The organism is Methylosinus sp. R-45379, assembly GCF_001644125.1.
Lineage (GTDB): Bacteria > Pseudomonadota > Alphaproteobacteria > Rhizobiales > Beijerinckiaceae > Methylosinus.
Genome location: NZ_LUUM01000068.1, coordinates 1 through 48755 on the forward strand (window position 1 = coordinate 1; position 48755 = coordinate 48755).

Below are 48755 nucleotides of genomic sequence, written 5' to 3' on the forward strand. Positions count from 1 at the left end.
AGAAGTGAGTCAGAGCCAAACTTGCACGCTGAATAACAGACGCCGCAGTAACGTAAAGCGCGTCGTCCTCAAGACGAGAGTTCCGATAGCGGAACTGTTCGAGCCGAGAATCAGATCGTCCTCTCAATGAACTGACGCGGTTGTGTCTTCAGCCTCGGCCGGACGGTTGCTGGTCGTGATCTCGGGAGAAACGAAAGATTGGTTTTGACCACGCGCGCGCATGGTGTGCGCGACGCTCTCGCCGTTCTGAGGCGCGCGGTCAATTCACGTCGGAGTCCTCCCGCGTCCCTGAACGAACTGGGTTTGAGAGACCGCTTCGTGACCGATCTGCATTTCCTCGTGCTAGCCAGCTTCTTAAAATATAATTTAATAAACATTCCAACTTAACATGCCGCTACGAGGCTAAATTCGTGTAAGCTGCGTTTGCTAGCATCACAAACGGTTCACAAATGCAAGCATTGCAACTATGCTTGCATAACAAGCCGATATTACGAGCGCATGTTGTGTATATAAATCACACTATATATGGTTATGCAGATATCATGCCATTATATTGTATTTGCGCGGACAAAACACCATAGGATGGCGACGTCATGGTAAACATCATCCTCGCGCTTGCAATCGCTTTTTCGACGACGGGCGGACAATATGCTCGGGCCGCTTGCCATCCACATCAGCGCTCTCGGCATCAGAAATGGATCCGGTTGCTCCGTGACGACGAACGCTCCGCTCATGCCGCCCAGCCCTCCGAGGTCGTAAACGAGCATATCCCTGGCGCTGGCGAGATCTTGGACAATGGCGGGGGCCGCTCAGAAGGCCAAGGACTGTCTATTCCTTGAGGCTCGCCTTACTTTTCGGAACAGATTTGCGCCGACGGGTCCGCAATTTTTCGGTCGCGAAAAGAACGCGAGCCATTCTCCCGTTTCACCCGAAACGGGAGAATGCCGCGACGCGACGTCAGAGGTGATAATTCAGCCCGGCCCGAAGAACGTTCCCATTGATAGGAGCCTTCCAGGCGACGCTCGAGAGCCCCGCTTTATCGGCATAATACAGAGGGCCGATATTGGCGGTGTTCGCCGTTCCGAGATCGTAACGCAGATATTCCGTCTTGACGCTCCAAGAGGGGCTGAGCATCCATTCCAATCCGGCGCCGGCCGTCCATCCCAAACGCATGTCGACATAACCGACCAAGCCGTTGTTGCCGACGCCGAAGTTGAGAACCGGCGAACGAAGGGAACTAAAATAGCTCGGGTTGAGAACGGCTTCGCCGAACGCGAGGCCGCCCGTGCCATAGGCCAGAATGGTGGGCGTGACGAGATAGCCGAATCGGGCTCGGATCGTTCCGAGGTCATGCTGATTGCGTTGCGCCTGAAGGAAAGTCGCGTCGGCGCCCGATCCGCGCAACGAGTTGACGGTGCTGTTGCCGACCGTCAAGCCTTGCAGATCCACCTCGAACCCGACAAGCGTTTTGTCGCCCGGCTCGAGGTTATAACCGATCTGAACGCCGCCGATGAAGCCGTGACTGTCGAGATGGACATTGGGCGCCAGCGCGCCGGCCGCCGCCAGTGCGGCGAATCCGCCGGCGCCTCCATAAGTGAAGCTCGTCTCGGTGTCGCCGGCCCATGTGTAGCCGCCGTTCACACCGAGATAGAAGCCGCGCCAATCGGCGACAGGCGTGGCAGCGGCGGCGAGAGGACGCTTCAGCGCGCCGACCGGGGCGGCGGCGACAGTGGGTCCATGTTCACCGAGTTTCCAACGCATCGCCAGTGCGGCCTGCCAGGCGCGCGCCAGCTGAGGACCATTGAGATTCTGATAGATCGGGAGGCCGCCTTCGAGGCCGACGGAATAGCCCGGCGCCCCAAACAGCTTTCCATCGATATCGACCCCGCCGTAAATCTCGATCCTTTTGCCACCGTAATAATTCGGATTGGCGCTTTGGAGCTTTCCGCTCATCCAATAGTCTTTGCCGTCGATCGGGCTCTGAATGTTGAAATTCGCGCGCACGGTCGTCGTCAGGCCGGGGAGCCAGCTGTAGCCTCCCCAAATGTTCGCTTCCTGATAATGGCCCCACATATAGCCTTCATTATTGACCGCGAGGGGAAGGCGCGCGCGATATGAAGCGCCCCATGACCAGGGAGCGATCGCGCCGGCGTAGAGAACGCCCGGCAGAACATCGAATGTGCCGGTCCCCGATTGCATCCCATAGAACGCCCGACCGATGTTGTAGGTGCCGTCGGTCCTCGACACGACGCCGCCTTGGTTATAGGTGCTCGCGGTCGGGAACGACATTCCGAGATTGAGCTTGATCCGGTTGATCGGATCTTGATAGGCCCGCCAGACGACCGATGCGGTCATATCCTCGAGGCTATCCGTGCCGGGAAAGCTCATGCTGCGTGGCGTGACGCCGGACGCCCCGTCGAATGTCATCAGATGCGAGTGCTTCTCGACCATGCCGGCGGACAGCACGATCGAAAAATTCTTGGCGAAGCCATAGGCCAGGGTCACCGTCTGCGATTCGATGAACTGATATTGCGGGACGATGCGCAAGGTCGCGGCGAATGGATTCCAATACCAAGGAATCGTACCCGCGATATATTGCGAGGACACGCGTTTCGTGCCGATGAGCGAATTGGCGTTGGTGACGAACTTCGGAATGATCGAAAGCGTCACTCGACCGGGCTCCGGCAAATTGTCACCGAACACCCCGAGAGGCACAGGCGCCGAAGGCGCGTTTTCCGGTTCGGGCGCAGATCGAATTGCGGACTCTTGCCCGGCGTCGGCCGGTGTGGCTTGCGCGACCAACGCGCTCGCCGCGAGCGTGAGCAGCAGGGCGCTTTCATTTACGAGGTGGGAGCGGAATCTCGATCCATTTTTCATTTTCTCATCTCCGATCTAGCGGCGATGCGCCGATCGTTTGCCCGGCGATCCTCTGGGAGATTCCGACGAGCCTGCACGGCGCCATGCCGTAATATATTTCGTCACCATATCGACGAGAAGCCCGTTCTGCCGTTGAGAGCGCGACATCTGCGGATTTGTGACATGCAGTTGCAAATGTACAACAGGTATATATATTTCATCATTGCGCTTTTATTTTAGCCAATACGATATCTATATAAGCATTAATACGAACATTAGTGCGCACATACGCCATATCCCCAAATAGATACTATATATCTATTTGGGGATATGGCGTATGTGCGCGGTGGAAGCAACCGACCTACAGAGATTTGAACGTCATCCTACCTGCAGTCGCGTCTGCGATAACGATCCCTCGAAGATCGCTCGCTCGACGCTGACAATCGGGAAGCTACGTGTATCGCGGTCGACCTCTGCGCGAGCGCACCCACGATTTTCTAGCATAACCATGTATTGTAGCCTTGTGTCTAGTTATAACTGCGACAATTAGAGCGCAGCGTTACAGCATATAGCCCACGATTCCAGCCACAATAGATTCACAAGGCCATGAGCCGGCGCCACATTAAGTAGTGCATTACACAACGCGCTTCGCAAGCGTTATTAAAAAATAATTTAATATTTCTTCATTGGAGCGTCATTCGCTTGCCGTTAGTCCGGCGCCGGTTAAGTCGGGAGGTGCTCGGATGAAAAAAGTGATCAACACGGCAATGACAGTCGAATACTCGAGAAGCAGCAATGCTCGCCAGCGCCTCGCAAGAGATCCTCGCTCCGTCCTGCTGGCGGTATTGTTCACCTCGTGGAACTCTGTGGCTTCCGCCTCCGACACCGAAATGAGAGCGGAGATGGAAGCCTTGAAGGCGCAAGTCCGACGCCTTGAGCATCGCCTCGAATCGCAAACGAAAGATCGAAAAGGGACGAACCGCGAGGTGGAGCGCGTCACAAAGAGCGACGCGAGTTCTGCGAAATCGGATGCCTTATGGCCCGACGTGTTCCATTACAAGAATGTCACTCTCAAGCCCGGAGGCTTTTTCGAATTCGGCGCGGTGCATCGCGATCGATTTATGGGCGCAGACCTCGCGACGCCTTTCGGCAACATCCCTTACGCGAATAATCCGACCTCCCATGACGGCGAAACCAGATTCACGGCGCGCCGCAGCCGCTTCACTTTGCAAACCGACGCCAATCTCGACGACGAAACGCACGCGAGACTGTATTTCGCGGCCGACTTCCTCTCGGCGGCGCAAACTGCGAATCTCACGCAGAGCGACTCGTTCAATTTGCGCTTCCGTGAGCTCTACACGAGCCTGGACCGTTCCGATTACGGCCTCCACGTCTCCGCCGGTCAGATGTATTCTCTCGCATCGCTGAACTCCCGCGGCACAACTCCCGACGCATTTCTGGTTCCGCCGGTGATCGACGATCAGTATTTGCCCGGCTATACATGGTCCCGCCAGCCCGGCGTGCGCATCAGCAAAGATCTCCCATATGATCTGCAAATCGCCGTGGGCGCCGAGGCGGCTTACACGAACTTCGCGGCGCCGGGCATGAACTTTACCGGCACGGTGGCGCCCATTCCCGCAAATGGCGTGTCGCAAACGCTCCCGGGAACATATTATCCCGGCGCCTATTCCCAAAACCCGATCGGGGGGTCGCTCTATAACAGCCTCAATGCGGTCACCTTCAACCATGTTCCGGATCTGATGACGAAAGCGTCATGGGATCCGACGCTATTCGATCGTAAGATACACATCGAAGGCGGAGGCATGTTGCGAAACCTCAATGATCGCACCTTCGGCGGCAACCACGATGTTTGGGCGGGCAGCGGCTTCATCGGCGTGACGGTTCCGGTGATTCCGAAATTGGTCGATTTCCAATTGTCCGGCATCACGGGACGCGCCAACGGGCGTTACGGCTCGGCCTCGATCGCGGACGCCACTTTCGACTGGACGGGCGCGCCGCAACCCATTCACGAGCGTCAGCTGCTCGTCGGCGTGACGGTCCATCCGACTCCGAAAACAGATGTCTACGCCTTTGCGGGCGGTGAATTCGCCGGCGCCCAATATTCGACCGTCAGCCTGCCGAAAACGGCGTATCTCGCGGGCGGAGTCTATTCGTTCGGCTACGGAAATCCCGGCTTTGTGAACAGCGGCTGTAGCGTCGAGGGCTCTTACACCGGTGGTCCCTACGGGCTCATCGGCTCCTGCGTCGGACAGACCAAATCGCTACGCCAGCTGACAGGCGGCGTTTGGCATAATTTCTATGACGGCCCGGGCGGAAAAGTTCGCGTCGGCGCCCAATATTCCTACACGATCAAGGACTCGTTCATCGGCGTCGGAGGCGCGCCCAAGGCGACTGAGAATATGATCTTCCTGAGCCTCCGCTACATGCCGTTCAACTGAGAGCCCGCGTCCTCGCTCGCCCAGAGCCCCTGCCTCTCATGCAAAGCAATAAAAACGTCACGTTCACACATAGGCAAAGGGGCCTCGGTTTGAGCACGCGGCGCGATCGACGAACCAACGCCGCCCGGTCACGACCGGGCGGCTGAAACTCTCCTCCGCTTTCCCAAACGCTGATTGAAAGCCTGTTCCTCGCCGCCAGTCTTATCCGCGGCCATTTCATCGCCGGCACGCGCTGCTCAACGCCTAATTGGCGACCGCGCTGTCAATCGGGCGTCAAAATTCTTATGACCGTTTCAAGCGCTATCTGCGATCCACCCCGTCTCCTATGAGGCGAGGGCGAACATGTTCGGCGAGGCAGACACGTTACGCCCGCGTGATTTCGACGGTCCAACCGTTTCTCATTGGCAGGTTGGACGCCGCATTTACGGAAGCCTTCGTCGTAGGGGAGCCTCGGTCTGACACGCGGAGTTCGGTCGCGCCGCTCATAATTTCGGCGGAGGATTCCTTGAACGGCGCCGAAGCCCTGGCCGCTGCCTCGATGTCGTTGTGTGCGCGTTACGCGTCACTGGTCTTCGGTTCGACTTGTTGCGTGGATCGCCCATAATGAAAGCCGACGAGCTCGCGCGCGATGGCGGTGATCGCCTTCTTGCCGCACGCCAGCAGCATTCGGCGATATTGTGGGCACAAGCGGACCTGCGCTTTCCATGCGATTTCATGGATCGACATGAAAAGAAATGACGTCCGGCGTCATTGAAGCATGGGTGAGCTACATCGTCGTTCGTCTGCTCGACGATCCGAGCTTCAATGACCTTCTTGACCCGAATATTCTTCTTGATCCGCGCTCTTATTAAGCCTTTTCAAATTTCGTGGCATCCGCTTGCGGGTCGATTGCTCGACCTCCAGAACCCTTTCGAGCACGCTGATTGCTTGCTCGAACCAAAGCTGCGCTTCCGCAAGATGGCCTGTCGCGCAGAGCAGATCGCCGATATTGCTCAAGCACGTCGCCGTGTCCGGATGCGCGGACCCCATCGTCTTTTCGCAGGTCGCATAGACGCGCTCCAATATCAGCATAGCGTCCGTGTAAGCTCCCTTTTCGAACAGCGCCAATCCGAGCTTGTTCAAGGTCATCAACGTATGCAGATGCTCGGGACCGAGCAATGTCTCACGGATCGACAGCGCCTTTCGCAAAAACGGTTCGACCTCGCCGCCGCCACCATGCGTATGGAAGAGATCCGTGAACTGATCGAGGAACGCCGCTATGTCCTTTCGCGTCACATTTACAGCCTGCTCGCGGTATGCCAATGCGCGCTCGAGCAGCTTCGCCGCTTCTTTATGGTTCCCACATAAAACGTGAATAATGACACACCCGTCGAGGCAGGCGAGAACCTCGGGGTGCTGTTCGTCCAGCAGCTCGTTGAAAATCGCCAATGCGCGTTTGCTATAGATCTTCGCATCGACGCGCTCATTCAATGAGTGCAACACGATGGCCGCTTCAGCAAAGCGCTCGGCCACTTCGACTTTGTCCGTCCCTGCGTTCTCCTCGAAGACTACGAGCGCGCGTCGGAGGCTTTCTCTGCTTTCGTCCAAATCTCCTTGCTTGCCTTCGGTCAACGCCAGACGGAGCAGAATATCTACTTTATCGCGATGACCAGATTGCTTCGACGCCTCGCAGTCGCCGAGAGCGTCGAGGAGCAACACTTTCGAGCGCGCGTAGTCTTGCCGCTCGAAAGCGCGCGCCGCCTGATCCATGAGCTTCTTGGCGCCGATAAAAAGCCGTTCGACGCTGTTCGGATTTGGCGCGCTCATCGGCCCTTCCGCATCTATCTTCGAATGATCCGGCGTATAGGCGAATTTCGAGCGAATATCGGAACTCATGATGACCCCATCAGGCATTGTGAGCGTAGATCGTCCCTGACGGCAGAGGCCGCATCGCGCATTGGCGAGGGAAATAGCGATCTACCGCTATGCTCCGTCACCCGTTTCGACGGACCTAGACCTTCTGAGCCGGCCGACGTTTCCTTCCGAAAGCCGACGCCTACAAGAGGGGTCGCGTCGGACACGCTGTTCAGCACAAGCCGCAGCTCGACTGCTCGCGCACTCTGGCGTCACTCGCTCCCCCGACGCGCGCCGCCGCCAAAACAGGTCGTATTCGGCTCTGTCTAGGCATATGCTTTCCTAGCAAACCCCCTCGCTGCGGGTTATTAAAAAAAAATTTAGTCGGGCCGCTCTGCCGATCGCTCTCAATTCTCTGATCTCTAATTTCTTTTTTATATTTGATTGCTTGCAGCCTGGCTGCTTTGGGCCGACATTCACCCACGGGAAAAGAGCGCTTTTCCTTTTGCTGTCGGGTCTCGAACTGGCGTTGCGAATGAACCGCAAATCCTCACAGAGGCCTCACCTCAACGGGCCGTGTGGCTCCGCCATCATTACGATCCATCATCGGAGTTCCGCCCGGTATGCAAGCTGCTATGCTCGGTATCGTTCGCGTCGCCCTACAACGTCCATACACATTCGTCGTCGCCGCTCTTCTCATATTGATCTTCGGCGTGAAGGCATGGAGGTCCACGCCGACCGACATCTTTCCGAACATCGGCATTCCCGTGATCAGCGTGGTGTGGACCTATAATGGCCTGCCGCCTGAAGACATGTCCGGTCGTATCATATATTTCTACGAGCGCGCGCTGAGCGCTCAGGTCAACGACATTCAGCATATCGAGTCGCAGTCTCTAGCGGGATACGGCATCGTCAAAGTCTACTTCCAGCCCACCGCGAGAATCGACACGGCTCTGTCGCAGGTGACGGCGGCGTCGCAGACTGTCCTGAAGTTTCTTCCGGCCGGAATTACGCCCCCCTACGTGCTGACGTTCAACGCTTCTAGCGTTCCGGTCATCCAGCTCGCGCTATCGAGTCGAACTTTGTCCGAGACACAATTGTTCGATTATGCGCAAAACTTCATTCGGCCGCAGCTCGCGACCGTGGCCGGAGCCGCCGTTCCCTCTCCCTATGGCGGAAAGGTTCGCCAAGTTCTGGCGGATATCGATCCACGTAAGCTGCAATCCTACGGGCTGTCGGCGCAGGACGTCGTCGACGCGATAGCGCGCCAGAATCTGATATTGCCCGTCGGCACCCAAAAAATCGGAGTCTATGAATATGTCGTGTCGTTGAACGACGCTCCTCGGCAGATCGAGGAGCTCAACGATCTCCCTATCAAGGCGGCCGATGGCGCAATTGTCTTCGTAAGAGATGTCGCGTTTGTCCACGACGGAAGCCCTCCGCAGACGAACGTCGTTCGCGTCGATGGCGGAGCGGCGGTCCTCTTGGCCATCCAAAAGTCCGGCTCGGCTTCGACATTGGACGTCATCAATGGCGTGAATTCCTTGCTGCCGAAGATTCGCGAAGGGTTGCCGTCAGAAATCCAGCTCGTCGCCGTCGGCGACCAGTCTACATTCGTCAACTCCGCTGTCTCGAGCGTCATTACCGAAGGTCTGATGGCGGCCACGCTGACGGGGCTTATGATCTTGCTGTTTCTGGGTAGCTGGCGTTCGACCATCATCATCATCACTTCGATTCCGCTGGCGATCCTGTCCTCCATTGTCGCGCTTTCGCTCGTCGGCGAAACGATCAATGTCATGACGCTCGGTGGATTGGCGCTGGCGGTCGGAATTCTCGTCGATGATGCGACTGTCACCATCGAAAACATCAATGCGCATCTCGAGCAAGGCAAAGCGATCGAGGATGCGATCATGGACGGAGCTCGCCAGATCATTATCCCGGCGACCGTCTCTCTGCTATGCATCTGCATTGTGTTTCTTCCTATGTTCGGCCTCGGCGGCGTCGCCGGCTACCTCTTCAGGCCGATGGCGGAAGCGGTCCTCTTTGCGCTGCTCGCTTCTTACGTCCTTTCGCGGACGCTCGTCTCGACTCTCGCGCACTACCTGCTCTCAACCCCGGTCAACCATCACGAACGAGCCTCGCGATCGGCCAATCCGCTCGCGCGTGTCCAGCAAGCTTTCGAGCGCCGCTTCGAAGCGGTTCGGGCGCAATACAAGCGATTTCTCGATTCAGCTCTGTTGCGGCCACGCGCCTTCGTCACCGCCTTCATGGCGGTGGTCCTTTCCTCTTTCGTTCTGACGCCAGTCCTCGGACGTAATTTTTTTCCCACCGTTCAGGCCGGGCAGCTGAAGCTGCATCTTCGGGCGCCGACCGGCGCTCGGATAGAAGAGACGACGAAAATCTGCGACCGAGTCGAGGGGGCGATCCGCCAATTCATTCCACCTTCCGCGCTCGAGTCGATTGTCGACAACGTCGGACTGCCGATCAGCGGCATCAATCTCGCGTACGGCAACTCCGGAACGATCGGCGCTGCAGACACGGACGTCATGATCACGCTCCGCGAGGGCCAAGAGCAGGAAACAGAACATTACGCCGAGCTCCTCCGAGAACGGCTTCCGAGACTTTTCCCGGGGGTTTCTTTCGCTTTTCTCCCGGCAGACATCGTGACGCAGATTCTCAACTTCGGATTGCCGGCGCCCATCGATGTGCAGATCAGCGGGACCAATGTCGACGCCAACCGCGCCTACGCCGAACAGCTGTTTCGCAGGATCGCCAAAATTCCTGGCATCGCGGACGCGCGCATTCAGCAAGCCTTCAACACGCCCACTCTCAACGTCGATGTCGACCGGCCAGCCGCCTTCGACGTCGGACTGACGGAACGTGATATCGCGGTGACTCTGCAGGTGAACTTGGCGGGAAGCGTGCAAACGGCGCCGACGTTTTGGCTCAATCCGAAGAATGGCGTTTCTTATCCTATCGTCGCGCAGACGCCACAGATGTGGCTGAATAGCATGGATGCGCTGCGGACGACGCCGATGTCGTCCTCCAAAGGCCCGCAAATCTTGCAAGGCGTGGCCGACATCTCCCGCGGGCAGAGCGCGGCGGTCGTCTCGCACTATAATGTTCAGCAAGCGATCGACATCTACGCTAGTGTTCACCGACGCGATTTGGGAGCGGTCGCGGACGACGTCCAGAAAATTCTCGACGAGATGGCGGCGCAACGTCCCGCGGGCTCGACTGTCGCGTTGCGCGGACAGGTCTCGACCATGACGGCGACCTATGCGCAGCTCTATAGCGGGCTCGCTCTCGCTATCGTGCTCATCTACCTTCTGATCGTCGTAAATTTTCAGTCTTGGCTCGACGCCTTCGTCATAGTGTGCGCACTTCCCACAGCATTGGCGGGGATCGTCTGGGTCCTGTTCCTGAGCTTTACGACGTTGTCTGTTCCGGCCTTGACCGGGGCGATCATGTGCATGGGCGTCGCCACGGCGAACAGCATTCTGGTGGTGAGCTTCGCCCGCGGCCGCTTGGCGGAAGGGGCCGAAGCGTTGACGGCAGCGGTGGACGCCGGATTTTCCCGCTTCAGACCGGTCTTGATGACGTCGCTCGCGATGATGATTGGCATGGCGCCCATGGCGCTCAGCGCCGAGCAAAATGCGCCTCTCGGACGCGCGGTGATCGGAGGACTCATGTGGTCGACGGTCGCGACGCTTGTCCTCGTTCCTGTCGTTTTTTCGCTTATCCACTCTGAAACACGCGGCTCGAGGACATCGGATGAGTAATGAACCCATATGGATATCGGATCGGCCTACACATGTCTCGGCAACCGCGCCGATGACCATGGGACGACGCATGCTGTGGCCGATCCTCGGCGCGCTGATGGCGGTGGCGTTGGGCGCATGCGGCATAGCTCTGCGCTGGCGCGAAGAAGCGCGACTGGCGGATTGGACGCAGAGGCAGGCTGCGCCTTCGGTGCAACTGGCTACGATCAAGGCGGCGAGTGGCGGGCAAGCGTTGATCCTGCCCGGAGAAGTCAAGGCGTTCAACGAGGCGCAAATTCGCGCGCGGGTGAGCGGCTATTTGAAAAGCTGGAACTACGACATCGGCGCTCGCGTGAAGGCGGACGCGGTCCTCGCGACGATCGACGCTCCGGAGCTGGATCAGCAATATGAGCAGGCGAAAAGCGAGTTGGAAAAGACGGAGGCGCAAGCGCGGCTTGCCAAATTGACATCGAAGCGATGGGCCGCGCTACGCGCTTCCGCCGCGGTGTCGCAACAGAGCGTTGACGAAAAGGGAGGGGAAGTCGACACGAGATTGGCCGATGTCGCTTCCGCTCGCGCGAATATGGATCGGCTGAAGGCGCTGAAAGGCTTCACCTCGATCACAGCCCCATTCTCCGGCATTGTGACGGCGCGAAAAATCGACGTGGGCGTATTGGTCGGCCCGGGAAACCCGATCGAGCTCTTCGACATCGCCGACATTCATCAGATGCGCGTCTATGTGCGCGTTCCGCAATCTTTCGCGAACCGTATCAAGCAAGGGATGACGGCGACCTTGACGCTTTCACAATATCCCGACCGGAAGTTCGACGCTTCCGTGGTCGCCACCTCCGACGCAATCGCCGGAAGCTCGCGGACGCTGCTCGTTCAGCTGCTCGTGGACAATAGCAATGGCGCGCTATTGCCCGGCTCGTTTACCGAGGTTCATTTTCAGATTCCTGAAGACCCCAACGTCATCCGAATTCCCGCGACCGCTCTGCTGTTCCGGCGCAACGAGCTGCGGGTAGCCACGATCGGGACGGGCAACAAAGTTTCGTTCAAGAAACTTTTTGTGGATCGAGATCTGGGGACCGAGGTTCTGGTGACGTCCGGCGTCAAGGCGACGGATAAGATCATCGACTATCCGTCCGAATTGCTGAGAGACGGCGATGTCGTCGAGATTTCGCAGCCGACGGTCGACGGCCAGGAAGCGTCGTCTGTCCGCGGAGAGCGGAGAAAATGAATGTTCGTTCTGGGCTGCTGCCGATGCTGTCCTTTCTGACCGTTGCCCTTTCTGGCTGCAGCTTCGCACCGGACTATTCCCCTCCTGACGTGGAAACGCCGGCAAAATTCAAGGAGAACAAATCGTGGGCCGAAGCACGCCCGCGCGACGACCAGTCGAGAGGACCCTGGTGGCGCGTCCTGAACGACAGAACGCTGAACGAGATCGAAGCGCAAATCGACACCGGCAGTCAGAGCTTGGCGGCGTCTGTCGCCTTACTGGATCAGTCACGCGCCTTTGCGGCAAAAGCCGAAGCCGGGCTTATGCCGACGATCGATTTCAGCAACAGCTATTCGTCGAACAAGCAATCTGCGCATCGACCGCTTCGAAACTCCAATCGCGTGGCGTCGCCGCAAGGACTCGAGCAGGCGCTGATCGATGGCCGGCCATTCGATCAGCCATCCCATTACGGAAACAATTTGCTGAGCCTGCAATCGAGCTACGAGGTCGACCTTTGGGGAAGGGTCAGAAATTCGATCGCATCGCGAGAAGCGCAAGTGCAAGCGAGCGCGGCCGATCTCGAAACGATCCGTCTCAGCCTTCAGGCGGAAGTAGCGCGCGACTACGTGGCGCTGCGAACCGTCGACAGCGAGATCGCCCTATATGATCACGTCGTCGCAAGCTATGCGTTGGCGCTCGATCTCACGAAGACGCTTGTAAAAGGCAATGTCGGCGCCCCTTCCGATGAGCCACGGGCGATGGCGCAGCTCGAGGTCGCGCGCGCTCGTCGAGCCGAGCTCGAAGCGAAGCGGGCAATGTATGAACACGCGATTGCGACACTCGTCGGCAGAGCCGCATCTTCGTTCTCGATTCGACCTTCGTCTCGATCCAATGCTCAGCCGACGATTCCCTCGGCCGTTCCGCTCACCTTGCTCGAGCGCAGGCCCGACGTCGCCGCCGCCGAACGACGAGTGGCGGCGGCGAATGCGACGATCGGTGTGGCGAGGGCCGCGTTTTTCCCGCGGCTGACGATCAATCTTTCGGGCGGAACGCAGGACACCGGCCTCAGTCTGCTCAATTTCAAAAACAGCGTTTGGTCGGTTGGCCCGGCGATCACCCTGCCGATTTTCGACGGCGACGCACGCGTCGCCGAGTTGGACGCTTCGAAGGCCAGTCATGCTCACGCCGTCGCCGAGTACCGGGAGACCGTGCTGCGAGCCTTCCAAGAGGTCGAGGACAGTCTCTCGAATTTGCGCTGGCTCGCCAAGCAAGAGAAAAGCATCGGCGCGGCCGTGGCGTCGACGCAAAAAGTTCTCGACATCTCGCTCGTCCTCTATCGAGACGGCGCCACCAATTATCTCGATGTGATCACAGCGCAGACAGCGGCACTGGATGCGCGAGAGGCTTTGCTGAGCCTCAAAGGGAAGAGGCTCCAGGCGGCGATTGCGCTGATGCTCTCGCTCGGTGGCGGCTGGTCGTCCGCCGACCTTCGGCATTTCGACAATCCGCTGACTGCCGCTCTGTCCAGCAATGGGAAAACGGGAGGCGAGCCATGACGGCTCGGTTACGCTCGCAGCCGCGCTGCGACAGCTGCGCTTTTTGGAGGCGTATGGAGAGAGACGGTGGCAGCTGCCACCGACGCGCTCCGAGCACGAGCAGTAGCTGCGACGAAGTCGCGCATTGGCCGCGCACCCACGCAGACGATGCATGTGGCGAATGGAGCCCAGATCGTCCAATCGCGACCTTATCCTGTGGAGATTGTGTCCACTGGCGACATCCGAAGCAAGGAATAAACCCACTCGATCGCAAAGATCAGCTGCAGGACTGGTGGGCGCACGCCGGGCACTGCATTCGCACTGCGCCGTCGCCGGACGCCCAGCCGGGCAACAGGGCCTTCTGGCGCGCAACTCATGAAAGTGACGGCTGCTACGACGGCGAGGCCCGCTGATCTGCGGGTTCGGCGCAATTTGGCGTGCGCTAGATATTCGGCATTCATATGTAAACGCAACACAGGCCTACGTATGAAAACGCATAGAGTTACATATGACATGCCATGGAGCGCCAGAATGACGCGATACGATCATCTATGTAAATATTGGTTACGGCCATGTCTAAGCAATATCCTGGCTTTGACCATGCCATTCGCCGCGCAATGCGCGGCGACGGGGCGCACATGTGATTAGATATTTTGTTTGTGTAGCGGTATGTCGCATGTTACGTAGCTTATTCTTTGGCATCGAAAGAGCGATGTCGCCAGTGCAATGCCGAGCCGTCTTCCCCCGACAGCGTCCGGGACAGCGCCAATGCGACGTCTGGGAAGCGGCTCCGCGAGCGCCAGTGATCGTGGAAGGGGACGAAAAGCGTTGAGCGTCGATAAAGCTTCGCAGCCAGGCTTCTCGCCGCGCGCCAAAGTGCTGCTCGTCGAAGACGACGAGGAGCTCGCGGGCGCTATTATCGACGCGCTGGCAAAGCGACAATATGAGGTCCTGCATATCTGCAACGGAAGCGAAGGCCTCTCCAAGGTCGGCGAGGGAGGCTTCGACATCCTCGTCATCGATCGCATCTTGCCCGAAGTCTATGGAATCAACATCGTTCAGGAGCTACGCCGACAAAATTTCAACGTTCCGGTTCTCATTATCAGCGCGCTAGACGCCGTCGACGAGCGAGTTCTCGGTCTCGAGGCTGGCGCAGACGACTATTTGATCAAGCCATTCAGTCTCGAGGAGCTGGGAGCGAGGGTCGATGCGCTGCTGCGAAGACCGTTGCAGAGCAGCGCCACCAAGCTTCAAGTCGGCCCGCTGACGCTCGATTTGCTGCGACGCACGGCGTTTCGCGGCGACGAAAAGATAGAGCTGTCGGCACGCGAGTTCCAACTGCTCGAATATTTCATGTCGAACGCCGGCCGGCTGGTGACGCGGCAAATGCTGCTCAAGGATGTATGGAAATTCCACTTTGTGCCGCAAACCAACGTCGTCGACCAGCATATCAGCAAGCTGAGGCACAAAATCGAAGGGGGAAGCACCAGCCGATTTTTCCTCAATGTCAGAGGTCAGGGACATATATTTGACCACCACGGCTAAAATATCCTGGCCATCGTTCCGCCGAGCGATCATGGCCGTGATCGCTTACGTCATGGGTACATTCGTGCTATTTGGCTTTCTGTATTGGAACTTATCGACCTGGGAAGTTGGACGATTTCGCTCCCTTTTGGAGCTTCAGGCATTGGGAATTTCCGCGTATCTCGAAGGACAGAAGAACCTGAGCCTAGAGGACAAGGCCTATAATCAGGCCTATCGATTGTCTGTATCTGGCCTGTTCGAACGCGATGGGTCTTACGCGCAAGGGAATCTGCACGAGATTCCATCGAGCCTGCTTTTAGATGGCAAGGCGCATCTCATACTCGACCCGAATGTGCGCTCTAAACGCGGTTTTGCGACACAGACCCTCTTCGTTGGAACGCGGCTTCCCGATCAGCGGATTCTCGTGATCGGCCGAGAAACGCCCGAGGTCGCCGTTCTCGAAGAGGCCGTGAAGCGCGTCTTTATGGAGGGCGTTTTTCCGTTCTCGCTCGTCGCTTTGATGATCGGCGCCTTCAGCAGCCGTAAGATGAGTGGGCGGCTCAGAGCAGCCCAGCAGCAATTGGACGAGATCAAAAGAGGCGCCTTGCACGAGCGCTTGACGATCAGCAATTCGAACGACGAATTGGACAGCTTGGCGCGTTCTGTGAACGAGATGCTCGCTCAGCTCGAGGCGGCGATGCACGAGCTGGAACACGTCGGCAATAATATCGCCCATGACTTGAGAACACCGCTTGGCCGCGTACGAGCCCACCTCGAGCAAGTGCAGTCCGATTTTGTCTTGCCTCTCGAAGCGCAAGGCCGGATCGAGCAAGCGCTGAACAACCTGGATCAGAGCTTGAATGCGACTACGGCGTTGCTTCGTGTGGCTCATTTCGAAGCTGGATCGACCGATACGCACTTCAGCGAATTCGACGTTTCCGAAATGTTGCAAGAGCTGGTCGAGCTCTACCAGCCTGCGGCCGAATGCAAGGCGATAGAGCTCGTCGTTCGGAATGAGACGGAAGAATTTGCTCGCGGCGATCGGGACTTGTTGCTGGAGGCGTTCGCGAATTTGATCGACAATGCCGTCAAATTCACTCCAGAGCGAGGGATGGTCGAAATCCGCGTGATGAGCACGTTACAGGGGCCGATCGTCGAAATTCATGACTCCGGCCCCGGTATACCGGCCAATCAACGAAACCAAGTCTTCAAGAGATTTTACAGATCTCGGGAGACGAGACACGCCGCAGGCAGCGGACTCGGCTTGACTCTGGTTGCCGCAATTATTCGGCTCCATGGGTTCGAGGTCGAAATCAAAGACGCCGACCGGGGCTGCGCTTTCCTGGTCCAACTGTTCCGAAGAACACGATAGCGCAACGATCAGCGCGACAGAGTAGGTCTCGTCGACACGCGACGATCCTCCGCTTGGCGCGCGACGCAGTTCCATCGCTTTTCGCACTCGGGAACATAGCGTCGGACTCGGCGCATGACGGCCGCAAAGACTCGGCCATGTCCCGATGCGCGGACATGCGACATTCACGATTGCCGGCACGGCTTCGCGACAGCCGGTCGATGAGCATCGATTTGTTCGGCTTCTCATGGCTGCGTTGGGCTTCGAGCCTCGTCGCCTGAGCCCACAGCCGACTTTTCCAGAGGCAGCGTGAAGCTGAAGATCGCTCCACCTTCCGGATTGGCTTCGGCCCAAATCTTTCCGTAATGCGCTTCGACGATGTTGCGTGAAATCGACAATCCCACGCCTATCCCGCGCGCCTTCGTCGTGACGAAAGGTTCGAACAGCTTCGCCTTGATCTCGTCCGGCACGCCGGGACCGGTGTCGGCGACATCGATGCGGATCATTTCTCCCGCGACCGAGGACGTCGAAATCGTCAACTCGCGCTTATCCGACGCGCTCATCGCATCGATCGCGTTCCGCATCAGATTGATCAGGACCTGCTTGATCTGCACCTTGTCCACGAGCGCGCGATCGTCCTTCGCATTCAAACGAATTGTTCCACGGACTCCGGACTGTTTCGCAGTCGGGAGGGTGAGCTCATAGGCCTCCTCGATCAGCTTATGCACGCTCGAGAAGGTTTTCTTCGGCTCGTCGCGGGAGACGAATTCTCGCAAGTGATCGACCACCTGCGCGGCCCACATCACCTGCTCGACAGCGCTTCCCAAAATGCTTTCGATGCTCGCCGGGCGCCGCTCCGACGGTATTTTCAACGAGCGCTGCGCCGCATGGAGATAGGTCGCGGCCGCCGAGAGCGGCTGATTGATCTCATGGGCGAGGCCCGTGCCCATTTCCTTCATGGAGATCAATCGGTCTGCTTGCAGTTTTTGCACCTTCTCTTCGGAGCGCGTCGTGGTGGTCACATCGATGAAGGTCGCCACGACTCCGTCGATTTGTTGAGAGCCTCCACGATAAGTGGTGAGGCGGGCGAGATAATAGGGCGCATCGACGTCGTTCTTGTGCACGCGCCGCTCGATCGAGGTCCCGCTTTCCAGCACCTCGAGAAGGTCGGCGGTCAATTCGGGGTAGTCGAGCTTCGCCGCGAGGTCGGTGAGCGGTCGCCCGGCGTCCGAAGGGATGATGTTGAAGATTTGAGACGCCGCAGGCGTGAAGGTCCGGATGACGAGATTACGATCCATGAAGATCGTCGCGATGCGAGTGCTCGCGAACACGTTCCTCAGATCGCTGTTGGCTCGGTCCAGATCGTCGATCTTGCTTTCCAGCTCATGGTTGACGGTCCTCATCTCCTCGTTGAGCGATTGCAGCTCTTCCTTCGAGGATTCGAGCTCCTCATTGGTAGACTGCGTCTCCTCATTCATCGAGATCAGCTCTTCATTCGCTGATTTCAATTCCTCGAGAGCCGTCTCATATTCCTCGATCGTCGCCTGAAGTCGTTCGCGGGTCTCGAACAGCTCGCCTTCGAGCCGCATCGCGTCGCCTGCCGGCTCGATCGGAGAGGTCGACATCATGTCCGCTGTCGATGGTTCTCTCGCTTGGAACAAAATCAAGAAAAGCGCCTTGCCGCCCTCCCGGTCCAGCAGGGGCTCGGCAGTCAGCGAGACGAGTTCCGTGTGGTCGTTATCGGCTTCTACTTTTACGTTTTGACGCGTCGCTGTCCGGCGTGTCTCGATCGCCTCGCGCAGCACGCTGCGCAAATCGAGGCGCAGACCTTTGCGCGCCATCGCGAAGATCTGACGATCGGGCGCTCCGGGCGCCGCTTCGAGATATTTGCCCGTTCGGGCGGAAAAATGAACGATGTCGCCGTCCTCGGTCACGACGACATGCGGAGGCGCGAATCCTTCGGCGACGCGCGCCTCCACGCTGCGCCGCAATTGTGATGCGGATCCGGCGCTGGTCTTGCCGGACGCAGGAGCCGGGTAGGAGATAGCGCGCAAGCCAGCCGTGAAATGCGGCATGCGCACGCGCCGGCCGGGATCGCGCGCCTCGAACAGGCAATGTTTCTTGTCGATCGGTGCAAAGAGGTCGGAGAATTGGCCGACGCTCTCGGACATACCGAGAAAAAGAATCCCGCTGGCTCGGAGGGAATAGTGAAAGATGGGAATCACTTCCCTCTGCACATCCGCGCCGAGATAGATGAGCAGATTGCGACAGGACACCAAGTCCATGTGCGAGAAAGGCGGATCGCGCAGAATGCTGTGCGGAGAGAAAACGCAGAGGTCGCGAACCGCCTTGACGACGACATAGCTGCCGGACTCGGCGGTAAAAAAGCGTTTGCGTCTCTGGTCCGAGACCCCGTCCATCAGCGCAAGGGGATAGCGGGCGGCGCGCGCGATCGTCAGAGCCGCGTCATCGATATCGGTCGCGAAAATGGTCACGCGCGGGGCGACTCTCAATCCGTCCATATGCTCGCGAAGAGTGATCGCGATCGAATAGACTTCTTCGCCGGTGGAACAACCCGGAACCCAGACCCGCACCGTGTCGGCCGCTCCTTTTCCCTCGAACAGCCGCGGAACGGCGCTTTCTCGGAGCGCGTCGAATGCGTCCGAATCGCGAAAAAAGCTCGTGACGTTGATCAGGAGGTCGCGAAAGAGCGCCGTCGCCTCTTCGGGAGCCTCGCGCAGGCGCTCCACATAGTCGGCGATCTGTTCGCATTGCTGGATATGCATGCGGCGACGGACCCGGCGCATGAATGTCTTGGTCTTGTAGCCGCTGAAGTCGTGCCCCGCAGAATCACGCAGGATCGAATAGATGGCTTGGCGCGCCTCGAGAACGACGCCGCTGTCGTCGTTCATTCGCCGATCCGAGGCGAGATCGTCCGGCTCCTCGAGATCGCGTATGATCTCGACGAGCTTTTCCGCCATCGCATCGACCGGAATCGCAAAATCGACCAGTCCGCTGGCGATGGCGCTGCCTGGCATTCCAGCAAATCCCGGACCCGACCCATCGCTCGCCTGCGCCATGGTGACGCCGCCGTGCTCCTTGATCGCCTTGATACCGAGAACGCCGTCGCTGCCGCTCCCCGACAGGACGACCCCGATGGCGGTTTCGCCGCGGTCGCGAGCGAGCGCGCTGAAGAATACGTCGATAGGCGATCGCTCGTGATGGGCTGGGTCGGTCGCTATCAGCCGAAGCCGCCCGGAGGCGATCGTCAGGACCGTCGCCGGCGGAATAACATATATCTTATCCTTCTCGAGGCGCTGACCGTCGCGAGCGACCTCGACGCTCATTTTGGCATGGTGCCCCAAAATATCCGTGAGCAGGCTCTTCCGATCCGGAGCCAAATGCATGATGACGACGAAGCTCATGCCTGGATTGGCGGGCATGGCGCGGAACAGACTCTCCAGCGCTTGGATGCCGCCCGCGGAAGCGCCGACGCCTACGACTGGAAACGATATGTCCGGGTTCATCGGCAGCGCCTTTCGCCTCGGCTCTATATGCGCTTCGAGGCGTTCGATGTCACGCTGATCAGTGACGTAGCAATGCCGAGCAGCCTATTTCCCGGGCGAATATATCATATTTCACGAGGAGGAGCGGCTGACGGCGTTCCTTCGTCAGCGGCAGCGGCGGCATGAGACGCGCCCGCAGGGTAAACAAGAACGCCGCCGACCTCAGCCGCTCCGCTCGAGCGAAGCCCTCGATGAATATCGTCGACGGCGTCGAAAGAACCAAGAAACGTCACCGCTCACGTTGACCGGATGACGCCGATCCAGTCTCACCGCCCTACGTACTGCAGGCGGGTCTTGCCGGCAGGCTGTCGAAAAGGTCCATCGGAAATACGATCGAGCTTTAGCGATAGCGAGATGAAATATACGCGTCGTCGATGCAATCATGCGGAGAGAGATTGGACCGCGAAGCGGTTATGAGGGAGATGATATGGGCGAGTTCAAGATCAAGGTAGCGCGCATCGAGGCGGCGGCGCCGAATGAGAAAGGAGACCGTGTTCAGATAACATTCGAGGTCGAGCGCGAGCCTTTGGTTTTCCAAATCCCGATTCTTCTCGAGATGAAAGAATTTGACGATACTGAAATGGTTCAGGTCGCGAAGAATGAGCTACATCGAACATTCGACGAATTGACCAATCAGACCGAGAAGTGGACACTGAGTGTGGAGGACGTGCAGCAGCTTTCTAATATCAGCTTGCGTCCAAAGACATGATGCCTTGGTGGGACACACGAGCGCCTAGCGTGGGCTCCGATCGAGGCGGATCAAATTCGTAAGCGGCGAAAGAGTTTGCGCATTATGAAGGTTTGAAGATGTCGGCGCAGGTTTCGAGGGCCGCATCAGAACGGCGACGGTTCGCTCGGCGCTCTTGCGCCAATACGCCTTCAGCTTGGAAAGCCTGCGATTACGGGTTCTTCACGCGAGTCGACGCCTCCAGCGTGAACTCGGGACAAGCGTCGGTGGGGTCCGCCGACGCACGCGGCGCGCCATCGAGAAGGCGCGCCGCGCGCAGGCGCTCATTCCGGCAGGGCGAACACTGTGAGCACGCCGCCGAGCGCCGTATAGTTCGACAGGCTACGATAATTGCCCACGGCGCCGAGACCGTCGCTGCTCTTCGTCAATCCCGCCGCGAGACCGATTCCCGCCCAGCCGCCGACGCCCGAAAGCACAGCGACATATTGCTTTCCGCCGACCTCATAGGTGATCACATTGCCGATGATGCCGGAAGGCGTCTTGCGCCGGAACAGCTCCTTGCCGGTCTTTGTGTCGACGGCCTTCAGATAGCCCTCGAGCGTGCCGTAGAAGGTCACGCCGCCATCCGTCGTGACCGCGCCCGACCAGACGGAGAATTGCTCCTTGTTCGCCCACACGATCTTGCCGGTCTTGGCGTCCCAGGCGATGAAATTGCCCGTATGCGTCTCACCCTTGTCGCGATCGGCGGGGAACATCTCGACGGTGGCGCCGACATAGGGCTGTCCGGCCGAATAGCTGACCCGGAACGGTTCGAAATCCATGCAGACGTGATTGGTCGGCACGAGGAAGAGGCCCGTATTCGGGTCGTAGCTCGCTGGCTGCTCGTCCTTGGAGCCGAGCGTCGTCGGACAGGCGCCGCGCGTCGTCTCGTCCTCGCCATGCGCCTCGGTCGAGAAGCGCTCGTCGAGGATCGGACGGCCATAGGTCTTCGACGTTTTGTCGAGATCGATCTTCGTGGCCCAATTGACGGCGGGATCGAATTTCGCGGCGACGAGCAATTCGCCACTGACGCGATCGAGCGTGTAGCCGAAGCCGTTGCGGTCGAAATGAACGGCCGTCTTGCGCTTTTTTCCGTCGATCTCTTGATCGACGAGCAGCAGCTCGTTGACCGCGTCATAATCCCATTGGTCGTGCGGCGTCGTCTGATAGACCCATCTTGCCTTGCCCGTGTCGAGATCACGCGCCCACAAAGTCATGGACCAGCGATTGTCGCCAGGGCGCTGAAGGGGATTCCATGTCGAGGGATTGCCGGAGCCGTAATAGACGAGATTGAGCTCTGGGTCGTAGCTGTACCAGCCCCATGTCGTGCCGCCGCCGAGCTTCCACTGATCGCCTTGCCAAGTGTTGATCCCGGAGTCCTTGCCCACCGGCTTGCCGAGATGCGTTGTCTTCTCGGGGTCGATCAACGTGTCGTCGTCCGGCCCGGTCGAATAGCCGCGCCACAATAGCGCGCCGGTCTTCACATCATAGGCGGAGATATGGCCGCGCACGCCATATTCGCCGCCGGCGTTGCCGACGAGCACCTTGTTCTTGAACACATGCGGCGCGGCCGTGGAGGTCTCGCCCTTCGACGGATCGCCGAATTTGACGGACCAGATCGGCTTGTCCTTGCCCTCGCCGGAAGACGCGCCCGTCGCTGCGTCGAGCGCGACGAGAGTCGTGTCGGCTTGGGCGAGGAAGATCTTGCCGTCGCCATAGGCGAGTCCACGATTGACCGTGTCGCAGCACATCACAGGAACGACGGAAGCATCCTGCTGTGGCGCGTATTTCCAGAGCACCTTGTGCTCTGGATCTCTCAAATCGAGCGCATAGACATTGTTGGGAAACGGCGTGTGCAGATACATCACGTCGGTGACATAGGCTGCTTTCGTCGTCTTGCCGTCTTTCTCGATGACGGCGGGAATCGTCACATCGTGAATGACCAGCGGAGCGCCCTCGTGTCCGCGCAAGACGCCGGTCGAGAATTGCCAGTCGACTGCGAGCTTATGCACATTCGCCGTGGTGATCTGCTTCAACGCCGAATGCCGAAGATTGGCGTAATCGCCTGTCGGCGACACCCATTGGCGCGCGTCCTTCTGCAGGTCGAGCAGCGTGTCCGCAAAGGCGCCGCTCGCCGCGAGCGCAAGCGCGCCGATCGAAATCGACAGTCGAAGTTTCCTCATCTGCATTTCATTTCCTCCGCAGCCGGCTATTTTCTCGTTTGCCCTTCATGCGCGGCGGACGGCGCCGAGCCCGGGAAGCCGTGCGCCATCCGCCGCGCGCTCATGCAGCGGTCGCATGCAACGCCGCTCGAAGATCGATATTCATCGAATGGGCGTGGCGCGCCAGATCACGAACAAGGGACGCGCTTCCGATTGTCGCAAATTTGCGACAGCTGCGGCTGTCGTCCGTCATCGAGCGGCGCTCGGCGCCCTATGCTCGGCGTGAAACGATTCCAAAATGACGAGAGTGGGCAAAAGTCGGGCGCTCGATGCAAATCCGCCGACGCCAGCGGAGCTGGCTTCACGCGTCGAACACGAGATCGAGATGCGCTTCGAACAAATCGCCGATGTCCAGAGGGTGGGCGCGATCGAGCAGACCATTGTGAATGATCGCGAACCAGATCGGCGCGATGAGCAGATGAGGATAGTCTTCGAGCTCGGGACGGCGCAGCTCTCCTCTGGCTCGCGCGGTCGCGGCCAAATCGCGGATCTGCTTCAAGAGCGGCTCGAACATCGCGCGGCGGTAGATCTCCGTCATCTCCGGAAAGCGCGCGCCTTCGACGAGCACGAGTCGCGCGATGGCGGCGCGACCATTGCGCTCGATCTCGCGTATCGACACGAGCATGGTGCGCCGTATGAATGTCGACACCGGCTCGTCGGGGCGGCGATTGGCGGGGTCGGCGTCGATCAACGCTCCTGCGATCTTCTCCCGCACCACCGCTTCGAACAGCGCCTCTTTGGCCGGAAAGTATCGATAGGACGTACCCTTGGCGACGCCCGCGCGTCTTGCGACGCCGTCCATCGTCGTGTCGGCGTAGCCATTCTCGAGAAACTCCCCGAGCGCGGCGTCGATGATGACGCGGCGCGTCTGCGCGGTCTTCTCCGGGCTCGGCCCTCTACCGGCCCGCCGCGGCTCCACGCTCTTCGTGGGCTTTGTCGGTCGCTTCGCCATTCTTCTCGTGTCTTTCCGCCGGATCATGGCTTGACATAAAATGACCAAGTGGTCATTTTTATCGAAACCCCGGCCAGACGCAAGCGCTTCGCTGCGGTCGCCGACGCTTCCGGAACCCCTTGATGACTTTTTTCGGCTCGAGCCATTGGCTGTTCTCGGTCAAGACATTCGTCGCCGCGATGTTGGCCCTCGCCGTCAGCTTCTGGCTCGATCTGCCGCGGCCCTATTGGGCGTTGGCGTCGGTCTATATCGCCTCGCAGCCGCTCGCCGGCGCGACGATGTCGAAGGCCGTCTATCGGGCCGCTGGCACATTGATCGGCGCGGCGGGCGCGGTTCTGATGGTTCCCAATCTGGTCGACGCCCCGCTCGTGCTGGCGCTCGCCATGTCGATCTGGTCGGGATTTTGCCTCTATCTCGCGCTGCTCGACCGCACGCCGCGCGGCTATGTTTTCATGCTCGCCGGCTATACAGCGGCGATCGTCGGATTTCCGGCCGTCGACGCGCCGTCGACGGTCTTCGATCTCGCTCTGTCGCGAACCGAAGAAATCCTCGTCGGCATCGCTTGCGCTTCGCTCGTGTCGAGCCTCGTCTTCCCGCGCTCCGTCGGCGCCGTCGTCGCCGAAAGGCTCGATATCTCGCTGCGGCATGGACGCGACGCCGCCAGCGACGCGCTCGATCCGCAAACGAGCGCGCCGAACGACGCGCATTGGTTACGCCTCGTGACCGATGTGGCGGAGATCGAGACGCTCGCCGCCCATCTCTCCTTCGATCCTGCGGTCGAACGCCGATCGCTCGACCGCATCCGTCGCATCACGCCACGCATGCTCATGCTGTTTCCCGTTCTGTCGGCGATCTCCGATCGCCTCGCCGCGCTCGCCGACCTCGGCGGCGCCTCGGAACGCGTTGGCGCGCTCGTCGAGCGCGCGCGCGCCGTGGTCGTCGGGGCCGAAGATTCGGAGAAGACGACTGCCGAGCTTCGGCGCGACCTCGAGTCGGCTGCCGCCGCGAGCGCGGACGCCGACTGGCGCGCGCTCATCGAGGCGAGCCTCTGCCAGCGTATCGGCGAGCTGCTCGATATTTTGTTCGACTGCGGCGAGCTGACGAAAGCCCTCGCCGACGGGTCGGTTCAGCCAGCGCCCTTGCGCCTCACGGTCGAATCGCGCGTGGCGCGCGTCCGCCATCTCGACCATGGCGCCGCCCTGCACGCGGCCTTCGCGCTCGGCTGCGCGATTTTCGCCTGCTGCCTATTCTGGATCGCCACGGCGTGGCCGGAGGGCTCGGTCGCAGCCATGATGGGAGCGATCGTCGGAAGCCTCTACGCATCTCAGGACGATCCCACTCCGTCGATCGCCGGCTTCGCCAAATGGACCATCGTCGCCACGACGATCGCCGGCGTCTACCTTTTTGTCATATTGCCGCGCATTCACAATTTCGAGACGCTGGCGCTGGCGCTCGCTCCCGTCTACCTCGCCTTCGGCTTGCTCATCGCCTCGCCGCAGACCTTTCGCATCGGCTTGCCGCTGGCCATCGTCACACCGACGGCCATGGCCGTGCAGGAGCTCTATTCCGCGGACGCCGAGAATTTCGTGAATACGAGTCTCGCAATGTCCGCCGGCATGGCGCTGACGGCGGTCACGACGGCCTTGATCCGCCGCGCCGGCGCGCAATGGCGTGCGCGCCGCTATGCGCGCGCCAACCGGGACGCGCTCGTTCAGGCGGCCGATCCGCGCGCGGGAAACGACGTGCGCCTCATGGGCTTGATGCTCGATCGTCTGTTTCTGCTCGCGCCCATCGCCCATGCGGTCGAAGGCAAACTGCCGGACGCGCTGCGCGATTTGAGAACCGGGCTGAATATTCTCGATGCGCGCCGATCGCGAAACACGCTGGTCGGCTCTCGCCGAAGACGGATCGACGCGTTGTTGAAGCATCTCACCCGCTCTTTCCAGATCGGTGCGCCGGCGCCGTCTCGGGCCGCTCTGCATGCGATCGACCGCGCGATGGCGACGGCGCGAAACGCCGGCGACGCGCGCCTGCTGCTCGCTCTCGTCGGCCTGCGGCGCTGTCTCTTCGCCGCAGAGCCCCCGCCCGACCAGTCCTTGTTGGAGGCGAAAGTCGCATGAATGCGGAAATCAGCATCTTCGGCGTGTTCGTATCGTCGCTGCTCGCCTTTGCGCTCGTCGCTTTCGTTCTGGAGGTCGCGATCGAGCGAGCGCTCGAAACCATCGGCTTCTACCGCTTCGTCTGGCACCCGGCATTGTTCAATTTCGCCATGTTCGTCTGTCTGCTCGGCGCTTGCGTTCTTCTCTTATCCCCGGAACGTCTGTGAAAACGAAGCTGCTCACCTTCCTTCGCATCGCGACGACATTAGCGCTCGCCCTGGCGGCGGCCTTCGTCGTCTGGCGCCTTTGGGAATATTACGAGGCGGAGCCCTGGACCAGGGACGGGCGCGTGCGCGCCGATGTCGTCGCCGTCGCCGCCGATGTGTCGGGGCTCGTCAGCGAGGTGCTCGTTCACGACGATCAATTCGTACGCAAGGGCGAGGCGCTGTTCCGCATCGATCGGGAGCGCTTCGTTCTCGCGCTGCGACAGGCCGAGGCGATTCTCGAGGGACGCGCCGCCGCGCTCGACGTCGCGACGAAGGATCTGGCGCGTTATCGCGCTCTCGAGGCGACGAAGACGATCGCGGTCTCCAAGCAGCAGCTCGACGCGGCGATATCCGCGCAGGCGCAGGCCCAAGCGGCGTTGCGGCAGGCGGCGGCCGACCGCGATGTCGCCAGATTGAACCTCGATCGATCGGAGGTGCGCGCTTCCGTCAGCGGGCCTTTGACGAATTTCGACCTGAGGCCCGGCGTCTATGTGACGGCGGGCAAGGGCGTCGCGGCGCTGATCGACGCGGAGAGCCTGTATGTCGACGGCTATTTCGAGGAGACGAAGCTGCCGATGATTCACGTCGGCGACCGCGCCGAGATTCATTTGATGGGCGAGACGAAGACGATCTTCGGACGCGTCGAAGGAATAGCGGGCGGCATAGAGGATCGCGAGCGCAGCGCCGGAACGACGATGCTGCCCAACGTCAATCCGACATTCAGCTGGGTGCGGCTCGCGCAGCGCATACCTGTCCGCATCGCGCTCGATCCGACGGCCGACGACGTGGCCATGATCGCCGGCCGCACGGCGACTGTCGTTATCGGCGCGAAGAAGCCATGACGCCGCCGCTCGACGACGACCACCCGTTGCGTTGAGCGGAACGCGCGCTCAGCGACTCGCGGAGGAAGCGTAGCCTCGCTCGACGGCCTTCAACGCCGCCTCGAATCTGTCGAGAATCGCGCCGATGTCGCTGTCGCTCACGATGAGTGGCGGCAGGAGGCGCACAACCGATGCGAAGCGGCCGCCGAGCTCGAGAATGAGGCCGCGACGCAGGCACTCGTGTTGGATTTTTCGCGCCGTCTCCGGAGCCGCCGGCCGCATCGCTCCATCCGGCGCGCGGTCGTCGACGATCTCCACGCCGACCATGAGGCCGCGTCCGCGAATGTCGGCGATGCAGGATGCGTCTTCGGCGATCGACGCCAGTCCGCGCCGAAGACGCGCGCCCATCGTCTCCGCATTGAGATCGAGCCTTTCGCGCATGATATGGCGGATCGTCGCGGCGCCCGATGCGAAGGCGAGCTGATTGCCGCGAAACGTCCCGGCATGCGCGCCGGCCTTCCATATATCCAGATCGCGATGATAGACGACGACCGATAGCGGAAGCCCGCCGCCGATCGCTTTCGACAGCACGAGCACATCCGGCGTCACGCCGGCATGCTCGCATGCATACATGCGCCCGGTGCGTCCGAGACCTGTTTGCACCTCGTCGAGAATGAGAGGAATGCCGCGGCGCTTGGTGATGTCGCGAATCTTGCGCAGCCAGTCGTCCGGCGCCGGATTTACGCCGCCCTCTCCTTGAACGACCTCGAGTATCATGCCGGCGGGCGGCAGCACGCCGCTGTTCGGATCCTCGAGGAGATTCTCGATATAGCGCGCGCCAATGTCCGAGCCGGCCTCCCCGCCGAGTCCGAAGGGACAGCGATAATCGGAAGGGTAGGGAAGAAATTGCACCTCGCCGCCGAGACCGCCGACGGCCCTTCGCGGAGTCGGCTCGCCGGTGACGCCGAGGGTCGCATGCGTCATTCCATGATAGGCGCCCTGGAACGATGCGACGCCGCGCCGCCCGGTCGCGGTCTTGACGAGCTTGAGAGCCGCCTCGACCGCATCCGCGCCGGAGGGGCCGCAAAATTGTATTTTGAAGTCTTCTGCGAATGTCGGCGGAAGACTGTCGAACAGCTCGCGGATGAACCGGTCCTTCAGCGGCGTCGGCAGATCGAGCGTCTGGAACGGCGCCTGCTCCGCCAAGGTCGCGCGGATGGATTCGACGACAACCGGATGATTGTGGCCCAGAGCCAAGGCGCCCGCTCCCGCGAGACAGTCGATGTATTCACGTCCTTCCGTGTCCTCCACGATGACGCCGCGCCCTGCTCTGAGGGCGATCGGCAGGCTTCGCGGATAGGTCCTCGCATTGGATTCGATATCGGCCTGGCGCGCGAGATAGCGATTGCCGAACGCGCTATAGAGCGGATATGCGGCATGGAGGTCCTCGGCGCCGGAACTCGGGAATTCGCCGTCCGAAGGGCGATCGACGAGCTGCACGCTCGCATTCGAAAATTCCGGGTCGGTCGGCGCGGTCGACGGCGCGCGGCTGCTCGCAAACGCATCTGACGATTTGGACATCGTGCACCCCATCGGCGCCCCCGCGACGACGGACCATTCCGTCGGCGTACGCATTCCTGCTGACAAAGACGTGCGAGGCCGGACGAAGGCGCCAAACAAATTTTCTGCGCGCGCGTCGCCCTGGGGGAGCGCCGACGATGAGCAGCCTGCGGTCGCTGCTCGGCGGCGAATGTCACGAAAATATTTGCGCAGTGGGTGCGGCGGCTATCGATGGGCGGGCGTCGACATCTGGCGGACTGTCAGAAAGTCACGCCCGCCGAACCCAGCGCAAAGACGCCGAAGCCGTCAGCCCCGCGGCTGCTTTTCCCGCCGCGGCTTCTGCTTATGCTTCGGCGGGGCGTCTCTGCGCGGCGGCTTGACGTGTCTCGGCTCGGAATAGCCGTCCAGACGATCCACGCGAATATTGTCGCCGCCCGGCCGGCGCATGTCGACGACGAATTGCGCCGCCGCCGGCTCGGCGATCTCGACCTGAGTCTCATGCTCGAAGATCTGGATCGCGCCAATGTCTTGCCGCGTGAGATTTCCCTTGCGACAGAGCATGGGCAGCAGCCATTTCGGATCGGCGTTCTTCGCTCGGCCGATGTCGAGACGAAACCAGACGGCGCCGCCGGGCAAGCGGGACGGACGCGGCTCTTTGGCCGGCTTTGCGCCCGCCGTCCGAGAGGGGCGGGGCTCTCGGGGCTCCCGAGACTCGCGAGGTTCCCGGCGCTCGGGCTCCTGCCCGGGGTCGACGACGGCTTCGATCGCGGGAAGCCGCGCCCGATAGAGGCGAACGAGCATCGCGCCGAGCTGCTCGGGCGATCGTTCCGCGAGAAGCAGCTTCGCGGCTTCGAAGTCCTCCTCATTCGGCGTCTCCAGCAGCAGCGGGTCGCTCATCATGCGCTTGCGATCGAGCTCGCTGATCTCCTCGGCGGAGGGCGGTCCGCTCCAAAATGCGTGAACGCCCGCGTCTCGCAGCAGCCGCTCGGCGCGCTGACGTCTCGCGGAGGGAATCAGCAGCGCGCTGACGCCCTTGCGCCCGGCGCGTCCGGTACGACCGCTGCGGTGCTGCAGCGCTTCCGCGTCATGCGGCAGATCGGCGTGAATGACGAGATCGAGATTGGGCAAGTCGATGCCGCGCGCCGCAACGTCGGTGGCGATGCAGACACGCGCCCGCCCGTCGCGAAGCGCCTGCATGGAGTGGTTGCGCTCGTGCTGGCCGAGCTCGCCCGACAGCAGCACGGCCGCAAAACCGCGTTCGAGCAAGATCGCATGCAGATGGCGAACAGACTCGCGCGTGTTGCAGAACACGATCGCCGTCGGCGCCTCGAAATAGCGCAAGAGATTGACGGTCGCGAGCTCCGTCTCCTTCGGCGCGACGCGAACCGCGCGATAGTCGATGTCGCCGTGACCGCGCTCCCCACGCGCCACGTCGATCCGCCGCGCGTCGCGCTGATAACGCTTGGCCAGAGCCGCAATGCCCTTCGGCATGGTGGCCGAGAAGAGCAGCGTGCGCCGATCTTGCGGCGTCGCCTCGAGAATGAACTCGAGATCCTCCCGAAAGCCCAAGTCGAGCATCTCGTCGGCTTCGTCGAGAATGACCGCGACGATGCGCGTCGTGTCCAGCCCGCCACGCTCTATGTGATCGCGCAAACGTCCGGGCGTTCCCACGACGATATGGGCGCCCTCCGTCAATTTGCGGCGCTCGAGGCGCGCGTCCATGCCGCCGACGCAAGAGACGATTCGCGCCGCGGCGTGCTCGTAGAGCCAGCCCAGCTCGCGCTCGACCTGCAAGGCGAGCTCGCGCGTCGGCGCGACGACGAGCGCGAGGGGCGCGTGCGGCTCCGGCAGGCGATCCGCCTCGCCGAGAATCGTCGAGGCGATGGCCAAGCCATAGGCGACCGTCTTTCCCGATCCGGTCTGAGCGGAAACGAGAATGTCTCCGTCTTGCGCTTCGGCGGACAGCACCGCCGCTTGAACCGGCGTGGGCGAATTGTAATTGCGCTCCGCCAAGGCTTTGGCGAGCGGGGCGCGGGCGTTCGGGAAGGTCACGGGTGAGCTTGCCTGGCGAGTGGGCGATGCAGAGAATGGGCGAGAGATACGCGCTCGAACGGGTCTCGTCGAGCCATCGGCTCGTTGGAAGGTCGGGGCCGCCGAAGCGAGCTTGGTCGGAACGATATTATTTGCTTCGCGCGCGTCCCGCTAGATGGCGCTTCCGATCGAACGGAGAATAGCGTTCTAACGGAGAATAGCGTTCTAGAGGAGGTCGTCGATCTCCTCGATCTTGTCGTCGTCGTCGATCGGCGGCGGGACGCTGTCGTCGGCTTCTGCGTCTTCGTCCACCTCTTCCTCGGTCTCTGTTTCCGCCTCGGCTTCCGTCTCCGTTTCAGACGATGAAATGGCGTCGCTCGGAGGCTGGTCGCCGATGCGCGCGTCGCCGGCCATGGAGCGATACGGAGCCCTCCGCGGAAGCGAGCGCGGCAACTCCACGACTTGGAATATCGCCGCGCATTTCGGACAGGTGATCGGCTCGCGATTGAGATCGAAAAACGCGGCTCCACAGCTCAGGCATCGGCGCTTCGCGCCAAGTTCGGCTTTCGCCACGGCCTTCTCCTCTTGGTCGAGAATTCGGGCTTCAGGCGACCTGCAGCTGGTCGGCCGAAGATTTGCCGCTGCGCTTGTCGATGACGGTCTCGTAGGAAATCTTCTGGCCTTCGGCGAGGCCGCGAAGCCCTGCGCGCTCCACCGCGCTGATGTGGACGAACACATCCGCGCTGCCGGAGTCCGGCTGGATGAAGCCGAAGCCCTTCTGCGAGTTGAACCACTTCACGATACCGGTTTGCATGCGTTTTCCTTCTCTCGCGCGAAGACTGGGCGGCCGCGGTCGCGCGGTCGCATGTAGATCGAAGCTCTGGGAGGAAAGTCGCACGCCGACGCGCCAAAAGGCGGGAAAGCTCGTTCGTTCGGCCGAAACTCGATTTAGGAGATATAGGGCGTCGGGACGAAAATGCAACAGAGCGGTTTCGCTGCGAGACTATGTTTGCGGGGCTCGCGTGCTGGCGTCGCCACAGGATGCGCCTCGCGCGCTTTATTTCGAGACGCGATTGCGCGCGAGCTCGGCCCCTGGGCCGGCCGCCTCGAGCTGCTGAGCCGCGTCCTGGTCCCTGTCAAACATCAGGGGGATGGGAATCAGGCGCTGAAAAAACAGTTGAACCTCGAGACACAGGCTGCTTACTGCGCCAAGATTCCACTTCCAATTCGCTATGCAATCTAAATGAATAGCGCATTGGATTCTCTCTTCGGACACGAATTCCGTCGATCGGAACGCGTCCGAGCAAACAAATGAGCCGTCCCGAATGACCGATCAGCCCTGTCCCTGCCGCGCCCAGGACGCCGAGCCGGCGTCTCTCTCCGCTTGCTGCGGTCCTCATGTCGAAGGGGCGACGCCCGCGCCGACCGCCGAGGCGCTGATGCGCTCGCGCTACACGGCCTATGTTCTCGGCCGCATCGATTATCTGGAGAATACTCTCGCGCCCGAGCGTCGGGCCAGCTTCCACCGCGCGGCGGCCACCGATTGGTCGAAAAAATCGCAATGGCTCGGCCTCGACATAGAAGCGACGGAGGCGGGCCAGCCCGGCGACGCCACCGGCCATGTGGAATTCACCGCACATTATATTTCGGAAGGCCTGCGTCTCACGCATCGTGAGAAATCCTTGTTTCACTTCGACGAATCCGATCAGCGCTGGTATTTTGTCGAGGGCGAGGGCCGCAAGAGCGCGCCGGTCGTCCGGCAGCCGAGGCCGGGACGCAATGACCCTTGTTCTTGCGGATCGGGCAAAAAATACAAAAAATGCTGCGGCGTGGCGGCCTGAGATAGCGCCGCGGCGGCTTGGCGTTCGCTCTCGGGGGAGCGCCGAACGCCGGCTCGGCCATGGCGACGCCGGATTGACCCTAGCGCCAGCGCTGTAGCAAAAGGCGTCGGCGCTCGCTCTTTCCTCAGTCGGCGCCAAAGGCCCGCATCGCATGATCGACCGGCGACGCCAGCTCAAACGCCTTCTCACGGCGCCGGCCGTCGTCGGCGGCGTCGGCGCGCTGATCTTCGCAGCCCTCTCGGCCACGGATCTCCACGGATTCGCGAGCGTGCTGCGCGAGCGCGCGATCGACGCGCTACAGCGGGTCGCCCCGCGCGAGACCGGGCGCGCCGGCGTGCTGGTCGTCGATATCGACTCGGCGACCGTCGCCCGCGCCGGCGGCTGGCCGCTTCCGCGCGACGACATGGCGCGGCTCGCGGCGCTCATTCTCGATGGGCGTCCCGCGGCGCTCGCTTTCGACATTTTCTTCGACAGATCCGATCGACATTCCCTGCGAGCTCATATCGAGGGCGTGTCCGATCCGAAATTGCGCGCCGAGCTCGCGCCGATTCTCGCGCAGGCGCCGGATCCAGATCACGAATTCGGCGAGACGCTCGAGCGCGGCCAGACGATTCTGGCTGCGCTGGCGGGCGGCGCCGCGCCGCCGGCCGCGTTCAATTTCGTGGAGGTCCAAGAGCCGTCCAGCCTGAAATATGCGCGTCCCATCTCCGGCGTAATCGCTCCACACGAGCCGCTCGCGGCCGAGGCTCTGGGTCTCGGCGTATCGTCGCTGTTCGGCGAGGAGGGCGGGGTGGTGCGCCGGGCGCCGCTGCTGTTCTCGGTCGGCGATCGGCTCGTTCCCGGCCTCGCGCTGGAGGCGACCCGCGTCGCCGAAAATGTCGCCATGCTCTCTGTCGAAGGCGGCCGGCTCGAGATCGGGGCGCGCCGCGCGCCTTTGGGCGAGGGCGGCGCGCTGCGCCTGCGCTGGTCCGATCCCGCCCATTGGGCGCAGCGCACGCTCTCTGCCGCCGACCTTCTCGAAGGGCGCGTCGCGCCCGAGCGGCTCGCGGGACAATTGGTCATTGTCGGCGCCAGCGCGCCGCAGGCGGGAGCGCTGCGCCCGACTCCGCTCGGCCCGCTGACCCCCAGCGTGCAGATCCACGCCGAAGCGGCGGAGCAGCTCCTCGCCGGAATAGCTCCGTTGCGCCCGAAGCACGCGGTCGCGATGGAAGTCGGCGCGGCCCTCGTCCTCGCCGCCGTCGCCGCCGCCGTCGCCGCGAGGGTCGGCCCCATGACGGCCTTCGCCCTGCAGTCGGCCCTGTCCGCGTTCTGGATCGCCGTCGCTGCGACGGCGCTGATCTTTCAGAATATCGTCCTCGATCCCGCCGGACCTCCGCTCATCGTCCTGCTCTCCGGCAATATAGCCGCGGCGGCGGCCTTCGCCCGCACGCGCCAGATGAAGGCGTTCATCTCGCGCAAATTCGAGCAATATCTGTCTGTCGATGTGGTGCGCGAGATCATCGCCCACCCCGAGCGTCTGCGGCGCAAGGGCGAGATGCGCGTCATCACGGCGCTTTTCACCGATATCGAAAATTTCACCCCCATGACGCGCCGCCTCGCGCCGCGCGACCTCATCGCCCTGCTCGACGTCTATCTCGGCGGCCTGGAGCGAATCGTCACCAATCACGGCGGCATGGTGGACGGCGTGACCGGCGACGCCATTCACGCCTTTTTCAACGTGCCGCTGGAGCGCGCCGATCACGTCGACGCCGCCATCGCCTGCGCCGCGGCGATCGTCGAATTTTCGGAAAGCTTCCGCAAAGAGCCGCTGGCGGCGCAGGCGGGCTTCGGACGCACGCGAGTCGGCGTCGAGACGGGGCCGGCGATCGTCGGCGATGTCGGCGGCGCGCGCCGCTTGAACTACACGGCCTATGGCGATGCGGTGATCGTCGCGGCCCGGCTGGAGCAGGCGAACAAGCAGTTCGATTCGCAAATCTGCATCGGACCGGGCGCGGCGGCTGCGGCGGCGCGGCGCGATTTGGCGCCGCTCGGCATGCTGCGGCTCAAAGGCCTGCCAGAGGACACGATGATCTTCACGCTCGCGGGCGAGTGACGCGCCGCGTCAGCGGACGGACTCCAGCGCCTCCTCGATGCGCTTTGCCCCCCATTTTGTCACCGGGCTCGGCTCCGAGGGCTCAGCGTCGAGCAGTCCGGGAAGGAAGACCACGCGAGGCGGCGGGAAATCGACGCCCTCTCCGGCCGTCAGCCGCACGGAACCCGACCGCGTGACGACGTCGACGGCGCCTTTCTGGACGAAAACGCCGAACACTCCCCGGCTGGGGCCGGCGAAAAACACCGTGCCGCGCGCCGACAAAAGCCCGTAAGGCGTCTCGAGGTCGAAGCTTTTTTCGGCCCCGCTGGCGCGGTCGATCAGAACGGCTCCCTCTTCCAGAGTGGTCCGGGCGGATAATTTCCCGACGAATTTGTCGACTTTCAGCACCGCATTGGCGCCGAGCCGCAGGCGCGTCGCCGCGCCGAGCTTGAGATCGAGCCGCGACGCATCGCCAGTGGTGGCGCGATCGTTCAGCAGGACCGCCGCGCCCGCCTCCGCCGGCGAACGCCCATCGGCTCGCTCCAGCGCGGCTTCCCCGCGCGCCGCGACCACAGAGCCGACCGGCTCCGCGCGTGCGAGCCCGAGGGAGCCGATCGTGGCGAGGGCCGCGGCGAGGATAGCAAAGTGACGGTTGGACATGACGCAGCTTCCTTTCGCCGCACTTTGGTGCGGCGACGCTGGCGGCGCAAGCCCATCGGAGACGGCGCTCTGGGGAAAGGCCATGGCGCTCGCGCGATGAGATCGCCAGCCCGAGACGCCGTCTTCTTCGTCGCTCGGTCCAATGGGGCTTGCGATAAGCATTTTGCGAAGCGAGAGAGAAGCGGCGGCAGTCGGGCGTTTGTATCGTAAAGCCGACTTTGTCCGGCGACGGGGCCTGTGGCTCTATCCTTGCTTGCGGAATTACGACTGGAACCGGGCGCGACGCCTCGAAAGCGCGCAGCCTCGCCCTCGAACAGCGGAACATGTCAGGCGCATCGTCAGATCCGGCCAATGAGCCCAATGACCAAATCGAGCCTGTCATCGGCAGTGACGGGCCTGCGGCGGCGACTCCGCTCGACTTTTCCGGCGCCTCGCCGGAGGATTTCGCTGGATCGGCGGAGCTATTGGATGAGGCTCTGGAGGCGGCCGCGCTCTCCGACGCGCTCTGCGCCCAAATCACTCCGCTTTCTTTTGGCGATCGCGTCTTCTTGTTTCAGTCCGAGGCGGAGGCTTGGCGCTACGCAGTCGAGATGATGCGGCGTCACCATCGGATTGTCGGCCGCCCAAAGCGACGCCGGCTCATCGTTTGCGTCGGAGCCTCGGACGGAGCGGCAGGCTCGCCCCCTGGCTTGGAAGCCGATGGCGATGTCGTGCTGCTCCAAACGGACGATCCGGGCGCATTGGCCACGGAAATCGACAATCGGACGGCTGGAATGCTGATCGCTCCGGTGAGGACGAAATCCGGTTTCGAAATCGTTCCGGGAGGGCAGCTCGCGCGATTGCGCGAGACCGCGGACGAATATGGACTCGTCCTCGCTTATGACGAAAGTTCTTGCGGCTTCGGGCGCTCGGGCATGCTGTGGGCGCATGAATGGACCGGCGTGACCCCGGACGTGATGGTCGCCCTCCATCGGCCGGCGAACGCCCCGCCGCTGGCGGCGCTGGTCGTCACCCAAAGATTGGCGCGCGGAGCGCCGGGCCACCCGCCTCTCGTCGATCGGTCGACGCTCATGAGCGGGCGCGCTTTTATGGATATGCTGGCGGCTCCCGGCTTTCTGGAACGCGTGCAAAATCGAGGCTGGCGTCTCGAAGACCGGCTCACGGAGCTGTTCTATAAGCGCCGCGGGGCGTTCACGGCGCTGAGCGGCATCGGCCTGTTGCAGGGACTTGCGTGTCCGGGGGGAGAGGCGGAGCCGATGCGCGCGATGCTGGCCGAACGCGGGCTCCTCACCCGCGCCATGGGATCGTTCCTCGGCCTATTTCCTCCGCTGACGGTCGAGGAAGGCGAAATCGACGCGGCGGTATCCATCATCGACGCGGTCTGCGCGCGGGAGACGCAATGAGAGCCGACGCGATCGCGCCGGCAATTGCGATGATGCGGAGCGATGATCGGCGCGACGGAAATCAAAGGATCGGGCGTCGCTATCGAACGGATCGAGGCGCGAGGCTCGATCCGTCGGCGCCTTCATCGGAGGTCGGCGCGAGGCCTTCATCGATATCTCGGAGGTGCAATTTGCCGCATCTCACTCTTGCGGCAGCCGCCGAAAAGAGAGCTTGAACGTCGCGCCTCCGCCTTCGGTGTCGCCGACGATGATTTGGCCGCCGAGGCGCGTCATCAGCTCTCTCGCGATCGTCAGGCCGAGACCCGTTCCCGGCGGCGCCTCGCTCTTGCGCCAGAACGGCTCGAAAATGAGCTCGCGATCCGCTTCCGCGATTCCTTCGCCATGGTCGATGACTTCGACCATGGCGTCGGCGCCGACGCGGACGATCACAGATCCGCCTTCGGGCTCAGCGCGTAGCGCGTTGTCGACGAGATTGGAGAGAACGGACTCGAGGGCCGCGCGATTTCCGCGGACAAAGACAGCGGAATTGGGAGCATCGAATTCGATTTGGCGACCATTCTGAACAGCGAGCAGCAGCGCATCGGCGGCGACGCGCCGGCTCGAGGCCACGAGATCGACCTCTTCTGCCGAGCGGGCAGGGCTATCCGACAGGCGGGTCGTCGCCAGCAATTGCTCGACGATATTGCGAATGCGATGCGCGTCGCCTTGCAGATCGAGGAGAAAGCTCGGCTGCTTCGGAGCGTCGAGGCGCGCGGTCAAAATCGCGACAGGGGTGCGCAATTCATGAGCGGCGTTGGCGGTGAAACGGCGCAGCCGCGCGGCTCCCGCGTCGAGGCGCTCCAGCGCCTGATTGAAGGCGACGACCAGCGGCCGGACTTCCGCGGGCGTCGTTGCGTCGGGAAGACGTTGTTCGAGCGTGTCCATGTCGATCCGCGCGGCCTCGGCGGCGATGTCGCGCAGCGGGGCGAGCCCGCGGCGCACGGCGAACCAGCTCGTGAAAATGGAAAAGAGAATGGCGGGGCCGAAATAGGCGCTCATCCATTTGGCGTCGTAGAACATCGAGACAAATATATCCGGCCAACGAAATGTGAAGCCGTGGACGCCGATCGACACGGGGCCGTAGGGCGTCTCTCGCGATTGGAGATAACCGGTCGGTCGGCCGTGCTGATGCGGGTCCAGCGAGAAATGAACCCAGCTCGGATGAAGAGCGCGGAGGCTCGTCAAAGCCGTCACGAGCTCGGGCGAGGAACCTGGGGCGGGCCGCATCTCTATCGGCTCGAACACCGCATATTTCAACTTTGGGTTGTGCGCCAATTCGGCGAGTAGCGCCTGTGTGGGCTCGACTCGTAGCGCCCCATCTGCGCCGCGTTCGATAGACGCCATGATCAGCTCGCGTGTGCGTGGATAGGCGATCTCATCGAGCGAGGTCGCAAAATCCTCCAGCCCGAAGAGGCCGAGAACGAGCGCGCAGATCCAGCCCCCGCCGACCGCGACGAGCTGCGCGGCCAAGAGATAGGCGGCCGCCCGCAACGCCAGCGAAGGGCCTCTGCTCATCGCGCCGATTCCGTCAGCATATAGCCGATGCCGCGCGCGAGATGAATCGTGACGCCGGCGCCGAAGGATTCGAGCCGCTTGCGCAATCGCCAGACGAGAGTGTCGAGCGTATGCGGCTGGATTTCGGCATCGAGGCCGTAAACCTCGTCCAACAACGCTTCACGCGCTATGACACGATCGGCGCGCCGCATCAGCGCTTCGAGCAGCGCGAGCTCGCGCCGATGCAAGCCGACGGGTCGGCCGGCGATCGTCACCTCGCGACTGGCGAGGTCCAGGGCGAGATTGGCGACGGCGAGCGAAGGCTGCGGCTCGGCTCCAGGACGCCTCAGGCAGGCCCGGATCCGAGCCATCAGCTCCGGGCCGCGGAACGGCTTGGCGAGATAGTCGTCCGCGCCCGCGTCCAGCCCGCAAATCGTGTCGTCCAGCGAGTCCAGCGCCGTCAACATTATGATCCGCACGCCGGGCCGCAGCCTGCGCAAATCGGCGACGATCGACAGACCGTCGCCGTCGGGCAGGCGCCGGTCGAGCAGAATGAGACCATAATTGGCCCTCGCCGCGGCTTCGATCGTCTCCTCGAGCGAGCCGCTGCGATCGACGATGAATTGGGCTTCCGCGACGAGCGAGGCGACCAGTCGCCCCATCTCCGGCTCGTCCTCGACGAGGAGAATACGCATGATCTCACCCTTCCCCTGGGGAAAATACTCTCCTAGAGCGCTCTCCGATCGTTCGATCGATCAGAATTCGCTCCCGAATAGAGAATCTCGAATGTGATCCGAGCCGATTGGATCGGGTCACGCTCTAGTTCGCGGCCGGGCTGGACGTCGAGGCCGCAGCAACTTTGATCTGAACGAAAACTTTACGATAAATCAATGGCTGGCTCCGTCGATCGAAACGCGGTCTGTTGCTCGGAGGATACAGTGAGCCGATATTCGGCGCGCCGCGCCGGATGTGAGACTAAGGGGAGGATTTATCCGTATTTTGCCGGGGTTGATCGGCGTCGAGTCGGCGGGCGGCGACAAATGGAGATGCGGAGGCTTCGCGCCATGACGGCGGCTGGAACCCGGCTGGAAGGATTGGCGCAGAGGCTCCATCGGCTCTTTATGAGCCTGGCGGCGCTCTCGTTCGTCCTCCAGAGCCTCGCCGCAATCGGCGGCGTGTCGCCGCATTCGATGTCGCACGAGCTCGGCGCATCGCCGCCCTCTATCGATTGCGTCGCGCAAAAATCGAATCCTCATTCGCACATCCCCGTTCGGGCCGAGGAGCCGGCCTGCTGTCTGCTCTTCGGCGCCTGCGACTGCGACGCAGCGCGGCTGGCGTTCGACCTCGACAGCGCCATTCTCGCCGAATTGCCGGGTTTCGGCGCGATGGGCCGCGGCCCTAGACCCATGGTCGACAAGCGCGGCGGCCGCCCGACCGGCTGGGCGAGCTCTTGGTCGCCACGCGCGCCGCCCCTGTTCTCCTGAAGTTCGATCGGCGCGGCAGCTCCGCGTCTTCGTTCCTTTCGGCTTTCGCGCGGCCAATGTCGTCGCGCCAGGAGAAATTCAGCTATGATCGACTCGACCCTCTTGCGGGGCGTCTCCGCCTTGGTTCTTCTGCTTCCCTCTATCGCCGCCCGCGCGCAGGAGGCGCTCCCGACAATCGATGTCGCTGGGGAAGCCAAGCCGTCTGCCGTCCGCGGCGCCTTTGGACCCGCGGCGAAGGAGACCGGCTACGCTCGGTCTTCCGCCGTCAGCGCCACCAAGACCGATGCGCTTCTGCTCGACACGCCGGTGTCGGTGCAGATCATCCCGCATGAGGTGATCGTCGACGAGCAGGCCCTGAGCACGATGGAGGCCGTCAAGAATGTCAGCGGCGTGCAATCGTCGCCCGGCACTTATTATGACAGCTATCTCATTCGCGGCTTCCGCATGTCCGCGGCTTGGCGCAATGGTCTGAAGCTCCAGAGCCTCATCGGCGGGGAGGAGATCGCTTTCACCGATCGGGTCGAAATCGTCAAAGGGCCGGCTTCCGTGCTCTATGGGCGCCTCGAGCCCGGCGGCTTCGTCAATGTGGTGACCAAGCGTCCCCAGGAGGAGTTCCGGGCGGAGGCGGAGACGAGGTTCGGCAGCTGGGGCTTGTCGCGCACCACGCTAGATATAACCGGCCCCGCGAATGACGAAAAAACTCTGCTCTACCGCGTCATGGGCGCATATGATCACGGCGACTCTTTCACCGATTTCGAGCACCATGACAATGGCGCGGTGGCGCTCTTTCTGACGTTCAGGCCGACTCAGAACTTCGAGTTCAACACTCAGGTCGAGCATTATCAGAAGAAGCAGTCGCAGCCGGACGGGCTCGGCAAAGTTCCCGTCAACACGCTTTTCGACGACAATGGTCGGCCCGTGGTCATTCCGGGCTTCAACGATCGTCCGCTGAATCTGTCGAGGCGCTTCTCGATCGGCGATCCGGCCCTGTGGAGCGACTTTCCCTATGTCGTGCACCGAACCGTCGTCGGTTACGACTGGACCTTCAAATTCGACGATAAATGGAAGATCACCAATCGCTTCCATTTTGTCACGAATGACGAAAATCAGACCGGCTTCTTCGCCTATGGCGGGTTCGACGGCGTAAATGTCGCGAGGACTTTCAGCAATTACCAGTATCAGCGACGCATCGTCGCGACCAATCTCGATTTGACTGGCGAAATACTGACGGGGCCGATCAAGCACAAAACCTTGATCGGAGTCGACTGGTATTCCTATCAGGACGACTCGTTCGGCATCGACGCCGCCGGCACGCCGACGTTGCCGCTCAACGTCTATGCGCCGACCTATGGCAATTTGAACGGCTATTTGCATTATCTCGCCGATACGGGACGAGGAAATGCGTTGTTCCGATCCCGCGAGCGAGACTTCGGCGTCTATGCTCAGGACCAGATTTCTTTTTGGGACGATCGCATTCACGTCCTGCTCGGCGGCCGTTGGGACAAATCCGAGGTCAATTATTCGAGCGTCTATGGAGAGGCGGACGCGCCCTGCTTTCCCGCTTGCACCGCCTATCCGCTGGATCATCGTCCCGATAAGCCGAAACTCTCACCTCGCGTCGGCGTCTTGTTCAAGCTCGCGGACGACACATCGATATTCGGCAGCTATGTCCGGTCGTTCGGCACGAATAATGGCGTGTCGAGCGGCGGAACCATATACCCGCCAGAAGAAGCCCTGCAATGGGAGGCGGGGATCAAGAAGATCTGGCTCGATGGGAGGGTGACGACGAGCGTCTCCTTGTTCGATATCACCAAGAAAAACGTTCTGGAGCCGGATCCCGTCAACCCCAGCTTCAGCCGCGCCGCAGGCACTGTCGCCAGTCGAGGAATCGAGGTCGACGTGGCTGGAAATCTGACCGAGAATCTGAGCGTGATCGCCAGCTATACGTTCGATTCCGCGAAGATCGTCGACGATCTCGGCAATGGCAACGCCGGCAAGCGCTTCAACAGCGTCGCGCCGCATGTCGGAAATATCTGGGCGAAATGGGATACGGCGCCGGGCGTGCAGGAGGGTTGGGAGTTCGGAGGCGGCGTCTACGCCACGGACGATCGCTGGGGCACGGACGCCAACACATGGAAGCTCCCAGGCTATGTCAAGCTGGATGCGATGGGCGCCTATCGCACCGTGATCGAAGGGCATAAGATCAAGTTTCAATTGAACATCAAGAATCTGACCGACCGACGGTATTTCGAATATAGTGATCGCGTTCAATCCGCCTATTACGCCGCGCCGCGCACCTTTATCGGATCAGTGAATTTTCAGTGGTGACGAGCGGCGTTCGGCTCTGGAGAGGAGGGAGGCCTTGCGTGGCTTTTTCGTCTTTCTGCATCGCTGGGCCGGACTCGCGATGGCGGCGTTTCTCGTCGTCGTCGGCCTGACCGGCAGCCTGCTCGCCTTCAATACGGAGCTGGAGCGCGTTTTCGCGCCCCGGCTCTTCGCCACGCCGAGAGCCGATGCGGCGCCGCTCGATCTCGCGGCTCTGGCGTCTCGGGCCGAGGCGCAGGTCCCTCGAGGCCGTGTGACCTCCGTGACCTACGCCGAGCCCGATCAGGTCTCGATTTCCTTCGCGCCGCGGCAGAATTCTCGGACGCAGGCGCCGTATGATCTCGGCTTCACGGAATTCTTCGTGGATCCATGGACCGGCGCGGAACTCGGCCGACGTAGGCGCGCCGATCTCTCCGAAGGCCTCGTCAATCTCATGCCCTTCATCTACGATCTCCACTGGCGCCTCATGCTCGGCGGCGTCGGACAGCTGATATTGGGGATCGTGGCGACGATCTGGACGATCGATTGCTTCGTGGCCTTCTTTCTGACCCTTCCGCCCACGACGAAGTCCTTTCTGCGGCGCTGGAAGCCGGCATGGCTCGTCAAGCGCAACGCCGGCTTCTACCGCCTGAACTTCGATCTCCACCGCGCGGGCGGCCTCTGGCTATGGGCGGCGCTGTTGGTCTTCGCCTGGTCGAGCGTGATGATGAATTTGCGGCCCTTCGTCTACGAGCCGGTGATGCGGACTTTGTTCGATTTCCGCTCGTCGATCGATCTCTACCTATCCTTGCCGCAACGCGCCTACCGGCCGCCGGCGCTCGACTGGCCTGCGGCGCAGGGAGCCGGCGAGCGGCTCATCGCCGAGCAGTCGGCCCTGCGCGGCTTTACTTTCGGCAATGCCTTGGCGCTCTCCTATCTGGAAGAGGCGAACGCCTATCTCTATGAGGTCCGCGGCAGCCGTGATCTCTTCGAGCGCTCGCCCAAAGGCGGGGCGACGTCGGTGATGTTCGACGGTGACGATGGCCATTTGATCGAGGCGTCGCAGCCCACTGGCGAGCATATCGGCAATACGATCGAGAGCTGGCTCTACGCGCTTCACATGGCGCGCATTTTCGGCATGCCTTACAGGCTCTTTGTCTGTGCGCTCGGCCTCGCGCTCACGGCGCTGTCGGCGACGGGCGTCTACATCTGGTGGAAAAAGCGAAGAGCCCGCCGCCTTCATGCGCAACGCGACTCGGCCAAGGCGCCGAAATCGGTTGCGCTCCGATCCTCGGAATAACGAGCCTCGCGCGCGCTACGCGAGCTGAAATCGCGAGCCGATCTCCGACGAGAACGCCTTCGACGCACTGAGTCGAACTGCGCGCGCGCTTTCTGGCGCGAGGCGATGCGCGGCGCGCTGGCGTCTTCCGCCGCGTAGCGGCTGACGCTTTCGGCGAGCCCCGCTGGGCGGAGATGAAGCCCACGCATCCGAAAAGCAATTTCTGAAATTTCGTTGGCATGTTTTGCGAGACCGATCCGTCTAACTCAGTGAACGAACCGAATGCGGTTGCGGCCTTCTGCAAGACTGCGACAGAGAGGCGCGATGTCGTCGGAGCCAATTCTGTTCGTGGAATATTTCGGCCGCGTCGTGCGCAGCTCATTGTGAGCGCTGCAGGCGAACGACAATTCGGATCGAGAGGAGCTTGCTCATGGATCGGGACGACGAGGATCGCACGACCTACACGGTCGTGATCAATCACGAAGAACAATATTCGATTTGGCCCGATTACAAGCCTGTTCCCGCCGGCTGGCGCGCCGTCGGCAAAACCGGCCCGAAAGCGGAGTGTCTCGCCTACATCAAAGAGGTGTGGACGGATATGCGTCCTTTGAGCTTGCGCCGGCAAATGGCGGAAGCTCAGTCGGAAGCGTCCTGAGCCTGTCCTGTCGCCGATCGTCGCGAGCACGGTCGCCTCGGGACGACGCGCGAATTGCGCGTGCGGACTGCGGTCGCAAAAGATCAGAGAGTAGGAGCGGGAATGTCGAAGGCCTACCGCGTCGCTGAGCTGGACCGTCTGTCGCCTGACGATTTCGCGAAATTCTACATTCGCCCCGCGCGGCCGGTGGTCGTGCGAGGCGCCTTGAAAGAATGCGCGGCCCTCTCCGACTGGACCTTCGATTATCTCCGTCGGCACGCCGGCGGCTCGAAGACGCCGCTGAAAGAATGGACCGCTTCCGGGGTCAAAATATCTCATATGCCTTTGGCCGATTATCTGGATGGTTTGGAGCTCTATGAAAGGCGCTGTGCGGCGGGCGAGCAGGTCGGAGAGAGGCCGCTCTATCTGCACGACATTCCATTGACCAGCGTGTTTCGTAACGCGAACGCTGATCTCGCGGCCTTTCCTCAAAGCTACTTTCCGTCCTGGTACGGCGCCGACTGGCCCAAATTCGCCCAGATGTTTCTCGGGCCGTCGGCCAGCCTCACGCCGCTGCATTTCGACTGTCTGCTGACTCACAATTTGTTCTTTCAAGTCTCGGGCAGGAAGCGCTTCACGCTATTTCCTCACGACGATCTGCAGCGCTGCTACCCCTACAATTGGCGCTGGTGCAAAGTGGACGTGGAAAATCCCGATCATGAGCGCTATCCGCTCTACCGCGACGCGCGAGGCGTCGAGATCGTGATCGGCCCCGGCGATCTGCTCTACATGCCGCCCGGCACGCTGCATCATGTCAGAAGCCTCGACTGCGCTTTGTCCTTCAACGTCGATTGGCACACGAAAGGCAGCGCTCTGAAAGGTTTGCTGGCGGCTATGCGCGGCATGCCTCTCCAGAATGTCTACTACAATGCGCTGATCGCTTTCGGCATGTGGGCAGGCGTCCCGTCGAAGCGCGTCATGCCCTTTTACAAATCCTATCTCAGCTACGTGTCGTGACCGATCGGCGCTGCGCGCCACGATCGGGAAAGTGCAAAGGAAACGACGAAAAATGTCGATCGTTCTCGATGGCGTCCGAAAGGCCAAGCTTCCTCTCGCGGCCCGAAATCTCGTCGATCTTTTGCGTATCCGCGCCGCCGAACAGGCGACGAAGCCGGGCTATGTCTTTCTCGACGATGGCGAGAGAGAGGGCGCGCGCCTCAGCTATGCGGATCTCGATCGAAGAGCGCGGGCGATCGCGACGCATTTGACGGCGCTGGGGCCGACAGGCGCGCGCGCGCTGCTGCTCTATCCGCCGGGTCTCGACTATATCGAGGCCTTTTTCGGTTGCCTTTACGCAGGCGTTATCGCCGTCCCCGCCTATCCGCCATCCGGCCGGCATCTGCAAAGGCTGCAATCGATATTCCGCGACGCGCGACCCGCCGCGATCTTGACGACGGAGGCGCTGCGTCAACGGTTCGAGAACGAGGCCGGCGAGCAATTGGCGCGAATTCCTTGCTCTTGGACGGCGACCGATGTGATCTCCTCCGAACAGGCGGAAGCGTGGCGCGCTCATGCGCCCGAGCCAGACCAGATCGCTTTCCTGCAATACACGTCGGGCTCGACCGGCGATCCCCGCGGCGTGATGGTCACGCATGCCAATCTACTCAGCAACCAAGCGCTCATCAAAGAGAGCTTCGGCCATGACGAGCGCTCAGACCTCGTCGGATGGTTGCCGCTCTATCACGATATGGGATTGATCGGGAACATCCTTCAGCCGCTCTATATCGGCGCCACCGCCTATCTGATGTCCCCCATGGCGTTCCTCGAAAAGCCGCTGCGCTGGCTGAAGGCGATCTCCACTTATCGGGCGCATACGAGCGGCGGTCCGAATTTCGCCTTCGATCTCTGTGTGCGCAAAATAAAGGAGGAGGAGAAGCGCGACCTCGATTTGAGCCATTGGCGCATCGCCTTCAGCGGCGCTGAGCCGGTGCGCGCGTCGACGCTCGATCGCTTCGCTCGGGGTTTCGCCATTTCCGGCTTTCGGCGTGACAGCTTCTATCCCTGTTACGGCCTCGCGGAGGCGACGCTAGTCGTGACGGCGCCGACGCGCGACCGGCCGCTTCCCATCGTCGAGGTGGATCGGCAAGCATTGGAGGCGCGTCGCGTCGCTCCGTCGCAAGGCGCCAAATCCACGGCCGTCGTCGGCTGTGGCCACGGCTGGCCGGGATATGACGTTCAGATCGTCGACCCCGAATCGACGAGCATCTGCGCCCCTGGCGAAATCGGCGAAATATGGGTCGCGGGGCCGGGCGTCGCGCTGGGCTATTGGAACAGGCCGGACGATACGGCGCGCGTCTTCGGCGCGACGGTCGCCGAAGGGGATGGGCGCGCCTATCTGCGGACGGGCGATCTCGGCTTCCTGGAGCAGGGAGAGATTTTCGTCGCCGGCCGTCTCAAGGATCTCATCATCGTCGCCGGCCGCAATTTTCATCCGCAGGACATTGAATGTGTGATCGACGAACAGATCGAGGGGTTGCGGCGCGGCTCCACCGCGGCCTTCCCCGTGACCATCGACGATCGAGAAGCTCTCATTGTCGTGGCGGAGCCGGATCGCTCGCACCTGGGCGCATTGGAAAATAGCGGCGGCGAGGCGCTGTTTCGGAACATTCGCGCTTGCGTCGTCAATGAGATCGATGTCGAGCCGGCGGATATCGTGCTCGTGCAGCCCGGCTCGGTCCCGAAAACGTCGAGCGGCAAGCTTCGGCGGGCGGAGTGCCGGCAACGTTATCTGTCTGGAGAATTGCGGACGTTGGCGCGCGCGCATTCCGCCGCGCCGTCATCCGCCGCCGTGGCAGAGCAATCCAGCGCGGAGCGGGCCGACGCGTTCCTGCGCGAGGCGCTCTCCTATCTGGCGCCGGCGCAAAAAGCTGCGCTTCTCACACGTTTTCTCATCTCCAGAGTGGCGCGATCGCTTGGGGCGCCGGAAAGCGATTTCAGCCCCACGACTTTGCTTTCGCGAAGCGGGCTCTCGTCGCTGCGGGCGATCGAAGTGAAGCATTCGCTCGATTCCGCGCTCGGGATCGAAACGCCGATCGGCGTTCTGCTCTCGGATGCGAGCTTTGCGGAGGCCGCTGAAGCGCTCGCCCGGCTCGCCGACGACGACGCTTCATCCGCACGCGAGGTCGCGCTGGCGCCGGACCCGCGCGCTCTGTCGCACAGCCAGCACGCGATGTGGACGGTCCATCAGCTCGACGCAGCGAGCAACGTCTATAATCTGCATCTCGCGCTCGATATCGACGGGCCGTTGGATTTTGCCCGCTTCCATCGGGCGCTGTCGTCGGTCGTCGAGCGTCATGCTCAGCTTCGCACCGTCTATCGCTCCGGCTCGGACGGCGTCACGCAGGAAGCGCTTCCCCTCGAAGAGTTGGCAGATTGGTTGCGCCGGGAGGACGCGACGGCCTGGACGTCGGCGGAGCTGGAGGGCGCGCTGTCGCAGGAAGCGCGGCGTCCGTTCGATCTCGACGCGCAAGCTCCGTTTCGGATCGTCGTCTACAGCCGAGGCGATGGCGGCTCGACCCTCTTATTCGTCGCACATCATATCGCTGTCGATTTGTGGTCATTGCTGCTTCTGGTCTCGCAGCTCGACGCGGCCTATCTCGCGCCGGAGGCGGGAGACGGCTTTGCGCCGCCCGCGAGCGGGGACTACGCCGAATTCACGCGTCGTGAAGCAAATTATCTCGCTTCCCCTGCCGCGGAGCGGGATTGGAGCTATTGGAGCGATCAGCTTCGCGGCCCACTGCCTGCGCTCGAATTGCCGACGGATTTTCCGCGCCCGTCCGTTCCCGACTATGCGGGAGGATCGGCGCCGCTGCGGCTCGACCACGAGACGACCCATAGGCTGAAAGAGCTGGCCAAGCGCGAGGGCGTAAGTCTTTTTTCGCTGCTGCTGGCCGGCTATTTCGCGCTTCTTCAACGCGTGACCGGGCAGTCCGATCTGGTCGTCGGAGCGCCCACGAGCGGCCGCTTGGGTTTGGAGACGATCGGTCTCGTCGGAAATTGCGTCAATCCTGTCGCGCTGCGGGTGCGGGCGCTGCCGCAAGACAGCTTCGAAGGTCTGTTGCGCGCGACACACGCAACGGTGCGAGGCGCGCTCGAGCATCAGCAATTCCCATTTCCGCTGATTGTCGACCGCCTTCAGCCCGAACGCCATGAGAACCAATGGCCGATCTACCAGAGCTGGTTTGTTCTGCAACAGGCGCAATCGGAGGCGCCGGCGGAATTCGCCGCTCTCGCGCTCGGTGAGGATGGCCCTTCGTTTTCTTACTGTGGGCGCACAGCGAGATCGTCGAGCCTGCGTGAGCGCGTGGAGATGTTCGACCTCGCGGTGATGGCGGCCGAGGTCGATGAGGAGCTGCTGCTGTCGTTTCAGTTCAAGACGCAGCTATTCGCCGCCGCCACAATCGAGCGCCTGGCGCGCCGCTACCGAGCGCTGCTCGACGGCATTCTGGACAATCCGCAGGCGCGCATCGGCGATCTTCCCATTTTGGAAGAGGCCGAGCGCGGCGAGCTGATATTCGATTGGAACGACACCTCGGCGGAATTTCCGCGCGACTTGTGCGTTCACGAGCTTTTCGAGGCGCAGGCGCAGCGCAGGCCCGACGCTGTGGCGGCGATCTTCGGCGACGACACTCTCACCTATGGCGAATTGAACGCGCGGGCGAACCGGCTGGCGCGCCATCTCGTCGGGCTCGGCGTCGGGCCGGA

Annotated in this window: 31 protein-coding genes and 3 pseudogenes; 19 read left to right on the forward strand and 15 right to left on the reverse strand. The window is 61.8% G+C overall.

Features of this window, described 5'->3' with window-relative positions; all coding sequences use genetic code 11:
• Positions 1-36 precede the first annotated feature (36 nt).
• Positions 37-333 (reverse strand): annotated as a pseudogene (locus A1351_RS26090) (IS30 family transposase); the annotation flags it as partial.
• Positions 334-957: 624 nt separating this feature from the next.
• A complete protein-coding gene (locus tag A1351_RS03810; RefSeq protein ID WP_198022813.1) occupies positions 958-2670 on the reverse strand; it encodes an outer membrane protein in 1713 nt (570 codons plus the stop codon).
• 1307 nt (positions 2671-3977) lie between these two features.
• Here A1351_RS03810 and A1351_RS03815 point away from each other — a divergent pair.
• Complete coding sequence (locus A1351_RS03815) at positions 3978-5315, forward strand: hypothetical protein (RefSeq protein ID WP_134188215.1); 1338 nt, start codon at positions 3978-3980, stop codon at positions 5313-5315.
• A 555-nt stretch (positions 5316-5870) separates the two neighbouring features.
• On the opposite strand, the pseudogene A1351_RS25730 reads toward A1351_RS03815, so the two are convergent.
• Positions 5871-6035, reverse strand: a pseudogene (locus A1351_RS25730) (IS110 family transposase); the annotation flags it as partial.
• An 81-nt stretch (positions 6036-6116) separates the two neighbouring features.
• Entirely contained in the window at positions 6117-7190 is a 1074-nt protein-coding gene (locus A1351_RS03820) for a tetratricopeptide repeat protein (protein ID WP_024881729.1), read from the reverse strand.
• Between the two features lie 593 nt (positions 7191-7783).
• Here A1351_RS03820 and A1351_RS03825 point away from each other — a divergent pair.
• The 5 genes from A1351_RS03825 to A1351_RS24365 all read left to right on the forward strand — a co-directional run bounded on the left by A1351_RS03825 (position 7784) and on the right by A1351_RS24365 (position 16559).
• Positions 7784-10930 carry an efflux RND transporter permease subunit gene (locus A1351_RS03825; RefSeq protein ID WP_024881730.1) on the forward strand — a complete coding sequence of 1049 codons (3147 nt, stop codon included), beginning with the start codon at positions 7784-7786 and terminating at the stop codon, positions 10928-10930.
• A 52-nt stretch (positions 10931-10982) separates the two neighbouring features.
• Positions 10983-12149 carry an efflux RND transporter periplasmic adaptor subunit gene (locus tag A1351_RS03830; protein WP_026598249.1) on the forward strand — a complete coding sequence of 389 codons (1167 nt, stop codon included), beginning with the start codon at positions 10983-10985 and terminating at the stop codon, positions 12147-12149.
• 23 nt (positions 12150-12172) lie between these two features.
• Positions 12173-13684 (forward strand): efflux transporter outer membrane subunit, encoded by a 1512-nt coding sequence (locus tag A1351_RS03835; protein ID WP_064032288.1) that lies wholly within the window; start codon positions 12173-12175, stop codon positions 13682-13684.
• An 807-nt stretch (positions 13685-14491) separates the two neighbouring features.
• Positions 14492-15208 carry a response regulator transcription factor gene (locus A1351_RS03840; RefSeq protein WP_024881733.1) on the forward strand — a complete coding sequence of 239 codons (717 nt, stop codon included), beginning with the start codon at positions 14492-14494 and terminating at the stop codon, positions 15206-15208.
• Positions 15209-15239: 31 nt separating this feature from the next.
• Positions 15240-16559, forward strand: a complete 1320-nt coding sequence (locus A1351_RS24365) for a HAMP domain-containing sensor histidine kinase (RefSeq protein ID WP_064032268.1) — start codon at positions 15240-15242, stop codon at positions 16557-16559.
• A gap of 224 nt (positions 16560-16783) precedes the next feature.
• Here A1351_RS24365 and A1351_RS03850 read toward each other — a convergent pair whose 3' ends face one another.
• Together A1351_RS03850 and A1351_RS26095 are read right to left on the reverse strand one after the other, a co-directional pair.
• Positions 16784-19450: a CheR family methyltransferase gene (locus A1351_RS03850; protein WP_245291567.1), complete on the reverse strand. Its 2667-nt coding sequence runs from the start codon at positions 19448-19450 to the stop codon at positions 16784-16786.
• Between the two features lie 114 nt (positions 19451-19564).
• Positions 19565-20065: pseudogene (locus A1351_RS26095) on the reverse strand (chemotaxis protein CheB); the annotation flags it as partial.
• 466 nt (positions 20066-20531) lie between these two features.
• Here A1351_RS26095 and A1351_RS03860 point away from each other — a divergent pair.
• Positions 20532-20813: a hypothetical protein gene (locus A1351_RS03860; RefSeq protein WP_024881737.1), complete on the forward strand. Its 282-nt coding sequence runs from the start codon at positions 20532-20534 to the stop codon at positions 20811-20813.
• Positions 20814-21115: 302 nt separating this feature from the next.
• On the opposite strand, the gene A1351_RS03865 is transcribed toward A1351_RS03860, so the two are convergent.
• Both A1351_RS03865 and A1351_RS03870 read right to left on the reverse strand, forming a co-directional pair.
• Positions 21116-23014 carry a methanol/ethanol family PQQ-dependent dehydrogenase gene (locus A1351_RS03865; RefSeq protein WP_064032289.1) on the reverse strand — a complete coding sequence of 633 codons (1899 nt, stop codon included), beginning with the start codon at positions 23012-23014 and terminating at the stop codon, positions 21116-21118.
• A 340-nt stretch (positions 23015-23354) separates the two neighbouring features.
• On the reverse strand, positions 23355-24005 hold the full coding sequence (locus A1351_RS03870) for a TetR/AcrR family transcriptional regulator (RefSeq protein ID WP_245267467.1): 651 nt from the start codon (positions 24003-24005) through the stop codon (positions 23355-23357).
• Between the two features lie 122 nt (positions 24006-24127).
• On the opposite strand from A1351_RS03870, the gene A1351_RS03875 reads away from it, so the two are divergent.
• Genes A1351_RS03875 through A1351_RS03885 form a run of 3 tightly spaced genes read left to right on the forward strand, consistent with a single transcriptional unit; the run spans position 24128 to position 27212 of the window.
• Complete coding sequence (locus tag A1351_RS03875; RefSeq protein WP_064032274.1) at positions 24128-26125, forward strand: FUSC family protein; 1998 nt, start codon at positions 24128-24130, stop codon at positions 26123-26125.
• Positions 26122-26331 (forward strand): DUF1656 domain-containing protein, encoded by a 210-nt coding sequence (locus A1351_RS03880; RefSeq protein WP_064032275.1) that lies wholly within the window; start codon positions 26122-26124, stop codon positions 26329-26331. Before A1351_RS03875 ends, A1351_RS03880 begins: the two co-directional genes overlap by 4 nt.
• Positions 26328-27212: an HlyD family secretion protein gene (locus A1351_RS03885; protein ID WP_026598244.1), complete on the forward strand. Its 885-nt coding sequence runs from the start codon at positions 26328-26330 to the stop codon at positions 27210-27212. The genes A1351_RS03880 and A1351_RS03885 overlap by 4 nt, the downstream gene beginning before the upstream one ends.
• Before the next feature lie 48 nt (positions 27213-27260).
• On the opposite strand, the gene A1351_RS03890 is transcribed toward A1351_RS03885, so the two are convergent.
• The 4 genes from A1351_RS03890 to A1351_RS03905 all read right to left on the reverse strand — a co-directional run bounded on the left by A1351_RS03890 (position 27261) and on the right by A1351_RS03905 (position 31596).
• A complete protein-coding gene (locus A1351_RS03890) occupies positions 27261-28772 on the reverse strand; it encodes a diaminobutyrate--2-oxoglutarate transaminase (RefSeq protein WP_064032277.1) in 1512 nt (503 codons plus the stop codon).
• 285 nt (positions 28773-29057) lie between these two features.
• Entirely contained in the window at positions 29058-30803 is a 1746-nt protein-coding gene (locus A1351_RS03895; RefSeq protein ID WP_064032278.1) for a DEAD/DEAH box helicase, read from the reverse strand.
• Positions 30804-31007: 204 nt separating this feature from the next.
• Positions 31008-31355, reverse strand: coding sequence for a TIGR02300 family protein (locus A1351_RS03900; RefSeq protein WP_024881745.1), 348 nt, complete (start codon positions 31353-31355; stop codon positions 31008-31010).
• A 31-nt stretch (positions 31356-31386) separates the two neighbouring features.
• Positions 31387-31596 (reverse strand): cold-shock protein, encoded by a 210-nt coding sequence (locus tag A1351_RS03905; protein WP_024881746.1) that lies wholly within the window; start codon positions 31594-31596, stop codon positions 31387-31389.
• Between the two features lie 511 nt (positions 31597-32107).
• Here A1351_RS03905 and A1351_RS03915 point away from each other — a divergent pair.
• Positions 32108-32623, forward strand: a complete 516-nt coding sequence (locus A1351_RS03915; RefSeq protein ID WP_064032280.1) for a YchJ family protein — start codon at positions 32108-32110, stop codon at positions 32621-32623.
• Positions 32624-32774: 151 nt separating this feature from the next.
• Positions 32775-34715 (forward strand): CHASE2 domain-containing protein, encoded by a 1941-nt coding sequence (locus tag A1351_RS03920; protein WP_064032282.1) that lies wholly within the window; start codon positions 32775-32777, stop codon positions 34713-34715.
• A gap of 9 nt (positions 34716-34724) precedes the next feature.
• Here the strand turns inward: A1351_RS03920 and A1351_RS03925 are convergent, their stop codons facing one another.
• On the reverse strand, positions 34725-35354 hold the full coding sequence (locus tag A1351_RS03925) for a FecR domain-containing protein (protein WP_024881750.1): 630 nt from the start codon (positions 35352-35354) through the stop codon (positions 34725-34727).
• Between the two features lie 323 nt (positions 35355-35677).
• On the opposite strand from A1351_RS03925, the gene A1351_RS03930 reads away from it, so the two are divergent.
• Positions 35678-36757: an aminotransferase class III-fold pyridoxal phosphate-dependent enzyme gene (locus A1351_RS03930; RefSeq protein ID WP_064032284.1), complete on the forward strand. Its 1080-nt coding sequence runs from the start codon at positions 35678-35680 to the stop codon at positions 36755-36757.
• Between the two features lie 180 nt (positions 36758-36937).
• Here the strand turns inward: A1351_RS03930 and A1351_RS03935 are convergent, their stop codons facing one another.
• A complete protein-coding gene (locus A1351_RS03935; protein ID WP_064032285.1) occupies positions 36938-38311 on the reverse strand; it encodes a HAMP domain-containing sensor histidine kinase in 1374 nt (457 codons plus the stop codon).
• Complete coding sequence (locus tag A1351_RS03940; protein WP_024881753.1) at positions 38308-38985, reverse strand: response regulator transcription factor; 678 nt, start codon at positions 38983-38985, stop codon at positions 38308-38310. Before A1351_RS03940 ends, A1351_RS03935 begins: the two co-directional genes overlap by 4 nt.
• A 369-nt stretch (positions 38986-39354) precedes the next feature.
• On the opposite strand from A1351_RS03940, the gene A1351_RS03945 reads away from it, so the two are divergent.
• The 6 genes from A1351_RS03945 to A1351_RS03970 form a co-directional block, all read left to right on the forward strand.
• Positions 39355-39774 carry a hypothetical protein gene (locus tag A1351_RS03945; RefSeq protein ID WP_157096080.1) on the forward strand — a complete coding sequence of 140 codons (420 nt, stop codon included), beginning with the start codon at positions 39355-39357 and terminating at the stop codon, positions 39772-39774.
• Between the two features lie 84 nt (positions 39775-39858).
• Entirely contained in the window at positions 39859-42102 is a 2244-nt protein-coding gene (locus A1351_RS03950) for a TonB-dependent siderophore receptor (protein ID WP_064032287.1), read from the forward strand.
• A gap of 34 nt (positions 42103-42136) precedes the next feature.
• Positions 42137-43378: a PepSY domain-containing protein gene (locus A1351_RS03955; RefSeq protein WP_024881756.1), complete on the forward strand. Its 1242-nt coding sequence runs from the start codon at positions 42137-42139 to the stop codon at positions 43376-43378.
• A gap of 409 nt (positions 43379-43787) precedes the next feature.
• Complete coding sequence (locus A1351_RS03960; protein ID WP_024881757.1) at positions 43788-44012, forward strand: MbtH family protein; 225 nt, start codon at positions 43788-43790, stop codon at positions 44010-44012.
• Positions 44013-44114: 102 nt separating this feature from the next.
• Positions 44115-45008 (forward strand): cupin-like domain-containing protein, encoded by an 894-nt coding sequence (locus A1351_RS03965; RefSeq protein ID WP_024881758.1) that lies wholly within the window; start codon positions 44115-44117, stop codon positions 45006-45008.
• A gap of 52 nt (positions 45009-45060) precedes the next feature.
• Positions 45061-48755: condensation domain-containing protein (locus A1351_RS03970; protein WP_157096081.1), on the forward strand; the 3695-nt coding region annotated here is incomplete at its 3' end.

Excerpts from the sequence above, each read along its gene's own strand:
- A1351_RS03815 (WP_134188215.1), top strand. The coding sequence starts at position 3,978 with ATGGGCGCAGACCTCGCGACGCCTTTCGGCAACATCCCTTACGCGAAT.
- A1351_RS03820 (WP_024881729.1), bottom strand. The coding sequence starts at position 7,190 with ATGAGTTCCGATATTCGCTCGAAATTCGCCTATACGCCGGATCATTCG.
- A1351_RS03825 (WP_024881730.1), top strand. The coding sequence starts at position 7,784 with ATGCTCGGTATCGTTCGCGTCGCCCTACAACGTCCATACACATTCGTC.
- A1351_RS03830 (WP_026598249.1), top strand. The coding sequence starts at position 10,983 with ATGACCATGGGACGACGCATGCTGTGGCCGATCCTCGGCGCGCTGATG.
- A1351_RS03835 (WP_064032288.1), top strand. The coding sequence starts at position 12,173 with ATGCTGTCCTTTCTGACCGTTGCCCTTTCTGGCTGCAGCTTCGCACCG.
- A1351_RS24365 (WP_064032268.1), top strand. The coding sequence starts at position 15,240 with ATGGCCGTGATCGCTTACGTCATGGGTACATTCGTGCTATTTGGCTTT.
- A1351_RS03850 (WP_245291567.1), bottom strand. The coding sequence starts at position 19,450 with ATGAACGACGACAGCGGCGTCGTTCTCGAGGCGCGCCAAGCCATCTAT.
- A1351_RS03860 (WP_024881737.1), top strand. The coding sequence starts at position 20,532 with ATGGGCGAGTTCAAGATCAAGGTAGCGCGCATCGAGGCGGCGGCGCCG.
- A1351_RS03865 (WP_064032289.1), bottom strand. The coding sequence starts at position 23,014 with ATGAGGAAACTTCGACTGTCGATTTCGATCGGCGCGCTTGCGCTCGCG.
- A1351_RS03870 (WP_245267467.1), bottom strand. The coding sequence starts at position 24,005 with ATGGCGAAGCGACCGACAAAGCCCACGAAGAGCGTGGAGCCGCGGCGG.
- A1351_RS03875 (WP_064032274.1), top strand. The coding sequence starts at position 24,128 with ATGACTTTTTTCGGCTCGAGCCATTGGCTGTTCTCGGTCAAGACATTC.
- A1351_RS03880 (WP_064032275.1), top strand. The coding sequence starts at position 26,122 with ATGAATGCGGAAATCAGCATCTTCGGCGTGTTCGTATCGTCGCTGCTC.
- A1351_RS03890 (WP_064032277.1), bottom strand. The coding sequence starts at position 28,772 with ATGTCCAAATCGTCAGATGCGTTTGCGAGCAGCCGCGCGCCGTCGACC.
- A1351_RS03905 (WP_024881746.1), bottom strand. The coding sequence starts at position 31,596 with ATGCAAACCGGTATCGTGAAGTGGTTCAACTCGCAGAAGGGCTTCGGC.
- A1351_RS03915 (WP_064032280.1), top strand. The coding sequence starts at position 32,108 with ATGACCGATCAGCCCTGTCCCTGCCGCGCCCAGGACGCCGAGCCGGCG.
- A1351_RS03920 (WP_064032282.1), top strand. The coding sequence starts at position 32,775 with ATGATCGACCGGCGACGCCAGCTCAAACGCCTTCTCACGGCGCCGGCC.
- A1351_RS03925 (WP_024881750.1), bottom strand. The coding sequence starts at position 35,354 with ATGTCCAACCGTCACTTTGCTATCCTCGCCGCGGCCCTCGCCACGATC.
- A1351_RS03930 (WP_064032284.1), top strand. The coding sequence starts at position 35,678 with ATGTCAGGCGCATCGTCAGATCCGGCCAATGAGCCCAATGACCAAATC.
- A1351_RS03935 (WP_064032285.1), bottom strand. The coding sequence starts at position 38,311 with ATGAGCAGAGGCCCTTCGCTGGCGTTGCGGGCGGCCGCCTATCTCTTG.
- A1351_RS03940 (WP_024881753.1), bottom strand. The coding sequence starts at position 38,985 with ATGCGTATTCTCCTCGTCGAGGACGAGCCGGAGATGGGGCGACTGGTC.
- A1351_RS03945 (WP_157096080.1), top strand. The coding sequence starts at position 39,355 with ATGACGGCGGCTGGAACCCGGCTGGAAGGATTGGCGCAGAGGCTCCAT.
- A1351_RS03950 (WP_064032287.1), top strand. The coding sequence starts at position 39,859 with ATGATCGACTCGACCCTCTTGCGGGGCGTCTCCGCCTTGGTTCTTCTG.
- A1351_RS03960 (WP_024881757.1), top strand. The coding sequence starts at position 43,788 with ATGGATCGGGACGACGAGGATCGCACGACCTACACGGTCGTGATCAAT.
- A1351_RS03965 (WP_024881758.1), top strand. The coding sequence starts at position 44,115 with ATGTCGAAGGCCTACCGCGTCGCTGAGCTGGACCGTCTGTCGCCTGAC.